Below are 57,091 nucleotides of genomic sequence, written 5' to 3'. Positions count from 1 at the left end.
CCTATAGTTAGTCACATATAAAATCTCACCTAAATATATTTCCAAATTTTCTTTTCAGTATTTTAATTTTTGTTTGAGGTCGATGGGGGAAAATATATAAACAACGCATCATAAATAATTTTATGGCTTTCATAGTGTAGTTCTCTATTACCATACTAGGATCACAATGCCGCTGATACCATTTTTGCCACTCAAAGAACTGCACATGGGCAACCTTCCCACTGCGTCTTGATACCCTTGCTGTGCCTAAAAACTTTTGACACAGTCCCAATCCAATCCGACGTGGTGAGGCGACGATTAAATTATTAGCAACCACTTTTTCTGATTTTAATAATTTCTCTTGATTGTTATCGAGCAAGCTATTTAGAGCAAGACTTGAATCAAATTTTTGAATCGCTGCTAAAAATAGAGCCTGAGTACAATCAATCACAAAATCAGGAAAGCCGTTATTAATCGGCACCGCTTCGGTGGGTTGAAAGTCTTCAAATAAGGCAATATCCCATAAGGCCAGTACATCTTCCGTTCGTCCATAATAGAAGAAATCACTAATATGAAAAGCAACCGGAAACCCTTTCGCATAACGTCGAGTAAAAACATCGCTCACTACTACATGCTCTTTAAAAAAAGCGTACTCTTGAGAGCGCTTTCTATATTGCTGTTGCAGCTCAACAAAATGATTACCGGTTAAATAATTATCACTTCTTAATTTAACTGCGTAGGGGGTCACGACTTGCTCAAGACCCGCTTTTGATGACACGATTTGCCGATTATTATTATAAGCTTGAGGTTTTCCTTGAATCGTAAATTGACGTATATTGATGCCTGGATCGTCAGAGATAACTAATCTATCATAGTCTAACCCCGTCAGATCTTGGTTAGGCCATGTCGACAGAATAATCTTCGCTCCAGGTAAATGCTCTCGCACTGAACTTACACATTTATGTGTAATATTTGGCTCCTGAGGCCGATCTTGAAAAGTTTGTACAGGGCCTTGTACTACAACAGTAATATCACTAAAGTCCATCACGCATTCTCTCACTTAACTCTTCGTATCTTTTACCAATGGAACGATAATCCAAAAAGTTAATATCTTCTACACTAACTTCTGGTAGATTATCTAGAATTTCATCGATTTTCCTTGCTAATGTATCAATATCTCGACGCGGTACTACACAATGTTGTAAACGATGGCCTAATATCTCTCTAACTCCGCCAACATCTGTGGCCACTACTGGAGTTCCAATAGCGATACTCTCAATAATAACGGTAGGTAATCCCTCAACATCTGAACTTAATACATATAAGCTAGCTTGTTTAAAATACGGTAATAAGTTATCACAAAAACCCCAAAATATTACTTTATCTTGGATACCAAGATCGACGGCAAATTTTTTTAGTTCTTTTAATTTTCTTCCTTCACCAAAAATTACTAAAGGAAGATTTTGCTTTGTTTTAGCATACGCTTTTAATAATATATCAAATCGTTTTGTATGATCTGGGCGACCTGCTGCCATAATAAATTTTTCAGGTACATTTTTTGTTATTCCTTTTTTAGCCTTACTGATCATTCTATCAAAGTCAAAACCATTGTATATAGTTTCAATACTACGAGGCTTAACATCCATTTTTTCAATTATATCATAGCTAGCTGAATTAGATACTGTTAACAAATTCTTATTGTCATATACTGACTGATATAATAATTTATATAACGGTTTAGTTAACCAACTCCTACGAGATAGGAAGTTCTCATATTTACAACTATGTAACACAATAAAATGAGGAAGTTTTAAACATCTAAAATTAATACTAACAGCTCCATGAACAAAGATACAATCATAACCTTTAAACAATTGTTTATTTTTATCTATAATTATCCCACTGGTTAAATACTCAAAAACATGTCGACCTATAAAATTCTTTAAAAGTCTAAACAATAAATTTTTAATTTTTGATTGGAATATATTCTTCCTATTAATGTGTTTTTGATGACTATCTAGAGGCAGATGTGAAAGATCGGTAAAAAAAACATCTACTTGATGACCTTTTTCTCTAAGGTAATTTATAACATCTTGAGTCACAATATAAATGCTTGTTGTGTTACTTCCCGTTATAATAAAAGCAATTTTCATTTTTACGATTGTCCACTCTCTAATTACTACAAAAAACGCCAGACGAATGCTATCATAACTTTACCTAAAACAACTATTACGTTTAATATGAAAAGGCTGATTGTTGATCTCGATGGCACTATTACTAACGCAAATACCTCTGATTATCGTTGTGTTTCTCCTAATCTAGCAGTGATTGAACGCTTACGTGAATACCAAGCTCTCGGGTTTAGTATCACCATTTCCACCGCAAGAAATATGCGCACTTATGAGGGAAATGTCGGCAAAATCAATATCCATACTTTACCAATTATTACCGAATGGCTCGACAAACACCAAGTTCCGTATGATGAAATTCTGGTCGGCAAGCCGTGGTGTGGTCAAGAGGGTTTTTATATTGATGATCGCGCCATTCGCCCTTCTGAATTTGCCACTTTGAGTGTCGATGCTATTAATGATTTACTCAAAAAGGAACGCCACTCATGTTCCTAATTATGTCAGGTGCTTATGTAGGGCAAGATCTTCGTGCTGAATTTGGGATGATCCCGCCCGCCTTTCTTCCTTTAGGAAATCGACGACTTTTCCAGCACCAAGTCGCCCTAGTACCTAAAGGTAAACGAATTTATCTTTCTATCCCTCAGTCCTATCAGGTAGAAGCATTCGATAAACAATGGTTAACGGCGCACGACGTCGAATTATTAGCACTCCCTGACGATCTCTCTTTGGGCGAATCGCTAATGGCAGCTTTAGCCTTAACCTCTCAATCTTTTGATACGGATCTGAGCATTCTCTACGGTGATACATTACTGACACCTCCCACACAAAAAGACGTGATTACCATTGCTCAAGTGGATAGTGGTTATAACTGGGCAACGATTGATGAAAACAACTCCCAATGGCTAGCAACAGAAGACCGCGATTTGACGAGTCAGAGTCAGGTGGTTAGTGGCTTTTTTAACTTTTCATCACCGCGCACGTTAATCCGCTGTTTAAGTCAAACCCATTGGAACTTCTTACAAGCATTAAACGTTTACCACAAAACTCTCGGCATTCAAGTCCGTCAGTCTAATGATTGGCTCGATTTCGGCCATGTAAATACTTACTATCGCTCTAAAGCTGAATATACAACGCAAAGGGCGTTCAATGAACTCACGATAACCCCTGACTGGATAGAAAAAAGTAGTGTAAAAGAACATAAAATCATGGCGGAATCGCTTTGGTTTCAACAGGTACCGAATACGCTAAAACATTTTTCCCCACAGTTTCTGGGCGAAAGTACCAAGAATGGTAAAATGGCATATCGTTTAGAGTATCTGTATCACAATGCCTTAAATGAATTGTTTGTTTTTGCTCGCTTACCAGAAATGACATGGCGACAAATTTTACTGCAAATGCGTACTTTTCTTTCTGCCTGCCACTCAATAACGGCGCCTAAAAACGCGGTTGTCGATTCGTTAGAAACACTGTTTGCTAGCAAAACTGAGCAGAGATTGGCGCAGTTCTGCCAAGAACGACAATTCGATTGGACACACCCTTGGACTTATAATCAACACACACGCTTAAGTCTTAAGGCGTTACATGAGGCGTCTTTGCAGCACTTGCCAATAAGTCAAGTGGCGACCGTCATGCATGGTGATTTTTGCTTTAGTAATATTTTGTATGACTTTCGTAAAAATAGAATTAAAGTCATCGACCCTCGAGGCATGACGGCAGATAATCAACCTACTATTTATGGGCATGTCGAGTATGATATTGCTAAGGTTTGTCATTCAGTGATTGGTTTGTACGATTGGATCATTGCTGGGTATTATCGCGTGGATATCAATAAGTATACGATTGAGTTTTCACTGGCGGATACTGATCATCTCTCTACCGTACAGCAGCTCTTTTTGGACACACTCTGTGCCGACTACCAATTGACTCCTAAGACACTCTACGCGATGCAAATTCAATTGTTTTTATCGATGCTCCCCCTACATAGTGATGATCTTTCTCGACAAAACGCTTTATTGGCCAATGCGTTTCGACTTTATAACTGCATGTTAGAGGCAAAGTAATGATTGTGATCCCGATGGCTGGACTCAGTTCTCGCTTTTTTAAAGCTGGGTTTGATAAGCCCAAATATATGTTAGATGCTCATGGAAAAACTCTTTTTGAGCATGCTGTCAGTAGCTTTCAACATTACTTTCAAAGTGAACATTTTTTATTTATTGTCCGAGATGTCGACAATACGGTCGAATTTGTCAATCAACAGGCACAAACATTGGGCATTCGATCCTTTAGTGTCAAGTTGTTGACCCAAGAAACTCGGGGTCAAGCAGAAACGGTCTTTATCGGTATTGAGGGCGAGAGTGATCAAGCACAATCACTCACCATTTTTAATATCGATACCTTTAGACCGGGGTTTGTTTTTCCCACCGAACTCTCCCACTGGGATGGCTATCTGGAAGTCTTTGATGGCCAAGGTGACAATTGGTCGTTTGTTCGTCCAAAATCAGCGACTTCAACACAAGTCATTGAGACTGCAGAAAAAAGACCCATTTCACAACTTTGTTGCACAGGTCTCTATTACTTCGCATCACTGCAAGACTATCGCGATACTTATCAACATTATCTCGCTTTACCCCCAGAGCAGTGGGAAAAAGGCGAGCTTTATGTGGCTCCGTTATACAATTACTTGATTCAGCAAGGTAAACAGATCCATTACCACTTAATTGAACGCGATGAAGTTATTTTTTGTGGTGTTCCTGATGAGTACTATGCTTTCTTGAAGCAAGAGCCATCTGTAGTCTAAGGTTAACGCGAAAATTATGAATCGTATTCTAATCATTGGCCCATCTTGGGTGGGCGATATGGTGATGTCGCAATGTTTATATATCACCCTTAAACAGCAGTATCCGAATGCTTTGATTGATGTTATGGCTCCCGCGTGGTGTAAACCGATTTTAGAACGGATGCCTGAAGTCCATCGCGCATTAGAACTGCCTTTTGGCCATGGCGAATTTAATTTTTTTGCTCGTCGAGCTCTTGGGCTATCCCTACGTGGTCAATATGATCACGCCTACGTTCTACCTAATTCGGCTAAATCAGCTCTGATCGCTTGGTTTGCGCGTATCCCTGTACGTACAGGCTGGAAGGGAGAGATGCGCTATGGTCTTTTAAACGATCTTCGGAGCAATAAAAAGCAGTTCCAATATATGACCGAGCGTTATGTCGCACTGGCTTACGATAAATCAACCATGACTGGCTCTGATGCTTTAGGGGGTTTAGATAAGCTGCCAAAGCCTAAATTGACCATTACACCAGAGCAGCAGCAAACTACCGCTAGAAAGTTTTCTTTATCGCAAGGTGATACCGTTGGCCTTTGCCCTGGCGCCGAATTTGGCCCCGCCAAACAGTGGCCAACCGCTCATTACGCCCAAGTTGCCACCTATTTGCTGCAGCAAGGTAAGCAGGTATGGTTATTTGGTTCAGCAAAAGACAGCGTGACGACTCAAGCGATTATTGAACAGGTTCCGGAAATACTTAGAGCCAACTTGGTTGATTTGGCTGGAAAGACCAGCTTAATTGAAGCCGTTGACTTACTCTCTTGCTGCCAAACCGTGATTAGTAACGACTCGGGGTTAATGCACGTGGCTGGGGCTGCCGGCTGTCAGGTTATCGGTGTTTATGGCTCAACCTCCCCGCATTACACGCCTCCTTTAGCGAAGAAAAGTGCTATTGTCCATACAGACATAGAGTGTCGTCCTTGCTTTAAACGTGAATGCCCTTATGGCCATTTAAAGTGCCTAACTGAGTTAGCACCACAACAAGTGATTATGGCCTTGCAGACCTTTGAGTCGTCAAGTGTGGAGCTATAACGTGTTGATTCGCTGGCTATACAGTACACTGCTATTACTCGCAGCGCCTTTTATGCTTCGTTCATTGTATAAAAGTAAGCCAGGTAAACCACCTTTTGGTTCTCGTTGGCCAGAACATTTTGGGCGAACACCAAAACTCAATAGCTCAGAAAGTCCGATTTGGATTCATGCTGTATCCGTCGGTGAATCAATAGCCGCCACACCAATTATCCATGCGATTAAACAACATAATCCACAGCAATCGATCATTGTTACCACAACTACCAGTACCGGTGCGCAACAAATTGCCAAATTAGGCAATCTGGTTGAACATCGCTATATGCCGTTGGATTTTTCCTATTGTGTGCGTCGATTTTTAAACGTGGTCCAACCAAGTCAGCTGCTGATCATAGAAACGGAATTATGGCCGAATACCCTACGCTGTGTTGCTCAAAGATCGATTCCGATCACCGTAATTAATGCTCGTCTTTCTGAACGATCTTGTCAGCGATATCAACGATTTCAAGTGGTTTTTGATCAACTAGCGTCTCATATCACTAAGCTGTTATGCCAATACCCAAGTGACGCAGAACGCTTTTTACGATTAGGCGTTGCAAAAGAAAAAGTCATGGTCACGGGTTCAATAAAGTTTGATCTAAATATCAATCATGAGGTAATCCAAGCCGGTCAGCAGCTTCGTCAACAGTTGGGTCCACATCGCCCAATATGGATCGCCGCAAGTACCCACAAAGGTGAAGATGAACTTTGCTTGGTCACTCATCGGCAAGTATTGACTATTTACCCAGACGCTTTGCTGATCCTTGTACCACGCCACCCAGAACGTTTTGATACGGTCGCACAACTTTGTAGAGCTGAAGGTTTTACTTTAAGTCGACGAACAGAGCCAACAACCGTAAAGACTCAGATTTATCTTGGAGATACCATGGGTGAGATGCTGACCTTGATTGGTAGTGCGGATATTTGCTTTATGGCTGGGAGCTTATTGGGTAATAAAGTCGGAGGGCACAACCCGCTAGAACCAGCAGCGTTAGCAAAACCGATACTTAACGGTCCCAGTTATTATAATTTCAGTGAGGTGACAGAGGCTTTATTAACGGCGAATGCGCTACGCCTTTGCGCTTCCCCTCAAGAGATCGCTCACACCCTGATTGAGCTATTCAATCACCCTGATGCGGCACAGGCGCAGGGGCAAAAGGCCGCGCAAGTAGTCGCAGCCAATCGTGGCGCGCTAGAAAAAACCGTAGCGGTTATTTTCTCTACAAATTAAGAGACATAGCCCGCTAATAGTGATTGCCATTGCTGCGTTTGCCAGTGAATACCACATCGCTGCTGCTCTTTGTGAAAAGAGCGCAGCAAACGCTGTAAATTCGCTTCTTTCCAATGTTCACCGGGTTGCTGATGGCATTTATCAAAATCGATGATCCATACCTTGTCTTGATCATCGATTAAAATATTGTGAATGTTGAGATCGGTATGATTAACTTGGGCGCTATGTAACTTGGCAATCTGTTGACCTATTAAAAAATAATGTCGCTCGTCGAGCGGGTTCTCCTGCAAAATCGCCACTAGATCACGGGCATTGGTGATTTTTTCACTCAATAAATCGGCTTGATAAACCAGTCCGCGTTTAACCGCTCGCGCGGCTATTGGGCGGGGTACATTCACACCTTGTTGACGTAAATGTGCCAACAGATGAAATTCAGCATAGCTGCGCGTTTTATGCCATCCTTGAAACCAATATTGATCGCTAACTACCTTGCCAAATAATCCACCACGACGGTAATGACGCAACGCCGCCTCTATATGCTGCATAGCAACAAACCACGTCGTTCCTCGCCCCTTAGCACTGCCAATGATTTTTTGTTCAGCGTGCCAATAAGCCACATCAAAGAGATCGTGGAGTGGTTCACTAACCCATTGATCGTCATACCAAATCATTTGCTGCTTAAGCGAGCATTGCTTAATCATCATGAGTTATCCTTCATAGACTTATAAATAATGAGTATAGAGCAGCACCGTCCATATTAGTCCGGCTAGTAATAATGTCACCATTACCGCCGCAGAGCCGATATCTTTCGCACGTCCACTCAGCTCATGACGCTCAGAACCGACTCTATCCACCACCGCCTCAATCGCTGAGTTAAGCAATTCCACGATCAGCACTAATACCACGCTAGAGAACATCAATAATCGTTCCAATGCAGGTAAATCGAGCAAGCACAGAATCGCTCCAGCAATCACCAACAGTAGCAACTCTTGGCGAATAGCCGCTTCATGTTGAAAAGCTGCTTTTAACCCTTGCCATGAATAACCGGTCGCGTTGATGACGCGGCGTAATCCTGTTGCGCCAGGTTTTCCGCTAAAGGGAGGTTGCATGATGAATATCTCTCATTTTATGGTGGATTCAAAAAGGCTTATTTTACATTTATCGGCAGACTCTGCATAATTTAGGCTCATTAATGAGTGAGCTTTTTCCATGCCCCTGTTTTCTTCACCACCTCAGTCTGTCTGTTTTTTACGCCTTTCGGCGATAGGTGATGTCTGTCATGCCGTCGCCGCCGTTCAAGCTCTGCAAAAACACTGGCCAGACACCAAAGTGACTTGGATCATTGGCAAAGTTGAAGCCCAGTTATTGCAAGGCTTAAACAATATCGAGCTGATCATCTTCGATAAAAAAGCGGGCTTCGCCGGCATGAAAGCGGTTTGGCGACAGTTAAAAGGTCGACGATTTGATGCCCTTATCCATATGCAGCTTGCGCTGCGAGCCAGCTTACTGACGTTAGGGATTCACGCTCAATACAAAGTCGGCTTTCATCGCCAACGAGCGAAAGAAGGTCAGTGGTTATTTACGAACCGTAAAATTGCTGATCATCAATCTACTCACGTCTTAGACAGTTTTTTAGCCTTTGTTGAGTATCTCGGTGTACCTCGCACAGCCCCAACGTGGTCAATGCCGATTAGCGAGCCAGAACGAGCTTTTGCTCGTCAACAATTACACGATAAGCCAAGTGTGGTGATTTGTCCTGCTGCCAGTAAAGATGAACGAAATTGGTTAACCGAGCGTTATGCCCAATTTGCCGATTATGTCACCACTCAAGGTTATCAAGTGGTGCTATGCGGGTCGCCTGCACCACGAGAAGTTCAATTAGCAGCAACAATCTCAGAATTAATGACTCAGCCGGTCATCAATTTGGTAGGCAAAACCAGCTTAAAACAGTTAACTGCTGTACTGGGTGAAGCTAAGTTAGTACTTGCTCCTGATTCAGGGCCGGCTCATATTGCAACAACCCAAGGCACGCCTGTGTTAGGCTTGTATGCGCACAGTAACCCCAAACGCACAGGCCCTTATTTTAATATTGAGGATGTCGTCAGCGTCTATGAGGATAACGTGACTAAGCAACAGGCAAAACCTCTCAGTGAGCTGGCTTGGAGCACGCGGGCCAAAGGCACGGATTTGATGCAACAGATCACTGTATCTGTAGTGATTGAAAGATTTGAACATATGATGAAAGGTGTAGTACTTAATGACTAAATCCACTCCGACGTTGGCTGTCGCCTTAATCGTCAAAAATGAAGCAAAACATTTACAAGCTTGCCTCGAGACAGTCGCTGATTGGGTTGATGAGATTGTTATTCTTGATTCTGGTAGTGAGGACGCAACAGAATCGATTGCTCGTCGCTTTACTGACAAGTTCTTTGTGAACAAAGACTGGCAAGGCTTCGGACCTCAGCGCCGTTTAGCCCAATCCTACATAACTGCAGATTATGTACTATGGCTAGATGCCGATGAGCGAGTCACTCCAGAATTGAAAGCGAGTATTTTACAAGCCGTAAAACATGATAAACCCAACACTGTGTATCAGATCGATCGCTTAACTACGGCCTTTGGTAAACAAATTCATTATTCTGGCTGGTCACCTGATTGGGTTACTCGCCTTTATCGGACTCGTGAAACACAATATAACACGGCTTTAGTGCACGAAAGCGTTGAAATTCCCTCTCATCTAACACTCAAGTCTCTATCTGGTTATTTACAGCACTACACTTTTGAGTATCTACCACAATACACAGCAAAAACTCAGCATTATATGAAAGCGTGGGTTGATCAACGAGAAGGTAAAAAATCCGCAACCTTAACTGGCGCGGTATTACATGGCTTTTTCCGTTTTTTTAAAATGTATATTCTAAAACGTGGTTTTTTAGATGGGCGGCATGGACTATTACTGGCGATTTTAAGTGCTAACACCACATTTACTCGTTATGCAGACCTTTGGTTGCGTGATTATGTCCGCCAGCAAAAAAGAGAGCGCTCATGAAAATTTGTCATGTTAATCTCGCCTCTGGTTATCATGGTGGTGAGAATCAAACACTACTACTGATTCAACAGCAGATTAAGTTAGGTTACCAACTTACCGTTGTTGCTAACCCCAAAAGTCTTTTTTACTCACGAGTAAAAGAACTACCTTGTCGATTAATTGCTTGTAAACACTTTTTAACTCAGCACGGAAAAGCTATTACACAAGATTCAGATTTAATTCATGTACACGAAGGACGAGCGATTTATTGGGCTTGGTTACAATATCAGTTGTATAAAATACCCTATATCATCACTCGTCGAATTGATAATCCTCTCAGTGAACGATGGTTTGCAGCTCAAGCTTACTGCTCGGCTAGCGCATTAGTCGGGTTAAGTCAGGAAATTTGTCGACAAATTTTATTACGCTACCCGCTGAAAAAGGTGGTCACCATCCCAAGCTCACCAGTTCGTTATCCCATTAATCAGCAACAAGTCTCTCGTATTCGTGAACAATTTTCTCATCCATTCTTAGTTATTCATGCGGCGAATATGCTTCATCACAAAGGTTTTGATGTTACGCTTGCAGCCGCTCGCCTATTAATGGACTCAGAATCGGACATTCATTTCGCTTTGTTGGGAGATGGAAAAGAGCGTCCAGCATTAGAACAGCAAGCCAAAGGTTTAACAAATGTTCATTTCATGGGTAAGCAGAACAATATGGGTGATTGGTTTGCTGCTGCTGATATGCTTATCCATCCCTCTTACAGTGAAGGGTTAGGCTCTGTGATTTTAGAGGCAATGGGTAGTGGGTTACCTGTCGTGGGTAGTCGAGCCGGAGGGATCCCAGACATCATTGAAGACCGTGTTTCTGGCTTATTAATTACCCCCGGAGATGCCCAAGAATTAGCGCAGGCTATTTTGCAAGTTCGTCATGATCCAAATCTTGTTGACGTATTAACCATTGGACGAGAGAAAAAGTTACGCGATTTTCAGATTGAACAAACTGCACAGCGTTATCACACGCTCTACTCAGAAATAATGAAAAGCAATGCTTGCTGTTCATAAAAACTGAAAGTTAACGAAAATAAAGCGGACACCATAAAGGTAAGATATACATGAGAATTTTAATTTTTAGCTCTTACAAAGATGCATGGAATAGCGTTCGTCCAGAAGCTGAAATGTTCATTGAAATGGTTAAATTAGGCCATCAACTTACGATAATGACTCAAGGCAATGCACCGTATGTAGCCCGTTTTCGTGACAGCGGTATCAAGGTGATTGATGCTTATCCCAGTAAAAAAATCTGCTGGAAGACCATCAAAAGGCTGCGTACAGAGTTACACGCTCATCACTATGATATTGTCTATGCCATGAATTCAAAAACCATTCCCAATGCTGCCTTTGCTTGTATCGGCTTTAAACAGACCAAATTGGTGACGTATCGAGGAACGGTCGGTGGATTATATCGTCATGACCCCAGTGCCTATTTAACCCATTTACACCCCAGAGTTGATGGTATCAGCTGTGTGGCACAAGCCGTTACTGATGACGTAAAAAAACGAGTGTGGAAGCATCAAGACTGCGTGGTCACAATTTACAAAGGGCATGATATTGCTTGGTATCAAGCTCAGCCTGCTTCATTGAAAGAATTAGGATTACCTAACGATGCATTTTGCATCATTTGTATTGCCAATGCTCGGCCGAGTAAGGGTGTCCATATCTTGCTTGAAAGTGCAAAACAACTGGCTGATTTAGTGAATCTGCATATACTGCTTGTAGGACGTGACATGCAAACTGAACAACATTTAGCCTTAGCTGAGCAAAGTGGGATGTCTGAACGTATTCATTTTCTCGGCTACCGAAGCGATGTTCCTGAGCTGTTAGCTTCTAGCTCTGTACAAATTCAACCTTCGATTAGTGGTGAAGGGCTACCTAAAACTATTATTGAAGCTATGGCGATGGGTATTCCTTCCATTGTAACCACAACGGGCGGCGGTAAAGAATTATTGGTTGATGGTGAAAGTGGTTTTATTGTTCCAGTACAAAACCCAACCGCCATTGCAGATAAAGTTCGCGTTCTCTATCAAGCACCACAACAACGTCTACAAATGGGGATGCGCGCACAACAACGCATGATTAATGATTTCTCTTGCCAAGCCAGCGCTAAACAACATCTGGCTTTTTTTCATTCATTATTAGGCAGATAACTCCGCTTTCACAGATGAGAACACGACCGTGAGCCAAAAACGTATTTCTCGGGTTATTTATCCCGGCACTTTCGATCCTATCACCAATGGACACCTTGATATTGTTGAGCGTGCAGCCAGCATGTTCGATGAGGTGATCATTGCTGTCGCGGCAAGTCCAAGTAAAAATACCATGTTCACCCTTGATGAAAGAGTAACCTTTACTCAAGCAGTGACTCAGCACTTACCGAACGTAACCAGCAAAGGCTTTAGCGGCTTGATGGTCGATTTTGCTCGCGCAGAGCAAGCTAACGTGTTGATCCGCGGTCTACGAACCACAGTAGATTTTGAATACGAATTTGGCCTGACCAATATGTATCGTCGTTTAATGCCGGGATTAGAGAGCGTCTTTTTAACGCCATCTGAACAATACGCTTTTATTTCATCGACTATCGTCCGTGAAGTTGCGATTCATGGTGGCAATGTGGATGGCTTTGTCCCTACCGTCGTCGCACAGGCACTAAGTGCCAAAAAAGTCATTTAGATTACTCTGTGGGTTAAGCCGAGATTAACCCACAGAGTTCTTTCGTCGATTATGGTGTCATCGGTAATACTTGAGAACGCAAAAAGTATTCTTGTAATCGGTGATATTCTAATCCCCATTGGCGATCAAAGGTTTGCTCATCACTGGCTTGCGGTTCAGTCAGTAATGACTCATCACCTTGCCAAGGATGGAAGATAAACGGTGGATGGTTACTCACAGCACCATAGGCATTAATGCTCATACCACTATTGAAACCGATATTACTTACCTCCCCTATAGTAAGTAAGTTTTCTCCACCTAAAGAAACATAAGCTTGATCAGACAAACTAAAATGATACAAGGTTGGAAAAATATCTCGATGGGAACCGATACGCTCTGGCTGATAGTTAAATTCGGTGTGCGCCAAAATCGATGGTGGCACATAAAGATAAAAGGGAACCGCGTGAGTTAACCCTGCCTCACCAGGCCTGGCTATATCGGTATAGCGTACACGATGATCACCCGTCACAGCCATGATCACCTGATCACTTAATGATGATTGCTTGATATCACTGATAAATTGACCCACCGCATCACTGGCATACTGAAACGTTTTTAATAATTCTTGAGCGTCTCGATTACCTTTATAGCCTAGCATCTCTTGCAAACGAGGAGTAAGAGTGGTTGGTTTAGGTTGATAATACGCTGGAACCCGATACGGTGAGTGATTGGTGACTGTCATCACGTAAATAAGAGTTGGCCGCTCAGCCTTATCTAATAACTGCTGAGTAAATTTAAACATAAACTCATCGGGTACACCCCAAGTCCCTGCGTATTGGGCAGCAAGGGGGAAAGCACCAACAATGTCATTTTCATCATAGACGCGATCAAAACCTTGAGTGGGTAAATAGTTCGCTAAGTTGCGCCACATACCGTTACCACCATAGACAAAAACCACATCATAGCCAGCCCGCTGATATGGCAATACCGCCGAGCTTGGAAGGGGAATTTTTTGCCAATTAGAATGACTGATCGTCGCCAATGGGCTATGCACTAGCATCATTACGATACTGTCTATTGTAGCGGAAGTGCCCGCCAAAAAACGCTCGAACAGAAAATCGTGTCGATAATGCTCCCGAAAACGACCTAATAAATCGTTTGTGGTTGGATCATCTTCAATTAAAACGCTCAACCCCATACTTTCCATCATCGCGATAACCACATGAGGCGGATGATCAGCGAGATAATCATTGTGAGGGGTTTTATAATTCGCGTCAGGCTGCCCCAACAACTTTTGCATTTGCTGCTGCAATACTTGCTGAGATATCGGTTCTAAGTGAGCACGTGATGTATAATCACTGCGCGCCCAATCAAGCGCCATAAAGGCATTAGGGGTGATCATATTTAATGGCTGATAAGCCGAGACACTAGCATGATAACGTTTCAGAGGTAAACTGCCCGTCGAGCCCCTTGCCAGTAAAAACACACCGACCATCATGAAGACGACGGCTAAGCTAGTAATACTCCAATGCCAGTGTTGTTGCGAGGACCATAAGTTAAGACGTGTCAGGTAACGGGCAAAGTAGTAACCAATCCCAGCCATAACTAACGCTAAACTCACCCCGTATATAACCGGATAATCAACCCATAAGTTAGTCAGTACCGCGACTGAGTCATCATCCATCAAGCCAAAAATAAATAAATCAATATGGCTACCATAGGTTAAGTAGTAGTAATAATTACCAACTCCACCAATGATATACAATAAAACAATTACTGCATGGTAGTAAGTCGATAAGCTTAACCAGCGTAAATAGGCTTGGGAAAATGCCGCGCATACAAGGCCAACTAACAGTAATGGGGCATAAGCAATCGCGGTGACTTTTGCATCAAATCGAGCGCCGACCATAAAAGCACGTTGAATATCATTCACTATATCATTAACAGGCAAACCAGGCTCAATATGCAAATAAAGAGCGTAGCGAGAAGCAAACAACAGTAAAAATGAAAAAACAAAGTAGCCAATGAATAACTGGCATATATGTCGAAAATGGCGCTGATAATACATATTAAGAAGGTGCTTAAGAAAACAGGAGGCTAATGTTACGCCAAGTGATTTTCATGTCCATCATTAGATAATAAAAATATTAGTCAATCTTGGCAGTGGTTACAGAACATGCTGTTACGCTGAGCAATTTTCTGTTCAAGAATCGGTTCCGCGCAAATAGGACAAGGTTTACCGCCTTTGCCATACACTTGCAGCTCTTGGGCAAAATAGCCGGGCTTGCCATCGGCTTGCGAAAAATCTTTCAGCGTAGTGCCACCTTGTTTAATCGCTGTCGCCAGTACGGCTTTTATCTCGCTGACCAAACATTGCCACTCGGTGTCCGATAAACTTTGCGCCGATCTTAAAGGGTGAATTTTGGCTTTAAACAGCGATTCATTCGCGTAGATATTGCCTACCCCAACCACGTTTTTATTATCCATAATAAACGCTTTTATCGCTAAGCGTTTATTGTTCGCACGTTTAGCAATCGTCTCGGCATTAAACGCATCGGTCAGTGGCTCTGGCCCCATATGACTGAGTACCGAGTGATGTTCTCCTGGCGCAGCATACAACCAAGCACCAAAACGGCGCGGATCGTGATAACGCAGTAACGTGCCATTCGCAAGAACGAGATCAACGTGATCGTGCTTCCCTGGTGGAAAATTAGCATCTAACACCCTCAAAGCTCCCGACATACCGAGATGAATAATCGCATTGCCGGCTTCGGTTTCGATGAATAGATATTTGGCGCGGCGTGAAATGGCCGTGATCTGCTGGCCTTCCAGCCGAGTTAATTCATGAGGGATCGGCCAGCGTAGTTTTTCACAGCGCCAAGTGATCGTGGCGATGGTTTGACCAATTAAATGCGGCGAAATGCCTAAGCGACTGACTTCGACTTCGGGTAACTCAGGCATCATAGCTCCAAGATGGTTGACGAATTAAGATCTTAACGACTGGATGAAGGGAAAAGATAATCGGCTTCCACTGAGATAGCAATCCACTTATCTTGCCAGTTTTTAAATAACCAAAACTGCGGTGATTGATAATAAGTGATCCGCTGTGGCTCTTCCTTATCGCGATACCAGACTTCAATGGTTTGAGGCCCGATCAAACTTGGCTGTAATGAACGTACGGTTTGTTCATCAACCTCGGTACCGACTAAAGCTTGCCAGCGCTGGGCTAATTGCAGCGCAGAAACCTCACCAGTCGGAGTCAACTGCCATTGATCTTGCTCTAACGTCAGCTCAAACGATCGTGTATACACCGCCTGTAATGGTGCATTGGGATTAAGTAAACTAGGGTAAGCATGCGCTGCGCTCTTATCTGAGGTCAGATAAGATTTGAGTAATGGCGGTAAGTTCAACACCCCAATAAACAGCAGTACTAAGATGATCAGAATATTGTTCCATCGCCGACGACGATGAGGGGCAATGCGCATGCAGCAATCCTTAGCTGATAGATAAGATTCGCTAAGAATAGCAAAGTAGCTAGCTAGGTTCTAGGTTCTAGGTTCTAGGTTCTAGGACCGATGTTTCCACATAAAGAAAAACCCAACCAAATTGGCTGGGTTTTCGCTACTTTTACAACAGAGTGCGCAATCAATTACTTGATTTTGCCTTCTTTGTAAACAACGTGCTGGCGAACTACTGGATCAAACTTTTTGATCTCAAATTTGCCTGGCATGTTGCGTTTGTTCTTGTCAGTTGTGTAGAAGTGACCAGTACCTGCAGAAGATATTAGTCGAATTTTCTCACGAATGCCTTTAGCCATTGCTCAATTCCTCTTAAACGTTTTCGCCACGTGCACGGATATCAACAAGAACAGCATCGATGCCTTTCTTATCAATGATACGCATGCCTTTAGCAGTTAGACGTAGTTTAACAAAACGTTTTTCGCTCTCTACCCAGAAACGATGAGTTTGTAGGTTCGGCAGAAAACGACGCTTAGTAGCATTTCGTGCGTGTGAACGGTTGTTACCCGTTATTGGACGCTTACCAGTTACTTGGCATACTCGGGACATGAATGTCTTCTCCAAATCGTTTCAGCTCGATATCAACCTTGGTGGCCGAACCTCGTTCTCGATGTATTAAGAAGTTTGAGGTTAAAAACCGTTATGGAAAATCCATACAAGGCTATCAAAGGTCGCGTATTATACTAACTTGACATGCATTGCTCAAGACCCGAACAGATCCTTTTTACGGATTTGGTGATCTTTTTTAAGCAGAGCTGAGTTTAGGTTGATAATTTAGTGCGCGAATCATACCAGAATAATCTTAAGTCACAACATAAAATATCCGTCAAATCCATCCTCGTTCTGCAAAGGAAACCACCTCACCATCACCAATCACAAAGTGGTCAAGGACACGAATGTCGACTAACTGCAAAGCATCAACTAAACGCTGAGTAATTCGGCGATCAGCCTGACTGGGTTCTGCAATGCCAGAAGGATGATTATGGGCCAAAATTAATGCCGCCGCATTGAGTTGCAACGCCCTCTTGACGACTTCTCTAGGGTAAACACTAGCGGCATCAATTGTCCCCTCAAATAAGATTTCATCTTGGATAACACGATGTTGATTATCGAGAAAAAGAATATAAAAGGCTTCACGATGACGATCGCGTAGCACGCTGGTTAAATATAACTTGGTTTGTTGAGGGCTGGTTAACGCGTCACCACGCTTTAAAGTTTCAACCAAGTAACGCTGAGTCATTTCTAAGACAGCTTGTAATTGAACAAATTTTGCTTCTCCCAGTCCTTTATGTGCACAAAACTGCTCTTTACTGGCAGAAAACAAAGCGCGCAATGAACCAGATTGACGTAATAAACAATCCGCCAGTTCTAAGACATTCATCCCTGGTGTGCCGGTGCGTAAAAAAATCGCTAGCAGTTCAGCATCGGATAACGCTTGCGGCCCTCTGGCAAGTAGCTTCTCTCGTGGCATTGATTCTACAGGGAGATCTTTGAGACCCATGACTACGCTCCAAGTCTACTAAATAGAGAATAACGACGCGGTGCCCCCTTACCAACAAAGCAACCCGTTTTTTCAAACTGGGTTAATGTCAGCACACGGGGCTCTCTTTTATAAGCGAAGAATGACTCAGGCCCAAATGGGCCTGAGTGAAGATGGGAATAAGATCAATCTCACTTGTAACTCGCTTGTTGATTAAAGCTTAAAGTGACTGATTGGATTCCTCATTTATTAGCCCAATTATTCAAAATTGACTGAAGCGACTCTGATTTGTATAAGAGATTTACTAGCAAAATATTGACACGACAACCACATATTTCGGGAGTTGTGCTAACATAACTCGCAGAATTTTCGAGGAATCCAAATGCAAACATTAGCAGGAAAACACATTCTGCTTGGCATTAGTGGCGGCATTGCAGCCTATAAATGTGCAGAATTAACGCGCCGATTGCGTGAACGAGGCGCGGAAGTTCGCGTGGTGATGACCCATGCGGCGAAAGAATTTATTACCCCTTTAACCATGCAAGCCGTCTCGGGCTATCCGGTCGCAGACAGCTTACTTGATCCTGCTGCCGAAGCATCCATGGGGCATATCGAGCTGGCAAAATGGGCAGATTTGGTATTGTTAGCACCGGCAACGGCGGATCTTATCGCTCGCTTAGCCGCGGGAATGGGCAATGATTTATTAACCACCGTCGTACTCGCAACGGATGCTCCTGTGGTGATTTCACCCGCGATGAATCAGCAGATGTACCGTAATCAAGCAACACAAGATAATATCGCGACCCTTGTGCGACGCGGCGTTTCGGTATGGGGGCCTGCCGCTGGAGAACAAGCCTGTGGCGATGTCGGGCCGGGACGTATGCTTGAACCACTTGAATTGGTTGAGCGCTGCGACGCTTTTTTTGCGCCTAAACCTTTGCTTGGGAAAAAACTGTTGCTTACTGCAGGACCGACTCGCGAAGCGTTAGATCCCGTTCGCTATATTACTAATCACAGTTCAGGCAAAATGGGCTTTGCCATTGCCGACGCTGCGGCTACTCTAGGAGCCGAAGTGACGCTAATCAGTGGGCCGGTCACCTTAACAACGCCCGCCAAAGTGAAGCGGATTAATGTCCAGAGTGCACTAGAGATGCACGCAGCGGTGATGGCCCATGCTCAACAGCATGATATCTTTATTGGATGCGCTGCGGTCGCGGATTATCGACCTGATGTCATCGCTGAACAAAAAATCAAAAAAACCGAACAGAGCGATACGTTGTGTATCACCATGGTCAAGAACCCGGATATCGTTGCTTCGGTAGCGGCATTAACCGAACGCCGTCCTTTCACGGTAGGATTTGCCGCAGAAACACAGGATGTGGAAAAATACGCTCTCGGAAAACTGACCAAGAAAAAGCTGGATATGATTTGCGCCAATGATGTTTCTATCACTGGTCAAGGTTTTGATAGCAACGATAATGCACTGACGGTGTATTGGTCCAATGGTCAACACGCTTTGCCGCTGAGCAGCAAACGTGAGTTAGCCCAAGCGTTAATATTGTTCATTCATCGCCATCTGTAGTCGATACGCCTTAGTACTCGGTTTGCCAGCAAGTGCATCATCGCATAGCCATTCGTTAGCGAGGAATCCACTCAGTTAACTCGGCAAATCTTGCTGCTTATTGCGTCGCTATCAATGGTCATCAAAGGAAGTCGGGTTATGGCTGGTAACAAAAAAATCAATCGCCGTGAAGAAATACTCCAAGCACTGGCACAAATGCTGGAATCCCACGAAGGAGCATCTCGCATCACGACGGCTAAACTCGCCAAACAAGTCGGTGTATCAGAAGCGGCTTTATATCGTCATTTTCCCAGTAAAGCGCGAATGTTTGAGGGCTTGATTGAATTTATTGAAGAATCACTCATGTCACGTATCAATCGTATTTTGGATGAAGAAAAAGATACGTTAAATCGCATTCGTCTCGTTGTGCAGCTGATTTTGGCTTTTTCTGAACGCAACCCCGGCCTGACGCGCATTTTATCGGGCCATGCGTTGATGTTTGAAAATGAACGGCTGCGGGAGCGAATTAATCAGTTGTATGAACGAATCGAAACGTCTTTGCGGCAGATTTTACGCGAGCGAAAACTGCGTGAAGGTAAATCGTTTCCGGTCGATGAGAGTATTTTAGCGGCGCAATTGCTCGGCCAAGTCGAAGGCAGTTTAAACCGTTTTGTTCGTTCTGATTTTAAATACCTGCCCACCGCTAATTTCGATGCGTATTGGGCATTACTGAGTGCACAGATTAAGTAGTAATCACCATGACAAATCCCAAAAAATACGGCAAACCAGAATTTTCAGTGGCATTACTGCACCCTAAATATTGGGGTGTATGGCTGGGCTTTGGTTTTCTCGCACTGATGGTTAATCTCCTTCCTTATTCATGGCTATTAAATATTGGTCGTGGCCTAGGTCGGTTTGCTATGCGCTTTGGAAAAAAACGGGTAAAGATTGCCGAGCGTAATCTTGAGCTGGCTTTTCCAGAGATGACCGCCACCGAGCGCCAGCAGTTTGTCGTTGAGAACTTTAAAAATACCGGCGCAGCACTGATTGAAACGGGTATCACTTGGTTTTGGCCAACGTGGCGTTTTAAAACCTTATTGGTCGAGAAAGATCTCTCCGCGCTGCGGACACATGACCAAAACAGCCGCGGTGTATTATTATGCTGCGTGCATGCGTTAAATTTAGAAATAACCGCACGAGGCTTCGCGGTATTAGGTTTACCCGGTTATGGCGCATATCGACCACATAACAATCCAGCCTATGATTTTATTCAATACCGAGGTAGAACACGTAATGGCAACCAGTTAATTGATCGTAAAGATCTTAAAGCCATGATCCGTGTTTTACGTCAAGGTGGTCGTCTCTTCTATCTACCCGATCATGATTATGGTCGTAAAAAGTCAGTATTTGTGCCGTTCTTTGCGGTGCAAGATGCCTGTACCACGACAGGTACCAGCATTTTAGCTTATACCAGCCACTGTGCTATTGTCATGGGGTCTGGTTTTCGTAACATGCAAGGTCGTTATGAACTGATGGCCGATCTGTCTGTTGAGACTGACTATCCACAAAAGGATGAAACGGCCGCAGCCGCTTATACGAATAAGTACGTGGAGCAAGTGATCTTACGTGCTCCAGAACAATGGATGTGGCTGCATAAACGATTTAAAACCTTACCAGATCCTGAACTAAGGGACAGTCGCTACGCCTAAATGATTTGCCGGCACTATTCATTTGCCGGCACTACTTTCTGCGACCAAAAGCGCTTTATCAGCGTATGATCTGAATCATAGGTATTAAAAAGGGAAGTCCGTTACACTGGCTTCCCTTTTTCATTTTTCGTTCTTGCCATGATGTATAACGACCAATTTTTGATGTTACTGGCGGTGTTTGAACGCGCGGCCTTACTGCTGATGGTGCTGTTTTGGCTAACACGCTTGCACCTGATTCAAACCATAGTACAAAAGACCGAACGTCGCCCTGCTGAAACCACCTTGCTGGCAGCGCTGTTTATCGGTTTTGCCCTGTTTAGCACTTATACAGGGGTCAATGTGGATGGCTCTTTGGTCAACGTACGGATCATTGCCATTGTCGCGGGTGGTATTTTGTTTGGCCCTTGGGTTGGGGTCAGTGCAGGCCTCGTTTCTGGGCTGCACCGCTACTTAATTGATATTGATGGCCCCACTTCGCAAGCCTGCTTGATTGCCAGTATCGTCGCGGGTTTGTTATCGGCGTTGATCCATTATCGAGCCGACAAAACCCACTATGCCCGCTATGGTATTTTGGTCGGCATGGCATGCGAAGCGCTGACCATGGGACTGATAGTACTACTTGCCGAAGATAATCAGTTGGCTTATAACATTGTCAGCCACATCAGTTTTCCGATGATCGCGGGTACTTTATGTATTGGCTTGATTATTCAACTGGTACAACATTTAGATGATGAAAAAGAGCGCCTAGCTGCTCAGCAAGCCAAACAAGCGTTACATATTGCCACGCAAACTTTGCCTTATTTTCGCCAAGGTGGCCGAGCGGCTTTAACGAAAGGCTGCCAAGTGATTTTGCAAAACACACAAGCCGATGCGGTAGCGATCACCGATACGCAAGATGTGCTGGCTTATGTGGGGATAGGTGAAGAAGAGTACTTTGATGCTCATCATCAAATCAGTGAACTGACCCAACAAGCGGTCAAACTCGGCCAACAAATCATTAGTAATAACTTAAATCTGCATAACTTTCGCTCCTTGTTGATCATCCCTTTGTGGGAGAATCAACAAGTCGCTGGCACCTTAAAGATTTTTTATCGCCAACCGAACCGTATTCGCCGTCCACTTAAAGAGATGGCGATTGGTTTATCACAGTTGATCTCCACGCAATTAGAAGTCTCGCGGGTGGAACAATTGAAAGAAATGGCCAGCCAAGCCGAATTTTCTGCTCTACAAAGCAAGATCAATCCCCATTTTCTGTTTAATGCGTTAAATGCGATATCCAGCTTGATTCGTCTGCGCCCCGATGAGGCGCGCAGCTTAATTGGTAATTTGGCCGACTTCTTACGCTATAATCTACAGCGCACGCAAATTCTGATTCCGCTGGATGATGCGTTAAAACAAGTGCGCGACTATGTGGCCATTGAACAAGCTCGCTTTGGGCGTAAGCTGCAAGTGCATTTTGATGTTGAGCCAGTCGCGATTTCGATTGCACCACTCCTTATCCAACCTTTGGTGGAAAACGCCATTCAACATGGCTTTCAGCCCTCAGCACACGCGTGCGAGGTGACGATCAAAGTACGTAAAACCGCGCAAGGTGCACAAATTACCATCACAGATACAGGGGTTGGCATTGCCCCAGAGTTGATTGATAAGCTCTATCAAGGTGACATAGACAGTCAGCACATTGGCTTGATGAACGTTCATCAGCGATTGCAGTTATTGTACGGTCAAGGGCTGCACATTGAACGGTTAAACCCTGGAACACAAATTCGCTTTGATATTCTCACTAAGGGGAAAGCATGTTACGCGCAATAGTGGTTGAGGATGAATATTTGGCTCAAGAGGAGCTACGTTATTTAATTGAAAAACATAGTGACATCGAGATTATCGCCATTTTTGACGATGGTTTATCAGCCCTGAAATATCTACAAAACCATCCGGTAGAGGTGCTGTTTTTAGATATTAATATGCCCGCGATGGATGGCATGTTATTAGCTCGTAGTCTGCCAGCGGCCATTCGCCCCCCTTATATTATTTTCACCACCGCTTACAAAGAGCACGCCGCAGAAGCCTTTGAGCTCGACGCGTTTGATTATTTGTTAAAACCGCTCAATGAGCAGCGGGTGCAAAACGTACTCGATAAATTACAACAGGCACAGTCGATCAATCAGCCGACGCCAAGCAGTGCGCCGCTGCATCTTATGCGTGAAAATCGGATTCGGATTACTGAGCCTGAACAGGTCATTTACGCCATGGCGAAAGAGAAAATTACTCTGGTGTACTGTGAAGATGGTGAGTTTTATGTGCCGTATCCGATCAGTGAGCTTTGTGACCAGTTGCCGGCGCAGCACTTTTTTCGCTGCCATCGCTCTTATTGTGTCAATCTCACTCGCGTGCAGGAGATCATCCCTTGGGTTAACAGTACTTACCTTCTGCACTTACAAGGGACGCAAACCGAGATCCCGGTCAGCCGGAGTAACTTAAAAGCCTTCCGCGAGCGAATGCAATTGTAATTCATGCCAAATAATTGCATTTGATGCGCGAGTAATGCAGCTCATTTTATCTTGTTTTAACCCTATTGCAGCTAGGGGATTTAGGCTCGTATCTTAACGGTAGTTCTTACCCATTTTGTTATGGAGTACCGTTTATGTTAGGCATGATATCCCCACGATTACGGACCTTAATTGGTACCATTATTGCGCAATTTGCCCTTGGCTCTGTGTATACCTGGAGCTTATTTAATGCCCCGCTGGCGGAAAAATTATCCGCTCCCGTCAACCAGATTGCCTTCTCTTTTGGGCTATTAACCTTGGCGCTTGCCTTGGCCTCTTCCGTGTCCGGATTACTGCAAAAGCGTTTTGGCGTACGCCGGGTGACGATTGCAGCAGGCTTATTATTAAGCCTAGGTTTACTTTGGGCTGGACAAGTGACCCAAGTATGGTTGCTGTATATCAGTGCGGGGTTAATCCTTGGCTTTGCCGACGGCACTGGTTACTTAATGACCTTATCCAACTGCGTGCGGTTTTTCCCGGAACGTAAGGGCCTCGCTTCGGCTTGCGCAATTGGCGCTTATGGCCTCGGCAGCTTAGGGTTTAAGTACATCAATTTATATTTCCTTGAACACAGTGGCGTGAGCACGACCTTTACCATGTGGGCTCTGATCGCGGGCAGTTTGGTGGTTCTCGGTGGATTACTGATGCATGACGCGCCAGTGCAAGCGCCAAGCTCATCGAGCAGCACAAGCAGCCAAGATTACTCGCTACAGCAAAGTACCAAAACACCTCAGTTTTGGTTATTGGCAACGGTGTTTTTTACCATTTGTATGAGCGGATTATACGTGATTGGCGTTGCCAAAGATGTTGGCGAGCTGCAAGTACATCTCTCCACCGCGGCGGCCGCTTCTTCAGTGGCGATCCTCGCGATGGCGAACCTTGCCGGACGGTTAGTATTAGGCATTTTGTCTGATAAAATGGAGCGCCGCAAAGTGGTTGGAATGGCGTTACTGATCTGTACCTTAGGCGTGAGCACCTTATTGTTTGTTCCTCTCAATGAAATGCGCTTTTTCATGGCGATTTCTTGTGTTGCCTTTAGCTTTGGTGGCGCGATTACGGTATTTCCAACCTTGGTCAGCGATTATTTTGGGCTAAATTCTCTGACTCAAAACTATGGGGTGATTTACTTAGGCTTTGGGTTGGGGAGCTTCTTTGGCTCTATCGTAGCGTCATTATTCGGCGGCTTCCAAGCGGCGTTCAGTGTCATGCTCATACTGCTTGGCGTGTCTTTATGTATCGCCCTTTGGCTACGTGCCCCAAAAGAGAAAGCATCCGCCGCGCTGACTTGGCAGCCATCGCTTCATTCAAGCAGTCGTTAATCACGCCGCACTTAGGCTGATTAGCGTTGCCGCCAACACCACGGCATCTTTCAATAAGCAAAGATCAACAGCAATAAGCAACGGCTCGGTTATCGACACTGAGCCGTTGTTTTCTCTAACAGGCTTTATCTAACAGACTTCCTGTTACGGAGTCGTTAAGCGACAACTCCATATTGAGCTCGGTAAGCCTCTACTGCGGCTAACTGCACCGGATCGCCCCCTTGCTCTTTTAGATAAGTCACCAGATCGCCCAAGCTAACGATAGAAATAATCTGGCAATCAAAATCGCGCTCAACTTCTTGAATCGCCGATAATTCGCCTTGGCCTTTTTCTTGGCGGTCAATCGCCACCAAGACACCGGCCAGCTGTGCGCCATTGGCTTGAATGATTTCCATTGACTCGCGAATCGCGGTGCCCGCGGTGATGACATCATCCACCAGCATAATGCGCCCTTTTAATGCGCTACCCACTAAGTTACCGCCCTCACCGTGATCTTTGGCTTCTTTACGGTTAAAGCAATACGGCGTATCAATATCATGGTGATCGGCTAGAGCCACCGCGGTGGTGGTCGCAATGGGAATGCCTTTATAAGCGGGGCCAAATAGCACATCAAATTTAATCCCCGCATCCACCAAGGCGGCGGCATAAAAACGGCCTAAACGGGCCAGATCTCGACCGGTATTAAATAGCCCAGCGTTAAAAAAGTAAGGGCTTTTACGACCGGACTTCAAAGTAAACTCACCAAATTTCAATACTTCCTTTTCTAAAGCAAACTCAATAAATTCACGCTGGTAGGCTTTCATGAATACTCTCTCGATGTTGGTTTTGGGTTCAAAGTTCTGGGTCCTAGGTTCTAGGTTCTAGGTGCTAGGACCTGCTCTTCCTAGGACCTTCTTTTCCTAGTTCTAAAAACAGATAAAAAAATAGCCCCCTCAACGGGAGCTACTGACTCAATCATTCCGCTAACGCGGCTTTCTGGGCGGCGACAATATCAACAATGCCTTTTTGCGCCGAGGCAAGTAACGCCAGCAACTGATCATGGCTGAACGGTTCGCCTTCTGCGGTGCCTTGGATCTCGATCATCTTGCCTTCTTCGGTCATCACCACATTCATATCGGTATCGGCGGCAGAATCTTCCACATACTCTAAATCGCACAGGATGTTTTCACCTAAGATACCCACTGATACCGCGGCAACGTGGCTTTTCATCGGATTCGCTTTCAGTTTGCCTTTAGCGACTAAATGCGCGAAAGCATCAGCCATGGCCACACTAGCACCACTGATCGCTGCCGTGCGTGTCCCGCCATCCGCTTGAATCACATCACAATCAACGGTGATCATGATTTCACCCATGGCTTTTAAATCAACCACTGCACGTAAACTACGAGCAATCAGGCGCTGAATTTCCATCGTTCGGCCACCTTGCTTACCATTGGCCGCTTCGCGACGGGTGCGCGAATGGGTAGCTCGCGGCAACATACCATATTCAGCCGTTACCCAGCCTTTGCCTTGACCTTTCAGCCAGCGTGGTACGGTTTCTTCCACCGTTGCGTTACACAGCACTTTGGTATTACCAAATTCAACGAGTACCGAACCTTCAGCGTAAGCCGTATAGTTACGAGTGATTTTAATTGGGCGAACTTGATCTGCAGCGCGGTCATTTGGACGCATGGATAAATGCCTTTTGTGAAGGGAACAACAAGATTGGGGCGAGATTATACTGGAAGTGGCGGTAAAATCCTAGGTGCTAGGCCCATCCCCTTCCTACTTGACGCCGCAGCAGTGCTGGTTACATTCGTTCGTGCTGATCTAACCTAGGATCTCGTCAGTCTTTGCCGTATTATTGAATTATTGCGCTAAAAGCAGATCGACTAACAAAGGATACCGTAATGATTTACAGCATGACCGCTTACGCACGTAAAGAAGTCAAAGGCGACTGGGGCACGGCAGTATGGGAAATTCGCTCCGTTAACCAACGTTATTTAGAAACCTACTTTCGCCTTCCTGAGCAGTTTCGTGGTTTAGAGCCAGTGCTGCGTGAGCGTTTTCGTCAACGTCTTGCCCGCGGTAAAGTCGAATGCCATTTGCGCTATGAAGCCAATCCAGCGGCCAAAAGTGAGCTGAATATTAATGAAGCACTGGCTAATCAAGTGATCAAAGCCGCTAATCAAATCATGCATATGACCGGTGAACTCAGCCGCATCAATCCCTTCCAAATTATGCAATGGCCTGGTGTGATGGAAACTCCTGAGCAAGATATGGACAGCATTAATAAAGCGTTATTGGCCGGTTTTGATGACGCGATTGTGGAATTTATTGATGCTCGTGGTCGTGAAGGCGACAACATGAAAGCGTTAATCGAACAACGTTTGACAGCGATTAGCGAAGAAGTGGTCAAGGTTCGCGCGCGGATGCCAGAAATTCTGCAATGGCAACGTGAACGCCTATTGAACAAGTTTGAAGAAGCAAAAATTGAACTTGATGCCACCCGTGTCGAGCAGGAATTGATTTTACTGGCGCAAAAATCGGACGTGGCAGAAGAGCTTGACCGTTTAGATTCTCACATCAAAGAAGCGCGCAATGTCCTCAAAAAAGGCGGCGCTTGTGGCCGTAAGCTTGATTTCATGATGCAAGAGTTTAACCGCGAGTCCAACACACTGGCTTCAAAATCGATCTCGACCGATATCACGGCTTCAGGGGTAGAGCTGAAAGTGCTGATTGAACAAATGCGTGAGCAGATCCAAAACATCGAATAGTTTTTTTACCCGTCCAAGAATGTCTTAAAAGCCCTGTTATTTGCTTGTAAATACAGGGCTTTTTTATTTTCCTCGTCCAAATCGGTTTGCAGATGTCCGTTACCAGTTGCTGTTTAAGTGGTGGGCAAAATGGTGGGCAAGACCTGTTTTTTTTGACTCAATAAGCAAAAAGTCAAGGTATCTGGTGAGCAGATTTTTGCATCTATCTCACCACCGCCTTATGCCATCTCCACTTATCGTGCTGCTTGCAGATTGTTCAATCACTCAACTATCGAATCAATCGATAAACAAACAGTGGTGGGCAATGGTGAGCAAATTTTAACGATTTCTTAGGAATATAGAGTAACAAACGATGGCAAAACTAACCGCAACTCAGGTGCAGTCTTATGCTCGCACCGCAACAGCAAACAAAAAATACAGTGATGGGAATGGCCTATATTTTTGCGTAAGAAAATCTGGCATGCCGTATTGGATGCTAAGGTATACCAGCCTAAACGGACGACGAGAAGCCACGCTCGGTCAATATCCAAGCATGACCTTAGCAGAGGCTCGACTTGAATCGTCTAAAATGCAGCTACAACTTCAGCAAGGTGAAGACCCATTAGCAATCCGTGCTATTGAAACCATCCCAGAGATCCAAAATGTCAGTCAGCTGTTTCAAGACTGGTATGCCAAAGACTTAAGTCGCCGATTAAAGCACCCGAATATACCCAAACGTGTTTTTACCAAAGAAATTGCACCCGTGATTGGTCAACTTCCTATCCAAGCCGTGCGGCCAACACATGTACGCGAAGTATTAGAACGCATTCGAGAAAGTAACCGCCCTACCATTGCCAATGACACATTAATGTACATGAAGCAGTTGTTTCGACATGCGATAAAGCTCGACTTAACGCTGAACAACCCCGCCGCAGCCTTTACCGTGGACGATGCAGGTGGCGTGGAGTCTAGTAAAGACAGGATGCTCAGCAAAGATGAAATTCACTACGCCTTTAGCGTGTTTCATACCCATATCAATAGCTTTGGCCGCGACAATTACCTCGCTTGCTGCCTATTTTTGGTGTTGGGCGTACGTAAAAGCGAACTATGTGAAGCCATGTGGCGTGAAATGGACTTAACCACGGGCGTATGGGATCTACCCAAAGAACGCAGTAAAACAGGCGTGCCAATCAGCATCCCCTTACCGCGCCAAGCCATTACCTGGTTTAACGAGCTGCAAATCCGCGCTTGTGGCTCGCCTTATATTTTCCCTGCCAGACGAGCAAGCCACCGTCCACATATGGGGCCAGATACGCTGAACCGCGCCATTTCTAAGTTGTTTGGTCGCGAGCCTGGGCGCAAAAAGCAGCCACCCAATAAAATGGGCAAACTTGAACACTTCACCGTACACGATTTGCGCCGCACCTTTCGCAGCCTTGCCGCCTCTTTGGGCATTGCAGGCAATGTGGCCGAACGCTGTCTTAACCATAAGCTAAAAGGCGTTGAGGGCATCTACGACCGCCACGATTACTTTGAAGAGCGCCGTATTGCCCATCAAACCGTGGCTGATGTGATCGAATCACTGGTGAACTTTGAGCCCTCTTCACAACACCTCACAGGAGGGCGCTATAGCCAAACTACTGGAAGTTGCAACTAGGCGGCAAGTGAATGAATCCCCATGAGCATAGACATACTATGTGATTGGGGTGAACGAACGCAGCCAACACCGCTGCAGCTTTAAGTAGGAAGGATATGACATGCAATTTATGATGCGACTCGCCCCCATTACCTTTCCAATAGCCATGCTGGCAGGCCTTGGCTGGTGTATTGGCATTGCCCTACTCGAACAGCCTCATGGTATAGGCTACGCACTTACTCGATATTGCCTGACGACATTGATGGTTCTCGCCCCGTGGCTGACGCTAAAACTCACGTTCTACGTGATTGTCGGCCTAGGACGCAAACTGGGGCTCATCCCGCCTGCACGCCCAACGTATAGCCTAGGTTATGAAGAATCCCTCTATTGGTTCAGAGTATTGGCGTTCTTCGATGGCAAACGCAGCCGTATGCCGAAAAAGCCAATCAGGAGAAACTAACAAACCACCCATTTGCTCACTTACTGTGGGCAGTTGGGACAATGGGGCAACACTTGATAACACAAGCTTTAGAAGGTGAATAAGAAGAATTTGAAACGCCCCAAGGAATGGGGCAATTGGGGATGCGGTAACAACTCCTAACCGCATCAAGAATACCAAACTTGCAAAAGTCCCAAACTGGGACTAATATCTATTTATGAGAATTATCGCATTATCAACCTTAAAAACATTTTGGGAAGACAGCCCAGAATACATTGACGCTAAAGAGCCAACGTTAGCGTGGTATAGGCATGCATTAAACGCTGATTGGGGAGCACCGGCGGATGTGAAACAGGACTTTAGAAATGCCAGCATCCTCAAAGATGGGCGTGTCGTGTTTAACATTGCCGGTAATAAATACCGATTAGTCGTTTGGATCAATTATGCCTACAAGGTGGTTTACATAAGGTTTATAGGCAGCCATGCACAATACGATCAAATTGATGTGCAAACGATTTAAAGCCAAGAGGTAGTAACAAGAGGTAAATATAATGGACATCAGACCTATTAAAACAGATGCCGACTACCGCGCGGCATTAAACGACATCGAAAACCTAATGATGGCGGAGCCAGATACCATTGAAGGCGAAAAACTGGACATTTTGGTTACGTTAGTCGAGGCCTACGAAGCAAAGCATTTTCCAATGGATTTGCCAGACCCTGTTGAGGCAATAAAGTTTGAGATGGAGCGCAAAGGCTTAACGGTTAAAGATCTTGAACCCATGATAGGTAAAAGCAATCGTGTTTATGAAATCCTAAACCATAAGCGATCACTCACGCTAAAAATGATTTGGAAACTTCATGAAGGGTTAGGTATTCCAGCAGAGTCGCTGATCAAGCCACCGCAAGTTCGCGCTTCATAGTGCTTCGAATCAAAATTAGTTTGTTATGAATGACGCTCGCTACCCAAACATTTCTGCTATTGATCACAGGCTAGCTGAGCTTGAAAACGAAAAGCAGCAGCTTCTCGCATTAAGAGAGACTTTCCGTAGCGCTCAAAACGAGCGTTCAGTACAGACATTCACGCCAGAACAAAAGGTCGCCCTATTCAGACAACGATTTCGTGGACGAGAGGATATCTTTGCCAATCGTTGGCAAAACCAACAGGGTCGCAGTGGCTATTCCGTAGCTTGTGATAATGAGTGGGTAAGTGGACTATGCAACAAACCCCGCATTAAATGCCAAGACTGTTCACACCGAAAGTTTAGCGAATTAAACGAGCACATTATTTACAGGCACCTTGCCGGTCATCAAGTGGTTGGTCTATATCCACTACTTAAAGATAATTCGTGCTATTTGTTGGCAGCCGATTTTGACAAAGGCTGTTGGCAAGAAGAAGTCAAAGCAATGTCTAAAGCATGCCAAGCGTTTGATATTCCGCACGCGATAGAAATCTCGCGTTCTGGCAACGGGGCTCACTTATGGATATTTTTTGAAACCAATATCCCAGCGAACCAGGCTAGGGCACTGGGTTTCGCTTTGCTTGATAAAGCCATGGAAATATTTCCAAATCTATCGTTTGACTCCTATGACAGGCTCTTTCCTAACCAAGATGTACTTCCTGAAGGCGGGTTTGGTAATCTCATTGCGTTACCACTTCAAAAGGAGGCTCGCCTTTCAGGTCGTAGTTGCTTTGTTGACAGTGACCTGAATGCCATCGATGATCAATGGCGGTACCTTGCTGAGCTTAAAACGCTCACTCAGTCGAGTATTGACCAACTCATAACAACTATTTCACCCAACACCCTATTACTGTCCGAACAAGGGCTAACAGACAACCGCCCTCCTTGGGAAATCACAGCCAAAGCCGCACCAATAAAATTAGAGTCTTTGCCGAAAAACGTGACCATTACCTTGGCCAACCATATCTACTTTTTGATGAGCGAGTTACCTGGGCCATTACTGGCCGGACTAAAGCGATTAGCTAGTTTTTCTAATCCTGTGTTTTTTAAAACACAAGCGTTGCGCTTTTCAACCCATGGCATTCCGAGGTTTATTTCCTGTGCTCGTATTGAAAACGGTTATCTAGCACTACCGCGAGGCTGCCTCGATGATGCGATTGCTTTGCTACAAGAGCAAAACATTTCGCCACTACTTAACGATAAGCGTGAAACTGGTAAACCATTATTAAAACTTACCCCTGAGTTCACTTTGCGAAAGAACCAGCGTGACGCAGTGGCTGCAATATCTAAACATGACTTCGGTATTTTGCATGCGCCAACCGCATTTGGAAAAACGGTTACTGCCATTGGTATGATCGTAAAACGCAAAGTAAATACCCTCATACTGGTTCATAGCCGACAACTGCTCGAACAATGGCAAGAGCGCTTACGCACGTTCCTACCCGAAGTAACCATTGGCAGTATAGGCGGAGGTAAAAGAAAGCCGAGTGGCATTATCGACATAGCCACCTACCAAAGTTTGGTTAATAAAAAAGACAATTCCATCACTCCTCTCATTCAAGACTACGGCCATATTATTGTTGACGAATGCCACCACCTATCTGCACCAAGGTTTGAAATGGTACTCAACGAGGTAAGAGCAAAATATGTATTGGGCCTTACAGCAACACCAGAGCGACAAGATGGTCATCAAAAGATCATTTTTATGGCGGCAGGGCCCATTCGCTACAAAGTGAAACAAAGCCCTGATGAGCAATTTACTCAAACCGTGATGATTCATCAGCTCTACGATGTACCAGCAGCAGAGCTTATAAAAACAGATGAGCGCCCCAAAATAAGCGATGCCTACCGCTGGCTCGTCAATAATGAGCAGCGCACTTCAAAAATCGTCTCAGACGCCTACGAGTGTGTTCAAAATGGCGGACACCCGTTAGTCCTTACAGAGCGTAGAGAGCACGCAGAATCCATACACTCACGACTTACCGAAATGGGTATAAGTACTGTCGTACTTAAAGGCGCCATGAAAGCTGCGGAACGCAAGAACGCTGACAATCATCTGCAATCGGCTCAAGTCGTCGTCGCAACAGGAAAATATGTAGGCGAAGGGTTTGACCTACCAAGACTGGATACGTTGTTTTTGGCCATGCCCATCGCATGGAAAGGAACATTGGCTCAATATGCCGGTCGTATTCATCGTGAATCGGAAGGCAAAACACAAGTCACTATTCACGACTATGTGGACTGCACTCTCCCTATGCTGCAACGCATGTTTAAAAAACGCGAGAAAAGCTACAAGGCTATGGGGTACGCCCTTGAGTACATTGATGACAACAGTAACAAGCAACCTTCATTGAAGCTAGAAAACATCCCTTCACCAAATACCAAGCCAAAATAAACAGCAGCACTTCATTAAACACTTCCCCATGCCTTTACCCCCATACGCCAAAACCACTATCCGTTTGGCTTTTGGATCGAAACGCCAAACAGGGAAATTAGCCCATTTACTGTTTGGCGTCTCGATTGAAATCCAACGCTGGTAGGTCTTGCCAGTACTGGCTCAAAGCAAGGTTTGGCACTTTTTTCGCCCTAAACCAACCTCGGCATCAAAGTACAAACCGTTTGATTTTTTAAACCCAGAATGCAAACGATCGTTTGGCGTCTCGATTTTTTTGCATGGGCTAAATGCCGCCAAACAGAGCTGCATTGGACGATATATTTCAATCAGTTAGCCGCGCACAGGTCATCATAAAAAACCGATTTGACTGGTTAGTTTGATGGCCATTTCTTTCATCTAATTCACCACCGCGTCTGCACCCGACGACTGAAAATAGACGGCATGACGAACCAACAAGGTGATAAGTGACGTGTTATGGGCAAGTGGCAACGACTGGAATAGAGAATGGATACAGCAGGTGGTCGCTTTACTGGTTGGGCATGGCGCGTTTACCCTCTACCCAGCACTAAGCCAGTGCGAGAATGCAGCCGAACGTTTAACCCGCTGGCTGACCTATCAGTTACCGCGCGTTAAACAAGCGCACCCAGGCTGCCCAATTCACCAATGGCTAAATAGCATTGGCGCACAAGTGATCGTAGAAAAATGGCAGAGTCCCGAGCAATGGCCAAACCTGTATTGGCTACCTTTACCTGAGGTTGATGGCCACGCGCAAGGCGGGCTAGTTTTGTTGCCAGCTCATTTGTTACCGGCACATTTATTACCGACAGACAGGAATGGCACAAGTCAAACCAACACATTGCAAGCAAACACACCTGCCAACGCCTGTATCTTTTGGTGCATAACGCCTTTATCTAAAACAGGAAAGCGCGCTACCTTGCACCCCAAACAGCAAAATCGCGCCTTTTGCCTGCCCAGTTCGCCGGAGCAAATAGGAAAATCATGCACAGGGTTATTACTGAGAGGTTTGAAAAAAGAAAGCCAAAAACGAAACGGCAACGAGATCAGCCACCAAATTAACCTAGCGTTGCTGCACCACCTTTGTGGACCGGAGAATGATGTGTGGATGAAAGCGAGTTTTGGTGCCGTAACTCATTACGGTACCAAAAATTAGGCGCAAAAAAGAGTAATCCCTCGCGGGGCGCTGATCTAACGGGTAGCGGGAGGGGTGTTGTTGATGCGATTTTAATATCAAAAACGCCAAATAGCTCGATATTTTTGGCTAGAGCCTTCTCTGTTAGGTTTTTACTCAGGCTTCACTTTGAACTATTCGGAATTTCCAGATGGTTGCGTTTTGTACAGCTCTACCAGCTTGGTTATATGACTCTTAATAATTAACTCTTTTTTATCAGAAAGATACCTGATACCGACATAAATGTCGGCACCAGACAATAACCACTCTTCCCTCTCAATACAGCCAGGTATCCGGTCAATTCAAGCATTTCCAAACGCCACTCAAAAAAATAAATCTGCAGTAACGGCGTTTTTGCAATTTAAATAGTTGACAACTCATGAATCTCAGCTTAAGCTCACCCACAATCTGCAGAAACGCCATTACAACGCATTCGAGGTAACAATGAAAGTTAATTTGAAAAAAATTGCCTCTGTACAGATGGGACACTCTTTTAGGTCAAAGCTTGAGCCAGACGCTAATGGAAATATCTCTGTTATTCAGATGAAGGACCTTACTGAAGATAACCGACTAAATGCCCAAGAGCTAGTGCAAATTGCTATGCAGGACTTAAAGGATCATCACAGAGTTAAATTTAACGATTTAGCTTTTCGCTCTAGAGGCCAAACCAACACAGCAGCATTGATTGACCATGAGTTGAATGATGCTGTTATCGCTGCGCCACTGTTGCGAATTCGAGTTGAAAGTGATTCGGTTATGCCTGCGTATTTATGCTGGTTTATTAATCAACCGACTTCACAAGCAGTATTGCAAAGTAAGGCAACAGGCACGGCGGTAAGAATGATTGGCAAACTTGCACTTGAGGATCTGGAGATAGTAGTCCCTAGTCTCGATGTGCAGAAAAAGATTATTGAGATTTACCAATTATCCATCAACGAGCAGAAGCTAATGAATGCATTAGCCAAGAAAAAGGAGGTGTTAACTGACGCAATATTAATGAATTTAGCAGTGAATACCCAGTAATGACAGTTACTGGGTTTAGACGAGCCAAAAGTGTGACAGCACTTTTAGCAAAACTTTAATCCACGTTTCATTTCAAAAAACAGGAGCCGAAATTATGGCAAAGAATACATCATCAAGCAAGGGCAATACCCGACATGTCGTACCACATCCTGACGGATGGGCAAACAAAAAAGGCGGTGCAGAACGCGCTTCAAGCGTGCACAGCACCAAAAAAGAGGCCGAAGCTGCGGCGCGCGAACAAAGCAAGCGCGAAGGTTCTGAGCTTGTTGTACATGGCAAAGACGGCCAGATACAACGCAAAGATAGCCACGGTAACGACCCAAAAGACATTAAAGGATAGGAGCCCTTATGAGTGATGAATACAAAAAGAAAATAGGTGTACCTGAATCGCACACCCTCAACATCGTAAGTAGTCAGTGGTCGCAACGAAAAGGCCAAGACACTGATACCTATGAATGTGAAGAGCTAAACGAGCAAGGTGAAGTCATTGCACGGTACACCATCAAGGACAGTACATCGATTTACCCTCCATTTGGGCGCTCGATTACCTGGACTCAATCTGCCGTACTCGATTCTTAACCTTTTAACTTACAGCTAGCGGGGCGCTGCCGGTATAGCCTGCCCCGCTTTATAGACACTGACCAAATTTGAGGGCCATTTATGAGCGATAAAATCCAGCAAAAAGACATCAACAATGCAGCATGGGCTGCATGTGATACTTTCCGTGGCGCGGTAGACCCAGCGCAATACAAAGACTACATCCTAGTAATGCTGTTCGTAAAATACATCTCCGATGTATGGAATGACCACTACGCAGAATATAAAAAACAGTACGGTGACGACGACGTCCGTATCAGACGTAAGCTTGAGCGCGAGCGCTTTGTACTGCCAATAGTAGAACTCACAGAAGAAGTAGAAGACAAGGCAACCAAAGAGAAGAAAACCGTTGTTACCGACACCTTCTTGGCCAACTACTATTCATTGTTAGAGCGTAAAAACGAACCCAACATTGGCGAGCTAATCAACATTGTTTTAGAGCATATTGAAACCGCGAACAAAGCCAAGTTAGAAGGCGTGTTCCGTAACATCGATTTCAATAGCGAAGCCAACTTGGGTAAAACCAAAGACCGCAACCGCCGCCTAAAAACCTTGCTGGACGACTTCAACAAGCCCGCACTCGACATGAGCCCGTCGCGCGTGTCTGAAGATGTGATTGGTAATACCTACATCTACCTTATTGAGCGCTTTGGCTCTGATGCAGGTAAAAAAGCCGGTGAATTCTACACCCCCCATAAAGTCTCTGAACTGGTTGCGCGCCTGTCTGCACCAAAATCGGGGGCTCGTATCTGTGACCCTGCCTGTGGCTCAGCCGGTTTATTGATTGAAGCCGCACGCCAAGTGGGCGACCGCAATTACTCACTCTATGGCATGGAAGTCAACGGCAGCACTTGGGCGCTTGCGCGTATGAATATGTTCTTGCACGGCTCCGACTCTGCTCGTATTGAATGGTGTAACACCCTCACCTCACCAGCGCTGGTCGAAAATGACAGGCTGATGAAGTTTGATAACGTGGTTGCCAACCCACCGTTTTCACTCGACAAATGGGGTTCAGAAGACGTTGAATCCGACAGATACAACCGCTACTGGCGCGGGCTACCGCCTAAATCAAAGGCCGACTTTGCCTTTATCAGCCACATGGTTGAAGCCGCCGTTGAAAAAGAAGGTCGTATTGCCGTGGTGGTGCCTCATGGTGTGCTGTTTAGAGGCGCAGCTGAAGGCCGTATTCGTCAACAACTGATTGAAGAAAACCTATTAGATGCTGTGATCGGCTTGCCTGGCAACTTATTCCCAAGTACCGGCATTCCCGTGGCAATTCTGATATTTGACCGCTCACGTGAAAAAGGCGGCGCCAATGAAAACCGCAAAGACGTACTGTTTGTCGATGCCAGCGGTAAAGACCATTACCAAGCAGGGAAAAACCAAAACATCCTGCTGGATGAGCACTTAGACAAAATTGTTGCGGCGGTAACAGCCCGTCAAGAGGTAGAAAAATACGCCCATTTAGCCACTTTTGACGAGATCATAGAAAACGACTTTAACCTGAATATCCCGCGCTACGTCGATACCTTCGAAGAAGAAATCGAGATTGATATTGTGGCGGTACAAGCTGAGATCACCACCCTTGAAAGCGAACTTGCCGATGTTCGCAGCAAGATGGCAGCGCTGTTAAAGGATATCGTACCTAACGAGGTGCAAAGCAACACAACGGAGGTGGCTGAATGAAGCAAGAATTGATCACCCAGCTTAGTCAAAGCTTTAATCAGACTTCCCACACATGGGAGGGTTCAGAGATAGAGTATTGGTATGCTCGCGACCTTCAGAAAATGTTGGAATACAGCGATTGGCGTAACTTTATCAAAGTGATCGAAAAGGCCAAAGAAGCCTGTAGCAACAGTGGTGGTAAGGTCGAAAACCATTTCGTTGGCGTCAACGAAATGGTCACCATTGGCTCGGGTGCTGAACGGAAAATAGACGACATAATGCTCACCCGTTATGCCTGTTATTTAATTGCTCAAAATGGTGACCCAAGAAAGGAGCCCATTGCCTTTGCTCAAACCTACTTTGCTTTGCAAACGCGCAAGCAAGAGCTCATTGAGGAACAGCTACGTCTGCAAGATCGCATTCAAGCGCGAGAGAAGCTTCGAGAGTCAGAAACGGAGCTATCTAAAAATATTTACGAGCGTGGTGTTGACGATAAAGGCTTCGGCCGCATTCGTTCGCGCGGTGATGCAGCATTGTTTGGCGGTAATACCACTCAGAGCATGAAGAACAAGCTCAGCGTACCCAAAAGCCGTGCTTTAGCTGACTTTTTGCCGACGGTGACCATCGCTGCCAAAAACCTAGCCACCGAAATCACCAATCACAACGTGCGCCAAAATGATCTGCAAGGTGAACGTTCGATTACTGATGAACACGTGCAAAACAATAAAAGCCTGCGCGACATGCTCGCAGAACGTGGTATTAAGCCAGAGGAATTACCTGCTGAAGAAGACCTAAAAAAGCTAGAACGCCGAGTGAAATCCGATGAAAAACGCCTGATCAAAGCGGCGGAGCTCCCCAAAGATGTCAAGGAGGAAAAATGATGTTAAACACAACACACCATTTTTCCCAAGTGGGAAATAAGGTCGCACAACAACACATGGGCAGTACTGAGCTTGCCGCTAACTTGTTCCGCGCCACGCAAACGGAAGAGAAACTAAAGCGCGATCAGGTCAGCAATAAAGCCCATGCAAACCAGACTCATTTTGAAGTGGGTGCCAAAGTGCGCGCCACCATTGAAGAACTGGGCGGCACCATGCCAGAGGATTTGCCAACGCCGGAAAAAGGCATTCCTCAGTTGGCTCGTGCACAGAAGAAGTTGGAGGGTGGTAATGAATAACTGGACATTAGAGCCTTTTGGTAAGCTTGCTGATTTTAAAAATGGACTTAACTTTCGTGCTGGTGAAACTGGCAATGAGTTAAAAGTGCTTGGAGTCGGAGATTTCAAAGAACGCACAAAGCTAGATCAAGTAACAGACATATCCTCGATACATACAGAGAAAAAGATTGATAAATCCTATCTCTTACAGGATGGTGACTTAGTTTTCGTTAGGTCAAATGGTAACCCTGCATTAGTCGGACGCTGCATGCAGATCTTTACTAACAATGAAGATATTAGCTTTTCAGGTTTTACAATAAGGGCTCGACTAAAAACAGATAAGACCACTCCCGAGTTTATAAGCCTACTTATGCAAGGAGGCTTATTGAAAAACATTCTCAAGCGGGATGGACGTGGAACAAATATTTCCAACCTAAATCAAGATATTCTATCTAAGCTGCAAATACCTATTCCTTCTATAGCTGAACAAATGGAGTTGCTTAGTGTATTTGGTTGCTGGGACAACGCCATCGAAAAAACGGAAGCGTTAATTTCGGCCAAGGAAAAGCAGTTTGAGTGGTTAACCTCTAACTTGATCAACCGAGCTGGTCATAAACGTACGGCAGCTTCAGGTTTGATGATAGAGGTTTCTAAACGCAATAAAAACAGCACGATTGAACGTGTTTTAAGCGTAACAAATCACAGTGGCTTTGTGTTGCCAGAAGAGCAATTTGAACGACGCGTGGCCAGCGCAAACGTGTCGAACTACAAAGTTGTTGAACAAGGCCAATACGCTTATAACCCGTCTCGAATCAATGTGGGCTCTATTGCTCGTCTTGATGACTGGGAAAATGGCATTTTAAGCCCAATGTACGTCGTGTTTAAACTAGATACAAAAAAGGTATGTAGCGACTACTTTTTGCACTGGCTCAATTCAAGTGAAGCACGCCAACGTATTAAGAACAGCGCTCAGGGTAGCGTGCGTGAGACAGTCAGTTTTAAAGATCTTGGCGCAATTGATATCCCATTGCCAGCAATGGACGTGCAAAAAGACGTAACCTACAAGCTCAACCTTGCTCAAAAGGAAATCAGATTACTCAAAAAGACCTTAGAACAATACCGCAGCCAAAAACGCGGTCTGATGCAAAAACTGCTTACTGGTGAGTGGCAAGTTGGTAGTTCTCAGCACCTCTCTGAGGAGACTTGTCAGGAGCTTTCTAGGGAGGGCGTCGCATGAGCACACCGCCAGTCAATTACGCAGCAAACTCGGAGCCTTCGGGCTTTGAGTTTAACGAAAAGTACTTGTCGCAAATTCCTGCCCTACAACAGTTAATCAATTTGGGTTATCATTACCTCACCCCAGAGCAGGCCTTGCCCGAACGGGGTGGGCGCAGTGCAAATGTGATTTTGGAAGGGGTGCTTCGTCAGCAGCTAAAAAAGATTAACCGCATTAACTATAAAGGTGGCGAGTATCTGTTTAGCGAAGAGAACATTCAAACTGCGATCCAAAAGCTGAAAAATATTAAGTTTGATGGCCTGCAAAAAACCAATGAGTCGATTTACGATTTAATCACCTTAGGCTCAGCCATGGAGCAAACCATTGAGGGGGACTCAAAAAGCTTTACCCTCAATTACATTGATTGGAAAAATCCAAGCAACAATAGCTTTCATGTGGTGGCGGAGTTCTCAGTTGAGCGCGCACGTAGCACCGATACCGTGCGCCCCGATATCGTCCTGTTTGTCAATGGTATTCCCTTTAGCGTGATTGAATGTAAATCACCCAAAGTGGATGTAGAGCAAGCCGTATCGCAAAATATTCGTAACCAGGGTGATGACTATATTCCGCGCCTGTTTACTTATGTGCAGCAAGTGTTGGCGGTGAATAAAAACGCCGCCCAATACGCCACAGCTGGCACACCTAAGAAGTTTTGGGGCGTGTGGAAGGAGCAGGAAGATAAGCCCGCCGATGTCGATAAAGGCGTAAATACCGTTTTAGACGAAGACACTAAAGCACAGCTATTCAGTGGCGAGTTTGCCGCCGCACGGCCATTTTTTGATGCACTAGAGGCGGAAGGTAAACGCTTGGTGACGGAACAAGACAATGCCATTCACAGCCTGTGCCGCCCAGAGCGTTTATTAGATTTGGTGTATCGCTTTACTCTGTTTGATGGTGGCATTAAGAAAGTAGCGCGTTATCAGCAATATTTTGTTATTAAAGCGACTATCGCCCGAATTAAACGCCTAACCAATAAAGGCAATGGTGCTAAAGAAAACCGCCAAGGTGGTGTTATTTGGCATACCCAAGGCTCAGGTAAGTCGCTCACCATGGTGATGCTCACCCGTGCTATGGCACTAGAGCCGCAGCTTATCAACCCCAGAATCATTTTGGTTACCGACCGGGATGATCTTGATAAACAACTGGGCAATACCTTTGCGGCCTGTGGTTTAAGCCGCGAACGTGCCACGTCTGGCCGTAACTTAGTTAAGCACCTGAAAAACAAAGTGGGTTTGATCACCACACTGATCCACAAATTTGATAAAGGATGGGTGGCCGAGAAGTTTGTGGATGAGTCGCACGATATTTTTGTATTGGTCGATGAAAGTCACCGCACTAACTTTGGCTCATTGGCGGCCCGAATGCGCCAAATGTTGCCCAATGCCTGTTTTCTTGGCTTTACTGGCACACCGCTACTGAAAAAAGAAAAGAATAACTTTGCCAAGTTTGGTGGCCTGATTGAGCCGCACTATACCATTAAACAAGCGGTTGCCGACGAAGCAGTATTGCCATTGCTGTACGAAGGCCGACACATTGAGATGGAGCAGAATCAGTCGGCTATCGACCTCTGGTTTGAGCGCCACACCGCCGATTTAAGCAAAGAGCAAAAGGCCGACCTTAAAAAGAAATACGCCCGCACTGAAATGCTCAACAAAGCTGATCAAGTGATATATATGCGCGCCTTTGATATCAGCGAGCATTTTCGTGCGAACTGGCAAGGCACCGGCTTTAAGGCTCAGTTAGTTGCCCCAGGTAAACAGGCCGCATTAAAGTACCAAGAGTTTCTACAGGATATTGGCATCGTCACCACTGAAGTGGTGATTTCTGGCCCTGATACCCGCGAAGGCCACGACGAAGTGGACGAAGGACCAACCGATGAGGTAGGTAAATTCTGGGACAAAATGATGAAGCGCTTTGGCTCTGAAGAAGAGTACACCAAGCAAATCATCAATCAGTTTAAATACGGTGATGACCCTGAAATACTCATTGTGGTGGATAAGCTATTAACCGGTTTTGACGCACCGCGCAACACCGTGCTGTATCTATGCCGAACCCTGCGCGAGCACACGCTGTTGCAGGCCATCGCTCGGGTTAACCGCCTTTACGAAGGCAAAGAGTTTGGCTATATCATCGACTATGCCAGCGTATTGGGCGAGCTGGATAAAGCCCTAACCATGTACGAAGCCTTTGAAGGGTTTGACGAAGATGACTTAGCAGGCACGCTCACCTCCATCAATGAAGAAGTGTTTAAGCTGCCACAGCGTTACTCTGACCTATGGGATTTGTTTAAAGCCGTTAAAAACTCAAAAGACGAAGAAGCCTATGAGGTGTTGTTGGCCGATGACGAGTTGCGTGAAGAGTTTTACGAATGTTTATCGGCATACAGTAAATCTTTAGCCATCGCTTTATCGTCTGAGCAGTTCATCATGAGCTCTGATGAGAAAAAGCTACAAACCTATAAAAACGATTTAAAACGTTTTCAGAACTTAAAGGCGGCGGTTAAGTTGCGTTACGCCGAGGCGATTGATTATCGCGACTACGAGCCGAAAATTAAAAAACTGCTGGATACCCATATTCAGGCTAATGAGGTGACTCAGCTTAACGAGCCCGTGAATATTTTTGATGAAAAAATGTTTACCGCCGTGAAAGAAGAGCAAGGGGTTTATCAAACCAAAACCACGGCATCAAAAGCGGACACCATCGCCCACGCTACGAAACGCAGTATTTCGGAGAATATGGACGAAGACCCTGCGTTTTATGAGAAGTTTTCGAAGCTGATCCAAGCCGCCATTGATGACTTTAAGGCCAAGCGCATCTCAGACTTAGAATATCTCAACCGAGTGATTGATATTCGTAACAAAGTGGCCACGAAGCAGCATGATGATATGCCTGATTGCATTCGTGAGAACGACGAAGCGTGTGCCTACTTTGGTTTGATTAAGCCGCAGTTTCAGCAAGTGGCAACACTCAACGAGTTAGATGATGCTCAGCTTGATGCCATTGCGGCACAAACATCGTTAGCGATACAAAAGATCATTGATGATCATTGGAAGGTCGATTTTTGGGACGATGCCGACGTTCAAAAAACGGCGATGAATGATATTGACGATTTTCTTTATGATGAAGTCAAAGAGCAGTACGGCGTGACGCTGAGCTTAGAACAAATGGACGAAATCATTGAGAAAACTATGCAGGTTGCGAAGCACCGGAGGCATTCTTGATGTCGTCAACCATCAAGCAAACCGAGGCACCAGCGGCAAGTGCTGAAAGGCTAGCGGTTGTATACGGAGGGGGAGAAATCCCCTTCCAGCTGGCTTTTTCTAAACGCAAATCGCTGGAGATATCAGTTCACCCTGACAAATCAGTTTTTGTGAAAGCTCCTGAAGGCACCGACCGTGAGGCCATTGAAGCCAAGGTGAAAAAGCGAGCTCGGTGGATCAAACGTCAAATTCGCTACTTTGACCAGTTTGACCCAAGAACCCCTTCTCGCAAATACGTCAGTGGTGAAAGCCATTTGTATCTCGGCAAGAAGTATCGGCTAAAAATTGAAGTAGGCACTGACAACGGTGTGGCGCTGAAAGCGGGCTTTTTTTGGGTAACGTCTGCCAATGGTAAACCAGACCATGTGGAGTCGCTACTTAGTGATTGGTATCGAGAAAAAGCCGATTTTCATTTAAATAAGGTGTTTTCGGATTGTTGGGACAAGTTCAAACATTCAGATACAGACAAGCCAAAAATTAAAATCATGCAACTCAAAAAACGCTGGGGCAGTCTATCAAAAAGCGGAACGCTGACCTTAAACCGTGATCTGATTAAAGCACCGAAAGAATGCATTGAGTACGTGATCATTCATGAACTGTGTCACCTAGAGCACCACAACCACGGCCCAGAGTTTTATCGCTTACTCGAACGCTCTTTACCAGATTGGGTGAAGCGCAAACATAAACTGGAAATGGCATTGATTTAGTCAGCACGCTGTGTCGAATAGCTAAGTACACAACCAGTACACTAGCGGTATTGTCCGCGTTAGACTTTGAACCTCGCCCAGTCCTGATGTTTACTGCCAGTACACTACAAGGCGACAAGCCCACACAGGATTTATCGCCTTTTTAGTCATCCAAGATGCTGCCTTTCACGCAGTACATTCGCGGGCGTGTGTTGTCGGGCAGGCTGACTTTGCGCTGTGGTCGGTTGCCATCGGGAACTAGGTAACCTGCGGCCATCAGCGCTTTAGCGGCGCGATCTGGGCTTAGGCCTTCGGTGGCTTCACGCCAGCCGGTTGGGTAAAACAGGTAGAGGGTTTGTGAGCCTGTAGAATCAAGCCAACCCGCACGCTGGCGTACTTGGCTGCTGTAACCGGTTTGTTTGGGCGTAAAACGGCTTTCGCCATGTTGTTCAATAAAACTGCGTACTTGGCGAATGGCTTGTTGGTCTTCATTGGCGGCCACACCACCGCGGGCAAGTATCCAATGGTTAAGCAGGCTTAAACAGGCGGCTTCGACACTTTGGGCTGGCCAATCAAGTACTTTGGCTTGAATCGCTAACAACCCAGCACTAGCAAGTAAGGCAAACTTTTCAGCGACCCGGCGCACTTGGCCGTCAGCCTCGGGTGGTAAGCTGGCTAGAAAACGTTGGCGTACATTTTGGAAAACGGGGCGCACCTGAGCGCTGTGCTGCGTTAAAAATTTTAACCAATCCAAGGCCAAGCTGCCGTAATGTTGGCGACTTTGTTGTTTTAGGTGGTCGGCTAAATCGGCGGCATTCATGCCATGGCTATGGTTAAACACGCCCATTTGCGCGCCGGCATCGGCACTGAGATCAATCACGCGCACTTGCTGCCCTGCTTTTACACGCTTGCCGATACTGGCAAGATGGCTTTCGAGCGTCACTTCGCCAGTGGATAAAAACACCAAGCGCCAACGAGCGGGTAAGCGCATTTCACCGTATTTGCCTGCACGGGTTTTACCTTGGCCATTGGCAAGCATATAAGCGACATCGCCTGCCTCCTTGGGGTCAACTTCGCCCATTTCATCGAGCGCCAGCAAAGCATCGTTATGCGCTAACGCTGTGCCTTCTAAACCGTTGGCCGTGGCACGCCAACTGTGACGCAGCTGATTAGGTTCGCCCCAAACTGATAATGCTGGATACAACGCCGCGGTTTTACCGGTACTGCTGGCACCGTAAAGGTGTAAACCAAAACCATCCACCCCACACAAGTGCAACAAAGGCGCGGCCAGCGCAGCGCAGACACCAACAATTAATAGCGGGTTATCCAGACAATAACGGCCAACGTGCTGCCGCCAACTGTCGCTACTACCTTGTTGAATAAAGCCTTCTATCGGGTGCATGGTTTGCAGCACCATGCGCGGGTTGTTGTGTTCGCTTGGGTAAAAGGTGAGGCGCGGATGCACATAAGCGTGGTGATGCCAACCAATACAGTTCACACTGATAGCCTTTTGCGTAGCCAGTTCGCCCATTTGTTGAATAAACAGCGAGAGCAACTGCCGCGCTTTGACACTGTTGCTTAGGCGCATTCCTCGGCTGAGTAGGATTCGACGGTACTCGCTGCCGTCTCCTGCTAAGAGTTCTGCGGGCATGGCCCAATAGCGATGGCGATTGTCATCGTCTAACCAGTGCAATAAATAGCCGTAGTTGTCCCCTTGCGGGTCGCGAGTACGAGCAGCTACTTGCAGCCAAGAGCAGATTTTGACTGGGCTATCTTGCCCTGCTGGTTGCATCACCAGCCAGTTTTGCGCGTTATAGGCAAAACCAGCCGGTAATGTTGGCACTTTGCTATCCATATCACTGGAAGGTAGTTGGTTTGATGCTGACGGTTTATCCACGGCCATAAGCAGCACCGATACGGCGGGTTTCAATCCACTGGTCGATATCGCTTTCTAACCAGCCCACAGCACGCGCACCAATCCGGATAGATCGCGGAAATTCACCGTTAGTCATCAGGGCATAAATGGTGCTGCGGCCAAAGCCTGTTTTGGCCTTTACCTCGGGCAAGCGCAAAATCCGATGCTGACGCGTTGGGTGTGTTGATGTGGTGGATGATTGTGTAGTTGGGTTCATCGTTTGCTTCCTCACTGATCTGTTAAGTTCAGTTTGGAGTTTGCCAGTACTAAACGGACGCAGTAGGTAGATAAATGCCCAGATCGTGCAGCTTTCTGAGGGTGCTGGTAGCTACCTGCCCCAGTTTGTAGCTAGTGCCCAAAACAATAAATGCTCTGTGGGCAGGGTTAGTGTGAGGCTAAGCTGCGTGAATTAAGGCGTTGCCCATACTGCCCCAAAAGCCCAGTGGATGGCGTATTACTTTGAAATTTCTTACTCAAAGCTCGGTTTCGGTGAGCCGTATTCATTGATTGTTGATGTGTCGAGTGTATCGACACACAAGAAAGTCATATCGAAAAAACAGTAAAAAATCGACATGAACTATTCAGATCTTAGCTCACTTTACTCCGAGAGATGGCAGTTTATTGCTTTACAACTTGAAGATAAAAGTGAAACTATAATTTCACTAAATAAAGATTTAAGAAAACATAGTTTCATTATGGATACTATCGAGCCAAAATCAAAACGCACTGCGGTCATATTCCCTAGACAAAGGAAGATGTTAAACATCTTGGGCGAAAACTTAACATTGGCGATGAAAAGACGCGGTATTACTCAAGAAATGATGCACAGTAGGACAGGGATTTCTAAGCCAACACTGCGTAAAATATTAAATGGTGATCCTTCCGTTTCACTTGGTCACTACGTTAAGGTTTTGGCAGTCCTAGGCTTGTTAGACGACCTAACCAAGGTCGCCCGTGATGACAAGCTGGGAAGAAAGCTGCAAGACATCCAATTGCTGAATAAAAAATAAGCGCGACATATTCGTACAGCAGTAGCCCATATCTACATGACTAAAACTTGGCCAACAAGGGCAGCTTCAGAGAAGAAAGATAGCTATTAAAGGGCTGTTTTATACTCAACAAGAACCAAATTACACTTTTATGCGCATAAAAATGTAAAATTCCGCATTTTTCTGCGCGTAAAAGTGTAGACTGAGTTATACTACAGGCAGTTAACAGTCTTAATTGGCGGGAAATGACAATGCAGCGCAACTTACTAAACGCCCTAATAGCATGGAAAAATCAACCCGTGCGCAAGCCATTATTGATCGATGGTGCAAGACAAACAGGTAAAACCTATCTGCTACAAGAGTTATTTGGGAACACCTTTGCCAACATCCTTCGTATCGACTTCCTTGAAAACCCAGCTTACAAAGAAGCGTTCGATGGCTCGTTGTCACCTGACGAGCTAGTAATGAACATTGAGTTGTTAACCAACCAAGCGTTCAATCCAGAAACCGACTTGCTGATATTTGATGAAATTGGCGAGTGCGAACGTGCCGTTACTTCGCTTAAGTATTTTGCCGAAAAAGCACCGTCTTATTTTGTCGCAGCCAGCGGCTCAAATATTGGTTTGCTCAACACCTTCCCTGTGGGCAAGGTAGAACAATACAATTTACGACCACTGACCTTCCAAGAATTTATTTACGCATCCAACGAGCAAGCACTGATCAAAGCATTTGATAGTCAAGCAAGTACACCGGCGGTGCATACTAAATTGATGGATAAACTAACCGACTATTTTTTTACCGGTGGTATGCCGGAAGCCGTTTCTGCTTGGTATCAGTTTAAAGATTCAAGCATTCTAGAGCGTGTTGAAAAAGTCACAAGAATTCATGCCGATTTAGTTGAAGGTTATCGCCGCGATTTTGGTAAGTACGCGGGCAAGGTCGACGCCACACTGATTGAATCGGTATTTAATAGCATTCCAGCCCAGCTATCACTTGTCAGCGATGAGTCGGTTAAACGCTTTAAATTTAAGCATGTGCATGAGCGTAAATCTCGTTATAGCGATTTTGAAACCGCGATCCATTGGCTTAACTGCTGCCGCTTAGCTTTGCCAAACTACCCTATTGAAGGATTGCCGAAATCTCCGTTAGCGGCCTATAAAAAAGAAAATATGGTGAAACTGTTTCTGTTTGATGTGGGCCTGCTTAATCATATGCTCGGCAGCAGTTATAAAGAAATTAAGCAACAAAACTATGAATACAAAGGTTATGTGGCTGAAAACTTTGTGCAACAAGAGCTCACTGCCATTGGCGTTGACCCAAGCTATTCATGGAATGACGCCCGCGCCGAAATCGAATTTATTTTGGCGACCGATGAAGGCGATATCGTCCCTGTGGAGGTCAAAAGTGGTAAACGTACAAGAGCAAAATCGTTGGCATCCTACGTTGAAAAATGTACTCCAAGTAAAACCTTTAAGTTAACGGGTACACAAGGATCATCCGCATTAGAGCAAACCAATATCGTGATGCCTTTGTATTTCACGCAGTATTTACCACAGAGATGGTAAAAGCGCGTTGCTTAGACCCCGAGGTCTACACAAAGTGACTTCATAGGTAACAATTTGTAGACCTTTGGTGGGCTTACAACCTTTCAACCAACCCTCAATCGGTTTTTTGCTAACGTCATTTGGCCAGCCTATCGCCTCATCGTTTAAAGCAAATCACTCAAGCGATTTAACAGTGCTTTACGGCTATTATTCGCCACAACAAAGCGCTTAAAGCATTGTTCAAACGCCGCTTCATCAGCTTTGAACTGATAGGCCTCAAACAGCTGATGCAGATAGCGTGATGCCGCATCGTAACCACTGGCGCAAGTTCGATCCGCTTGCTCTTGTGATTGCTGCCAGTAGTGCTCACGTTGATTGTAGATATCCGTCAACGCTTTTTCTTTTTCCGCTTTTTCGATGGCTAATTTTTTTGCGAGTGCTGCGGCTTGCTCTTGCTGTAACAGACTTTGCGCTTGCTCAATGAAAGGGGATATCAGATCGGGTGTTAACCAATATTGATAGATCTCGTCTGTGTTGCCTGGTTCTTTTCGCGTCAGCGCTAAGGCTTGGTGACGGGTTAACTGGCCTTGCTCAAACAGCGCGCGTAATAGCGTGTCTTTCTCGGCTTCCGAGAGGTTGTTTAGCCACTTGTCAAACTGAAACTGGGTTTGTTTGGCTTGATGACAGGGTTGTTCGGTCAGCACTATGGCGAGCGCCTTAACTAAGGCTAAGGGAATCTCATACAGCGCTGCAAAGGCCTGCAACTCTTCACTGAGGTGTTCAAAGTCGAATTGAATCAACGGCATTCGCTCAACGTCATCATTAAAATCAAACGCTTTTAGCCACATGAAGTACACAAGGCGCCAATCCCCTTGCATTAAACCGCTGCGTAAAGCAGCTAAATGCTGGAAAAAGTCGTCAGCATCTTCATCGTCAAAATACTCGTCATACTCCTCAAGGGAAAAAATCAGCAACTGCCACTCATCGTTTTCGTGAACATGAAGCCCATCACTTGAAAAGCCAAGTAACGCTTCAGGGAGCGTTCCAGCTGGTAGCTTGATGTAGGCATCGATTGAGCCCCAATCGGCATAGTAAAAACCGATATCAAAGTATTTTAACATCAGCTTAAAAGGCTCTGCCTTTAGATCACTGTAGGTGTAATACACTTGAAAGGACGTAGCGCTGATCTCGGCACGGCTTGAAATGGCTCTGAGTGCTTGACGTGCTTTAGCATCTAAATACCCATCCAGACGCTCAAATTTATAGTATTGATATTCGCTCACGATGACCTTGCTATCTATTTTTTGTGAATTGAAAAGTTTGTTTTACTGTCATTGAAAAAGCGCTGCATTTTCCTGTTTGCGCTGAGCCAATGTCTTAGCAATCGCAGACACTGTTGTTTTACTGATCCCTTGTTGCTTGGCAAGATACGTAAATTGGCTGATGGCTTCTGCGACTTCTTCAATGACTTGCCTTGCATCATTCCAATTCGCAAAGCCAGCACTGGTAGCAAGTTTTTGCATCACCTTACGCGGTGGCGCTTTACCATAACCTCCGAACGCAGTGGCGTGTTCGTTGAATGGATGTGGGCTGTAGGTAACATCGTAAAAAGGTGCAGGGTTCCATTGACCGTCATCCGCTTGCAAAAACGCCCAGTTTTTACTGTGATCGTCTTGATTAGACGACAGCAGGTTAAAAACGGCACGGCGAAATTGCAGCTGCCCAGCAGCGGGGGATTTACACAACTGACGGCTGGCTTTGATCAAGTCAATATAATCTAAACTTGGCGTTCGAAAGTCTGCACCCAGCAGCCCGCAAGCGCTGTGCATATGTAGGCGACCTGAACTGCGATTACCGCTTAAACGGGCCTGCTCCGTGACATAATCAAAACGCTTAAGCGCCAACCAGGCAGACGCACCGCTTGTAGTTGGTGCTTCAATGAGTTGCCAGACTGGTGGTTGGCACTTGGCAAGCTCGGCCATTTGCAAATAAACCGCTTCACACAACCCTTCTTCATGCCCGAGCGCGAGATTTTTCGAGGTAAACTTAATCAGCCAAGCCTCATCTCCAGGCTGAGCAAAGGTTCGACAATGCTGAGTTTCCCCTGCAGGCATATAAATCTGTGCCTTGGGCCTTGCTCCACCCGAACTACCACCGGCGACTAATGCGGCCAACACCTGTTGCGTATGCCCATCTAACTCATCGTGATTATCATCCATATAATCTGACATTGAAGCATCGAACAGCGTTTGTGCTTCTAAGCCCAAGGTTGCTAAATCAATGTCCGCGTATGTCGTGGCTGAAAACTCAGACACCGGAGAAAAAGACAGCGCTCCCATGCCTTTATCACCGACAAAGGCCAGCCTATCCATCGCCGTTAATTGATTAGGTAGGATGCCCTTTTGCCGGAAAATACGATCTTGTAACAACATGCCCCAGCCATCGGGCAAACAATCTCCAAATACGCCATGTACACCTTGGTGCGGCGCTTTAGGTGCGGCTTGAACTAGCGTATTCGCTTGCAAGGTAAACGGTGATAAATTGCCAAACTGCTGCAAATAGTCGTCAGTATACTGAAAAAAAACGCCTTGCCGATTCTGCGCCAAGACTCCAACAGATATCTGCTCACCTGAGCTTAGCGTACGAGTAACATTAAGCTTCTGAATCGGTTTAAAACTCATCTTTTAGCACCTCATCAATACTCGTGGGTATAGCAGCGCGTTCTTTGCTAAGTTGCGTGAGCTGATAAAGCCTATCTAGCGAATCAAGTGTCTGCCATAGCAACAGCAATTGACGAAATGAAATTTGCCCGGTCAGCTCAAATTTCTTAATGGTGGCCGCAGGTACGCAGCTTCGCTCAGCCAATGCAGCGCGCGACAGCTTTGCCTGCTTGCGTAACTCACGTAAATAAGCCGCATAAGCTTGGCTTACATCGTTATCATCAAGTAAGGTAAAATTCATCCGCAAAGACCAAGTGGATACAGTTATATCCATTATAGCGAAATAAAACAGGAATTGGATACTATAACATCCATCAGTGCGTAGAGTGTTGAAAAAATTACTCGATAAAGCCCTTCAAAACTGCTATTTTTAGACCCTAACAGCAGCGTAAAAACGGCACTGTTTTTCCATTGCTAACCACTAAGATTTAGTAAAAGCCATAGGCAAGTGGTGGGCAGTTTGGTGGGCAAACAGGCATTTCTGAACGGTTTCTTTTCGATAACTCATTGAGTTTGTTGGGGTCTAGGCCGCTACTCAATGAGCAGATCCAAAACATCGAATAAGGTTTTTTGAGTGTCTCTAAGCTGACTTAAGTTTACCAAGACCCTGTAAATAGGGGCTTTTTTGTTTTCAGTGGTTTTCAGGTATAGAAACCGTCGAACAACTGTTCGATGATTGGTATAAAAACGATCGTCAAGTAAGACTGCAACAAGCCGACATACGCCTGATATCAACACATTAAGAAAAATGGCAGAGGAACTAAACTAAATCAGCGCCCATTTGTGGGTCTTTTACTTTTGCTTGGGCGATGAGGTCAGTTAATCGTGACACACCTACTCCTTAGAATTATTGTTAATACTTTTATAAAGTTAATTGGAGTTAGCCTGCTTAAGCCACTCATCAAGTACAAACTCTAATTTAGTTAGCTGCTCTACATGTTTTTCTTGATTCTTAGCTAACTTAGCTATGTTTTGTAGCTTCCAGCGTATAGCTGGCAGTTCTGCTGCATCTGGGTAGTCAAACAGTGACCAATCAGGATTCCCTTGTTTGAATGACAACAAAAATGAGCGATCTTTTTCTGTGAAATGGGCTTGTAGTGCAGCTACCATCGCAGGCCTTGTAGAAATTAAGTCGTTTAACTCAACGGGTTCAAAGGTCATGCCATCGAACTCAGCTTGAAACTTATCATCAAGAGGTTGCCAGTTAGGAGCCATAACCTCATTGATCGGTCTTGGGTGGCTTAGTACGTAAGTAATGAATCCAACAAAGATATCTCGTGAAATACCTTCCTCTGCAAGCAGCATACGAACATCAAACAGGTCGCGAGGGTGCTGGCGATCCATGGCAGCACATAGTTTTCCGCCATAAAGATCGGGCAGACTAACTACAGGAACCTCTGCATAACCAAACTCCTCTTCGACTGATTCTTGGACAGCTAAGCTATCAGGTTTATGCAACGTACCTCTTGCTACCGGAGAGACTTCTATTTTAATTGTTGCATTAGGACTTGTAACAACAATTCGCAATTCATCTAACCTATGGTCCTGCAATACAGCTCGGTTCTCAGGTTCTTTGTTGATTAAATCGGTTATACGTTGCAATGCTGCTTTTACATTTGCTAGAGCTTCATTTCTGGGCTCAAGAGGAAGATAAGCAAGATCAATATCCACAGACAAGCGTGGAAAATCCCTCACAAATAAGTTGATAGCTGTACCACCTTTGAGTGCAAATGAATGCTCTGTTGCAACCACTGGTAACATTCTAATCAGCAGTGAAACCTGCTTGTAATAAGGGCTATCTCTATCCATTGTTTGCGTCTTATTGTTTTACACTTAATATTTCTGGCACAGTGATTTGGTAACGCTCATCAAATCGCCCTTGCTCTACCACCTGACGCTTTCCTGAACCTAATGCGATCTTTGTTTCATCAATGCGCTGACTCCATTGATGCCCATGATAATGACTCAAAAACAAAAACACTCTATTGGTTTGAACCGAGCTACTACGTTCAAGAAGAGATTGCACCTTTCTAGGACTCAAGTTTACAAGGCCTTGAAAAAGCTCTGCTGCATGCTCAAACGAAATTTGCTTCCCGATTGCATCAATAACTTCGTAAGCAGCAAGCTCTGGGCAACTAGCTTTTAGCTCTTTTCCTTTAACCGTAATCACTTTTAGGTCCTTGTCAGAGACAGCTTCAAGCTTATGGTTACCACAATAAAACCAATTTTGATTGGGAAATTCACGAAACCACTTAGGCAATGATTGTTTGTTCTTCACCCCTATCCAAACTTGTTCTTTACTTAGCTGTAAATAGTGACTCAGCCCTTGGTGAGTTAAGCTGCTTAACCCAGCCAGATGAACAGGATGGTGCAACTGTGTGTCCATCGCTTGTAGAGCATCCACCCAGCCAGGCTTAACATCATCTTTTACGCTTGGCCGATAATAAACACCTGAAGACAGCTTCCTAAGCCAACCACTCTGCGCATATTTTTGAGCTAAGGAATAGCTAATTCCGTTCTCAGTCAGCCATTGCTGTAACACAAGGGCTCCAGGATATGCATGGGCGACCAACCAGTTTATCTTGGATGACATTTTAACACCTAAGGTGTGAATATTATACGCAAACCGAACCAGAGGTTTACCCCAAGTGGTATTGTAACACCCTAGGTGTTAAAAAAAAACACAAAGTAAACATAAATCAAAAACACAACATTACTCCATGTCAAGCTCTCTTCAGTACCAAAATGGGCAATTACAGATGCCATTTTTCACCTCAGAAATCGGTACCATCATCACGACGTCGAAATAAATTGAAAAGATCTGAAACTATTGCACTGCAGCCAATCCAATGAGGATTTGCAATGAACGTAATAATCGAGAAACGAGATGAGGGGTTGATGTCTTTACCTGAAGGCGCACCACCAGTACTAATAGCGCAGGGCCTATCTCTGTTAAAGCTCACACGTATGACCCAGAATTTAAGAAAGGATTTGGTATCTTAATTCAATGGTGCTCAAGGGTAGGCGAGCATCACGAACGAGCCTTTAAAATGAAAGATACCCTCGCAGATGGAGGACGCTCTATGATTCAAATACTTGCTGATACTGGCTTATACATACATTACAGGCAGGGTTACTGGAAACACATCATTGACTATATTTTGTCATCATCACCAACAGACACTGTAGTTACGGTTGATCAAATAGGTTCGACCAAATCTTGGTTGCTGTCCGATCTGCTGCTGTGGATGCAACATCAGTAAGTTAACCAAAATTTTTTTGGTGAGTATATCGGTGAGTAACGTGATACAGTTACTCACCACAATCGCTTGAAAGCATTGGTCTCACAGGGCATGACCAATGCTATTCTGCGAGCAGATCCAAACGTTCGAATATATAGTATTAATATTCGCTCACGATAACCTTGCTATGTATTTATGGTGAATTGAAAAGTTTGTTTTAACAAAGGCTGTAGCTGAACCACTCTGGCGACGGATTCAGCGTTTATATAACGTCTTGGGTCCATGGTCACAAATCCCCAAAACTGCAAAAATCGCTCAATAAACCTTGATTCAATAAGCATACTTAAGTTTCTTTCTGGCGAGACGTAATCATCTGCAGGGAAGAAGTGTAGTAAATCGGGGAAAGCTATCATCACTTCGTCAATCAGCTGATCGACACTATTGTGGCTTTGAATGCGCCACAGCATAAATAGCCAAAAAGTACGTAAGTCGACATCGAACTCAAAACTGTCCAAATAACCCCAATTATATTTGCTGATGGCGGCTTCTAGCATGGGTTTGAAAAATGCTTGTAGCCCTTGGGCTTGGTATTGTTTTTGCGCTGATTTTTTTACATGGTAGCGACCGCTTCGCCGATAAATAATGCCACTAATTTCGGCTAGCACTCTGGTGTAGTGCAAGGCATTGAACTTGTCTTCGTTGCTGCCCGCAAACTCGCTGATGCTTATATCACGTTCGAATTGAGCAACGGCAAACTCAGGCAATAACGCACTGGCCTGTTTGACTAATTTAGTCGGTAAGTTGCCTTTACTTGTGGCTTTGAAGGAGCCTTCTTGGACCATAGCCTCATCAAGAATGAGGGCTAAATAGCGCATTATAGGGCTGAAAGAAAGATCTTCTGGTGTGCTGATGGTCACCCACTGTAATTGATCAAAAGGCGCATAAAGCCAATTGGCCATTTGCGTTGGCGTCACACCACAAAAATCGGGATGAGGTTGATTATTGCGATCCTGAACTTTGTGTTGTAAAGCAGTGTTGAGTTCATCAATACTCAAATTTGGGTTCATTGCCAGCATAGCTTGAGCATCATCGAAGACTTGGGCATGTTGCTTGGAAACGCTGCTCATACAACAACGTTTAAATTTTTTACCACTGCCACAATGGCAAGGATCGTTACGACCGAGCTTCATTGTTGTCCCTTATTATTGTTGTAAAAAAAGCGCTGTGCATATGCAAGCGACCTCAACTGCGATTGCTGCTTAAATTGGTCTATTGAGTGACATAATCAAAACGCTTGAACGCCAACCAAGCAGACGCACCGCTTGTATTCGGTGCTTTAATGAGCTGCCAAATTGGCGGTTGACACTTAGCTTGTTCAGCCATTTGCAAATAGACAGCCTCACACAAACCTTCTTCATAGCCGAGCGCGAGATTTTTAGAGGTAAACTTAATCAACCAAAAAACAGCACTAAGATTTAGTAAAAGCCATAGACAAGTAGTGGGCAAAGTTTAATACCCCTCATTCTGATCAAACAGCGCACTAACCACAAGCTTTTTGGCCGGCATGCATGCGAGCCTTCTTATCTAGCGGACAATCTGCGCACATTTGGGTGCAAGGCAGTTTGTGGCGCAGGCAGCATACGATACGCGCGCTTTGCTGCTCCTTAAGTCTTAATTTTCGCCAAAAGGGATTGATTGTCGGCTGATCACTTACCCTTAATGATAACTCTGGACGAGCGAATATCTCGTTTATCCGTTGATCACGCCAGCTATCAGGGAGTGACAGCTCCCCCAGATACCAATGCACAATATAAGCTTGATGACTAAAATGAAGCTTTGCAGCCACAGGGCTAAGGCAAATTAAACGCTCGACGATCGGGATGAGCAGTCGTTCGAGTAGCTGCTCCCAACTGGCAAGCTGACTGACGGAAGCAAGATAATTCGTCTCTGGACTAAGCAATAAATAAAAAGTTTCTACTCGACCACTTTCGTGCGCTTCAAAGTACCAATTATCCCAACTGGATGCCGCAGCAATGGCACGCTGAAGCTCACTACCGGGCGGACAACAAAACAGCCACAATAATAAAGGTGGCAGTTGCAGACCAAAAAACCACTGACTCCACATTGAATGTAATGCCCTTGCATCGACTTCTCGCGTTGCCTCTCCAACAACGCTCCCTTTTACTTGATAGCTAAGAGCAAACTGTTCCAACCATTGTCTGTAATGTGTCGCACTGAGCACCGAGTTTAAACAATGGGCATTTGGAGGTAACTGCTGCAAATTATCGATGGCTTTGAAATGCTCAGCATAAAATGCCGCTTTTTGGCTGAGCAAATGGTTGAGCTGGTTAGCTAGGGTGATTATTCCCATGATGGTAGTCCCCCATTGGCTTCATTATGTTCATCACTTCGGTGATAACTTGTGAGCTTACGGCAGCATGGCGTGACATAGGTAATAAAGCGAAAAATCTGGTTTCTTAAATTTCAGGCACGGCAATACTTAGGCCACGGGCCCAAGCATTGCTTGATAATGAGCGGTTTATTATTGG

Annotated in this window: 56 protein-coding genes and 2 pseudogenes; 35 read left to right on the top strand and 23 right to left on the bottom strand. The window is 45.1% G+C overall.

The window, feature by feature from the left end:
• Positions 1 to 25: 25 nt before the first annotated feature.
• Complete coding sequence (locus FKN93_RS08725) at positions 26 to 1,024, bottom strand: WavE lipopolysaccharide synthesis family protein (protein WP_170904907.1); 999 nt, start codon at positions 1,022 to 1,024, stop codon at positions 26 to 28.
• Entirely contained in the window at positions 1,014 to 2,132 is a 1,119-nt protein-coding gene (locus FKN93_RS08720) for a glycosyltransferase (RefSeq protein ID WP_170904906.1), read from the bottom strand. Before FKN93_RS08720 ends, FKN93_RS08725 begins: the two co-directional genes overlap by 11 nt.
• Before the next feature lie 87 nt (positions 2,133 to 2,219).
• Here FKN93_RS08720 and FKN93_RS08715 point away from each other — a divergent pair, with 87 nt between their 5' ends.
• From FKN93_RS08715 to waaA, 5 genes are read left to right on the top strand one after another with little or no spacing between them, the layout of a single operon-like run.
• Positions 2,220 to 2,603 (top strand): HAD hydrolase family protein, encoded by a 384-nt coding sequence (locus FKN93_RS08715; RefSeq protein WP_170904905.1) that lies wholly within the window; start codon positions 2,220 to 2,222, stop codon positions 2,601 to 2,603.
• Positions 2,594 to 4,168, top strand: coding sequence for a phosphotransferase (locus FKN93_RS08710; RefSeq protein ID WP_170904904.1), 1,575 nt, complete (start codon positions 2,594 to 2,596; stop codon positions 4,166 to 4,168). The genes FKN93_RS08715 and FKN93_RS08710 overlap by 10 nt, the downstream gene beginning before the upstream one ends.
• Complete coding sequence (locus FKN93_RS08705) at positions 4,168 to 4,905, top strand: glycosyltransferase family 2 protein (RefSeq protein ID WP_170904903.1); 738 nt, start codon at positions 4,168 to 4,170, stop codon at positions 4,903 to 4,905. The genes FKN93_RS08710 and FKN93_RS08705 overlap by 1 nt, the downstream gene beginning before the upstream one ends.
• A 16-nt stretch (positions 4,906 to 4,921) precedes the next feature.
• On the top strand, positions 4,922 to 5,971 hold the full coding sequence (waaF, locus tag FKN93_RS08700) for a lipopolysaccharide heptosyltransferase II (RefSeq protein ID WP_158137622.1): 1,050 nt from the start codon (positions 4,922 to 4,924) through the stop codon (positions 5,969 to 5,971).
• 1 nt (position 5,972) lies between these two features.
• Positions 5,973 to 7,238 (top strand): lipid IV(A) 3-deoxy-D-manno-octulosonic acid transferase, encoded by a 1,266-nt coding sequence (gene waaA, locus FKN93_RS08695; RefSeq protein WP_170904902.1) that lies wholly within the window; start codon positions 5,973 to 5,975, stop codon positions 7,236 to 7,238.
• Here waaA and FKN93_RS08690 read toward each other — a convergent pair.
• Positions 7,235 to 7,939 carry a 3-deoxy-D-manno-octulosonic acid kinase gene (locus FKN93_RS08690; protein ID WP_170904941.1) on the bottom strand — a complete coding sequence of 235 codons (705 nt, stop codon included), beginning with the start codon at positions 7,937 to 7,939 and terminating at the stop codon, positions 7,235 to 7,237. The genes waaA and FKN93_RS08690 overlap by 4 nt on opposite strands.
• A gap of 21 nt (positions 7,940 to 7,960) precedes the next feature.
• Positions 7,961 to 8,347, bottom strand: a complete 387-nt coding sequence (locus tag FKN93_RS08685) for a diacylglycerol kinase (protein ID WP_170904901.1) — start codon at positions 8,345 to 8,347, stop codon at positions 7,961 to 7,963.
• 100 nt (positions 8,348 to 8,447) lie between these two features.
• Here FKN93_RS08685 and FKN93_RS08680 point away from each other — a divergent pair, with 100 nt between their 5' ends.
• Genes FKN93_RS08680 through coaD form a run of 5 tightly spaced genes read left to right on the top strand, consistent with a single transcriptional unit; the run spans position 8,448 to position 12,998 of the window.
• Positions 8,448 to 9,503, top strand: coding sequence for a glycosyltransferase family 9 protein (locus FKN93_RS08680; protein WP_170904900.1), 1,056 nt, complete (start codon positions 8,448 to 8,450; stop codon positions 9,501 to 9,503).
• Positions 9,496 to 10,287 (top strand): glycosyltransferase family 2 protein, encoded by a 792-nt coding sequence (locus tag FKN93_RS08675; protein ID WP_170904899.1) that lies wholly within the window; start codon positions 9,496 to 9,498, stop codon positions 10,285 to 10,287. The genes FKN93_RS08680 and FKN93_RS08675 overlap by 8 nt, the downstream gene beginning before the upstream one ends.
• Positions 10,284 to 11,333, top strand: coding sequence for a glycosyltransferase family 4 protein (locus tag FKN93_RS08670; RefSeq protein WP_170904898.1), 1,050 nt, complete (start codon positions 10,284 to 10,286; stop codon positions 11,331 to 11,333). Before FKN93_RS08675 ends, FKN93_RS08670 begins: the two co-directional genes overlap by 4 nt.
• A 50-nt stretch (positions 11,334 to 11,383) precedes the next feature.
• Positions 11,384 to 12,475: a glycosyltransferase family 4 protein gene (locus FKN93_RS08665; RefSeq protein ID WP_170904897.1), complete on the top strand. Its 1,092-nt coding sequence runs from the start codon at positions 11,384 to 11,386 to the stop codon at positions 12,473 to 12,475.
• Between the two features lie 28 nt (positions 12,476 to 12,503).
• Positions 12,504 to 12,998, top strand: a complete 495-nt coding sequence (gene coaD, locus FKN93_RS08660; protein ID WP_004397467.1) for a pantetheine-phosphate adenylyltransferase — start codon at positions 12,504 to 12,506, stop codon at positions 12,996 to 12,998.
• 49 nt (positions 12,999 to 13,047) lie between these two features.
• On the opposite strand, the gene FKN93_RS08655 is transcribed toward coaD, so the two are convergent.
• The 6 genes from FKN93_RS08655 to radC form a co-directional block, all read right to left on the bottom strand.
• A complete protein-coding gene (locus tag FKN93_RS08655; RefSeq protein ID WP_170904896.1) occupies positions 13,048 to 15,045 on the bottom strand; it encodes an alkaline phosphatase family protein in 1,998 nt (665 codons plus the stop codon).
• 83 nt (positions 15,046 to 15,128) lie between these two features.
• On the bottom strand, positions 15,129 to 15,938 hold the full coding sequence (gene mutM, locus FKN93_RS08650; RefSeq protein ID WP_170904895.1) for a bifunctional DNA-formamidopyrimidine glycosylase/DNA-(apurinic or apyrimidinic site) lyase: 810 nt from the start codon (positions 15,936 to 15,938) through the stop codon (positions 15,129 to 15,131).
• Between the two features lie 32 nt (positions 15,939 to 15,970).
• Positions 15,971 to 16,462 carry a hypothetical protein gene (locus FKN93_RS08645; protein ID WP_170904894.1) on the bottom strand — a complete coding sequence of 164 codons (492 nt, stop codon included), beginning with the start codon at positions 16,460 to 16,462 and terminating at the stop codon, positions 15,971 to 15,973.
• A 164-nt stretch (positions 16,463 to 16,626) separates the two neighbouring features.
• Positions 16,627 to 16,794 (bottom strand): 50S ribosomal protein L33, encoded by a 168-nt coding sequence (gene rpmG, locus FKN93_RS08640; protein WP_004397475.1) that lies wholly within the window; start codon positions 16,792 to 16,794, stop codon positions 16,627 to 16,629.
• Between the two features lie 13 nt (positions 16,795 to 16,807).
• Entirely contained in the window at positions 16,808 to 17,044 is a 237-nt protein-coding gene (gene rpmB / locus FKN93_RS08635; protein WP_004397476.1) for a 50S ribosomal protein L28, read from the bottom strand.
• A gap of 277 nt (positions 17,045 to 17,321) precedes the next feature.
• The gene (radC, locus tag FKN93_RS08630; RefSeq protein WP_170904893.1) at positions 17,322 to 17,996 is read right to left on the bottom strand and encodes a DNA repair protein RadC; all 675 of its coding nucleotides are present in this window, start codon (positions 17,994 to 17,996) and stop codon (positions 17,322 to 17,324) included.
• 361 nt (positions 17,997 to 18,357) lie between these two features.
• On the opposite strand from radC, the gene coaBC reads away from it, so the two are divergent.
• The 6 genes from coaBC to FKN93_RS08600 all read left to right on the top strand — a co-directional run bounded on the left by coaBC (position 18,358) and on the right by FKN93_RS08600 (position 25,113).
• Positions 18,358 to 19,557, top strand: coding sequence for a bifunctional phosphopantothenoylcysteine decarboxylase/phosphopantothenate--cysteine ligase CoaBC (gene coaBC, locus FKN93_RS08625; protein ID WP_170904892.1), 1,200 nt, complete (start codon positions 18,358 to 18,360; stop codon positions 19,555 to 19,557).
• A 138-nt stretch (positions 19,558 to 19,695) separates the two neighbouring features.
• Positions 19,696 to 20,286, top strand: a complete 591-nt coding sequence (slmA, locus tag FKN93_RS08620) for a nucleoid occlusion factor SlmA (RefSeq protein ID WP_004397480.1) — start codon at positions 19,696 to 19,698, stop codon at positions 20,284 to 20,286.
• A gap of 8 nt (positions 20,287 to 20,294) precedes the next feature.
• Positions 20,295 to 21,245, top strand: a complete 951-nt coding sequence (locus tag FKN93_RS08615; RefSeq protein ID WP_170904891.1) for a Kdo(2)-lipid IV(A) acyltransferase — start codon at positions 20,295 to 20,297, stop codon at positions 21,243 to 21,245.
• Positions 21,246 to 21,386: 141 nt separating this feature from the next.
• Complete coding sequence (locus FKN93_RS08610) at positions 21,387 to 23,057, top strand: LytS/YhcK type 5TM receptor domain-containing protein (protein WP_170904940.1); 1,671 nt, start codon at positions 21,387 to 21,389, stop codon at positions 23,055 to 23,057.
• On the top strand, positions 23,042 to 23,755 hold the full coding sequence (locus tag FKN93_RS08605) for a LytTR family DNA-binding domain-containing protein (RefSeq protein WP_170904890.1): 714 nt from the start codon (positions 23,042 to 23,044) through the stop codon (positions 23,753 to 23,755). Before FKN93_RS08610 ends, FKN93_RS08605 begins: the two co-directional genes overlap by 16 nt.
• A 134-nt stretch (positions 23,756 to 23,889) precedes the next feature.
• A complete protein-coding gene (locus FKN93_RS08600; protein ID WP_170904889.1) occupies positions 23,890 to 25,113 on the top strand; it encodes an MFS transporter in 1,224 nt (407 codons plus the stop codon).
• Between the two features lie 155 nt (positions 25,114 to 25,268).
• On the opposite strand, the gene pyrE is transcribed toward FKN93_RS08600, so the two are convergent.
• On the bottom strand, positions 25,269 to 25,916 hold the full coding sequence (gene pyrE, locus FKN93_RS08595; protein ID WP_154169524.1) for an orotate phosphoribosyltransferase: 648 nt from the start codon (positions 25,914 to 25,916) through the stop codon (positions 25,269 to 25,271).
• Between the two features lie 151 nt (positions 25,917 to 26,067).
• Positions 26,068 to 26,784 carry a ribonuclease PH gene (rph, locus tag FKN93_RS08590; RefSeq protein ID WP_154169526.1) on the bottom strand — a complete coding sequence of 239 codons (717 nt, stop codon included), beginning with the start codon at positions 26,782 to 26,784 and terminating at the stop codon, positions 26,068 to 26,070.
• A gap of 218 nt (positions 26,785 to 27,002) precedes the next feature.
• Here rph and FKN93_RS08585 point away from each other — a divergent pair, with 218 nt between their 5' ends.
• The 16 genes from FKN93_RS08585 to FKN93_RS08510 all read left to right on the top strand — a co-directional run bounded on the left by FKN93_RS08585 (position 27,003) and on the right by FKN93_RS08510 (position 44,153).
• Positions 27,003 to 27,869, top strand: coding sequence for a YicC/YloC family endoribonuclease (locus tag FKN93_RS08585; protein WP_154169528.1), 867 nt, complete (start codon positions 27,003 to 27,005; stop codon positions 27,867 to 27,869).
• Positions 27,870 to 28,221: 352 nt separating this feature from the next.
• Positions 28,222 to 29,505, top strand: coding sequence for a site-specific integrase (locus FKN93_RS08580; RefSeq protein WP_170904888.1), 1,284 nt, complete (start codon positions 28,222 to 28,224; stop codon positions 29,503 to 29,505).
• Positions 29,506 to 29,605: 100 nt separating this feature from the next.
• Positions 29,606 to 29,944 (top strand): hypothetical protein, encoded by a 339-nt coding sequence (locus tag FKN93_RS08575; RefSeq protein ID WP_170904887.1) that lies wholly within the window; start codon positions 29,606 to 29,608, stop codon positions 29,942 to 29,944.
• 196 nt (positions 29,945 to 30,140) lie between these two features.
• Entirely contained in the window at positions 30,141 to 30,443 is a 303-nt protein-coding gene (locus FKN93_RS08570; protein WP_129765263.1) for a type II toxin-antitoxin system HigB family toxin, read from the top strand.
• Positions 30,444 to 30,474: 31 nt separating this feature from the next.
• Positions 30,475 to 30,846 (top strand): transcriptional regulator, encoded by a 372-nt coding sequence (locus FKN93_RS08565; RefSeq protein ID WP_000354813.1) that lies wholly within the window; start codon positions 30,475 to 30,477, stop codon positions 30,844 to 30,846.
• 25 nt (positions 30,847 to 30,871) lie between these two features.
• Complete coding sequence (locus FKN93_RS08560) at positions 30,872 to 33,280, top strand: DEAD/DEAH box helicase (protein WP_170904886.1); 2,409 nt, start codon at positions 30,872 to 30,874, stop codon at positions 33,278 to 33,280.
• A 469-nt stretch (positions 33,281 to 33,749) separates the two neighbouring features.
• Complete coding sequence (locus FKN93_RS08555) at positions 33,750 to 34,451, top strand: hypothetical protein (protein WP_170904885.1); 702 nt, start codon at positions 33,750 to 33,752, stop codon at positions 34,449 to 34,451.
• A gap of 462 nt (positions 34,452 to 34,913) precedes the next feature.
• Entirely contained in the window at positions 34,914 to 35,492 is a 579-nt protein-coding gene (locus FKN93_RS08550; RefSeq protein ID WP_170904884.1) for a restriction endonuclease subunit S, read from the top strand.
• A 94-nt stretch (positions 35,493 to 35,586) separates the two neighbouring features.
• Positions 35,587 to 35,832, top strand: a complete 246-nt coding sequence (locus FKN93_RS08545; protein ID WP_170904883.1) for a DUF2188 domain-containing protein — start codon at positions 35,587 to 35,589, stop codon at positions 35,830 to 35,832.
• Positions 35,833 to 35,840: 8 nt separating this feature from the next.
• Positions 35,841 to 36,071, top strand: a complete 231-nt coding sequence (locus tag FKN93_RS08540; protein ID WP_005085357.1) for a hypothetical protein — start codon at positions 35,841 to 35,843, stop codon at positions 36,069 to 36,071.
• Between the two features lie 81 nt (positions 36,072 to 36,152).
• On the top strand, positions 36,153 to 37,775 hold the full coding sequence (locus tag FKN93_RS08535) for a type I restriction-modification system subunit M (RefSeq protein ID WP_170904882.1): 1,623 nt from the start codon (positions 36,153 to 36,155) through the stop codon (positions 37,773 to 37,775).
• Complete coding sequence (gene dinD, locus FKN93_RS08530; protein ID WP_170904881.1) at positions 37,772 to 38,635, top strand: DNA damage-inducible protein D; 864 nt, start codon at positions 37,772 to 37,774, stop codon at positions 38,633 to 38,635. Before FKN93_RS08535 ends, dinD begins: the two co-directional genes overlap by 4 nt.
• Entirely contained in the window at positions 38,632 to 38,931 is a 300-nt protein-coding gene (locus tag FKN93_RS08525; RefSeq protein WP_249374166.1) for a DNA-damage-inducible protein D, read from the top strand. The genes dinD and FKN93_RS08525 overlap by 4 nt, the downstream gene beginning before the upstream one ends.
• Positions 38,924 to 40,147 carry a restriction endonuclease subunit S gene (locus tag FKN93_RS08520; protein ID WP_170904880.1) on the top strand — a complete coding sequence of 408 codons (1,224 nt, stop codon included), beginning with the start codon at positions 38,924 to 38,926 and terminating at the stop codon, positions 40,145 to 40,147. The genes FKN93_RS08525 and FKN93_RS08520 overlap by 8 nt, the downstream gene beginning before the upstream one ends.
• Positions 40,144 to 43,407: an HsdR family type I site-specific deoxyribonuclease gene (locus FKN93_RS08515; RefSeq protein WP_170904879.1), complete on the top strand. Its 3,264-nt coding sequence runs from the start codon at positions 40,144 to 40,146 to the stop codon at positions 43,405 to 43,407. Before FKN93_RS08520 ends, FKN93_RS08515 begins: the two co-directional genes overlap by 4 nt.
• Positions 43,407 to 44,153, top strand: coding sequence for a SprT family zinc-dependent metalloprotease (locus tag FKN93_RS08510; RefSeq protein WP_170904878.1), 747 nt, complete (start codon positions 43,407 to 43,409; stop codon positions 44,151 to 44,153). Before FKN93_RS08515 ends, FKN93_RS08510 begins: the two co-directional genes overlap by 1 nt.
• Positions 44,154 to 44,295: 142 nt before the next feature.
• On the opposite strand, the gene FKN93_RS08505 is transcribed toward FKN93_RS08510, so the two are convergent.
• On the bottom strand, positions 44,296 to 46,035 hold the full coding sequence (locus tag FKN93_RS08505) for a DUF927 domain-containing protein (RefSeq protein ID WP_170904877.1): 1,740 nt from the start codon (positions 46,033 to 46,035) through the stop codon (positions 44,296 to 44,298).
• The gene (locus FKN93_RS08500; protein WP_170904876.1) at positions 46,022 to 46,264 is read right to left on the bottom strand and encodes an AlpA family transcriptional regulator; all 243 of its coding nucleotides are present in this window, start codon (positions 46,262 to 46,264) and stop codon (positions 46,022 to 46,024) included. Before FKN93_RS08500 ends, FKN93_RS08505 begins: the two co-directional genes overlap by 14 nt.
• A gap of 478 nt (positions 46,265 to 46,742) precedes the next feature.
• On the opposite strand from FKN93_RS08500, the gene FKN93_RS08495 reads away from it, so the two are divergent.
• Positions 46,743 to 47,057, top strand: a complete 315-nt coding sequence (locus FKN93_RS08495; protein WP_170904938.1) for a helix-turn-helix transcriptional regulator — start codon at positions 46,743 to 46,745, stop codon at positions 47,055 to 47,057.
• A gap of 230 nt (positions 47,058 to 47,287) precedes the next feature.
• Positions 47,288 to 48,601: an AAA family ATPase gene (locus tag FKN93_RS08490; protein ID WP_170904875.1), complete on the top strand. Its 1,314-nt coding sequence runs from the start codon at positions 47,288 to 47,290 to the stop codon at positions 48,599 to 48,601.
• A 143-nt stretch (positions 48,602 to 48,744) separates the two neighbouring features.
• Here the strand turns inward: FKN93_RS08490 and FKN93_RS08485 are convergent, their stop codons facing one another.
• From FKN93_RS08485 to FKN93_RS08465, 5 genes are all read right to left on the bottom strand, one after another.
• Entirely contained in the window at positions 48,745 to 49,863 is a 1,119-nt protein-coding gene (locus FKN93_RS08485; RefSeq protein WP_170904874.1) for a hypothetical protein, read from the bottom strand.
• 48 nt (positions 49,864 to 49,911) lie between these two features.
• Positions 49,912 to 51,261: a type II toxin-antitoxin system HipA family toxin gene (locus FKN93_RS08480; protein WP_170904873.1), complete on the bottom strand. Its 1,350-nt coding sequence runs from the start codon at positions 51,259 to 51,261 to the stop codon at positions 49,912 to 49,914.
• Positions 51,251 to 51,541, bottom strand: coding sequence for a helix-turn-helix transcriptional regulator (locus FKN93_RS08475; RefSeq protein WP_170904872.1), 291 nt, complete (start codon positions 51,539 to 51,541; stop codon positions 51,251 to 51,253). Before FKN93_RS08475 ends, FKN93_RS08480 begins: the two co-directional genes overlap by 11 nt.
• 629 nt (positions 51,542 to 52,170) lie before the next feature.
• Positions 52,171 to 53,109 (bottom strand): nucleotidyl transferase AbiEii/AbiGii toxin family protein, encoded by a 939-nt coding sequence (locus FKN93_RS08470; protein WP_170904871.1) that lies wholly within the window; start codon positions 53,107 to 53,109, stop codon positions 52,171 to 52,173.
• Between the two features lie 10 nt (positions 53,110 to 53,119).
• Positions 53,120 to 53,893, bottom strand: coding sequence for a type IV toxin-antitoxin system AbiEi family antitoxin (locus FKN93_RS08465; RefSeq protein WP_170904870.1), 774 nt, complete (start codon positions 53,891 to 53,893; stop codon positions 53,120 to 53,122).
• 352 nt (positions 53,894 to 54,245) lie between these two features.
• Between FKN93_RS08465 and FKN93_RS18090 the strand changes: the two are divergent.
• Positions 54,246 to 54,455, top strand: a pseudogene (locus FKN93_RS18090) (RNA helicase); the annotation flags it as partial.
• Between the two features lie 15 nt (positions 54,456 to 54,470).
• Here FKN93_RS18090 and FKN93_RS18085 read toward each other — a convergent pair.
• From FKN93_RS18085 to fhuF, 4 genes and pseudogenes are all read right to left on the bottom strand, one after another.
• Positions 54,471 to 54,620, bottom strand: a complete 150-nt coding sequence (locus FKN93_RS18085; RefSeq protein ID WP_170904868.1) for a hypothetical protein — start codon at positions 54,618 to 54,620, stop codon at positions 54,471 to 54,473.
• A gap of 107 nt (positions 54,621 to 54,727) precedes the next feature.
• The gene (locus tag FKN93_RS08450; protein ID WP_154169555.1) at positions 54,728 to 55,732 is read right to left on the bottom strand and encodes an SEC-C domain-containing protein; all 1,005 of its coding nucleotides are present in this window, start codon (positions 55,730 to 55,732) and stop codon (positions 54,728 to 54,730) included.
• Positions 55,733 to 55,814: 82 nt separating this feature from the next.
• A pseudogene (locus FKN93_RS08445) lies at positions 55,815 to 56,000 on the bottom strand (type II toxin-antitoxin system HipA family toxin); the annotation flags it as partial.
• An 82-nt stretch (positions 56,001 to 56,082) separates the two neighbouring features.
• On the bottom strand, positions 56,083 to 56,913 hold the full coding sequence (gene fhuF, locus FKN93_RS08440) for a siderophore-iron reductase FhuF (RefSeq protein ID WP_170904869.1): 831 nt from the start codon (positions 56,911 to 56,913) through the stop codon (positions 56,083 to 56,085).
• Between the last annotated feature and the right edge of the window lie 178 nt (positions 56,914 to 57,091).

This window comes from Vibrio sp. A8-1 (genome assembly GCF_013048685.1).
GTDB classification, from domain to species: domain Bacteria; phylum Pseudomonadota; class Gammaproteobacteria; order Enterobacterales; family Vibrionaceae; genus Vibrio; species Vibrio metschnikovii.
Note: the sequence above shows the minus strand (reverse complement) of the source record. Positions and strands in the feature narration are given on the sequence as shown.

What these genes read in the sequence shown, in the direction of transcription:
- waaF (WP_158137622.1), top strand. Translation starts at nt 4,922, where the DNA reads ATGAATCGTATTCTAATCATTGGCCCATCTTGGGTGGGCGATATGGTG.
- FKN93_RS08550 (WP_170904884.1), top strand. Translation starts at nt 34,914, where the DNA reads ATGAAAGTTAATTTGAAAAAAATTGCCTCTGTACAGATGGGACACTCT.
- FKN93_RS08675 (WP_170904899.1), top strand. Translation starts at nt 9,496, where the DNA reads ATGACTAAATCCACTCCGACGTTGGCTGTCGCCTTAATCGTCAAAAAT.
- radC (WP_170904893.1), bottom strand. Translation starts at nt 17,996, where the DNA reads ATGGGTCTCAAAGATCTCCCTGTAGAATCAATGCCACGAGAGAAGCTA.
- fhuF (WP_170904869.1), bottom strand. Translation starts at nt 56,913, where the DNA reads ATGGGAATAATCACCCTAGCTAACCAGCTCAACCATTTGCTCAGCCAA.
- FKN93_RS08715 (WP_170904905.1), top strand. Translation starts at nt 2,220, where the DNA reads ATGAAAAGGCTGATTGTTGATCTCGATGGCACTATTACTAACGCAAAT.
- FKN93_RS08545 (WP_170904883.1), top strand. Translation starts at nt 35,587, where the DNA reads ATGGCAAAGAATACATCATCAAGCAAGGGCAATACCCGACATGTCGTA.
- FKN93_RS08670 (WP_170904898.1), top strand. Translation starts at nt 10,284, where the DNA reads ATGAAAATTTGTCATGTTAATCTCGCCTCTGGTTATCATGGTGGTGAG.
- FKN93_RS08665 (WP_170904897.1), top strand. Translation starts at nt 11,384, where the DNA reads ATGAGAATTTTAATTTTTAGCTCTTACAAAGATGCATGGAATAGCGTT.
- pyrE (WP_154169524.1), bottom strand. Translation starts at nt 25,916, where the DNA reads ATGAAAGCCTACCAGCGTGAATTTATTGAGTTTGCTTTAGAAAAGGAA.
- FKN93_RS08655 (WP_170904896.1), bottom strand. Translation starts at nt 15,045, where the DNA reads ATGTATTATCAGCGCCATTTTCGACATATATGCCAGTTATTCATTGGC.
- FKN93_RS08560 (WP_170904886.1), top strand. Translation starts at nt 30,872, where the DNA reads ATGAATGACGCTCGCTACCCAAACATTTCTGCTATTGATCACAGGCTA.
- FKN93_RS08465 (WP_170904870.1), bottom strand. Translation starts at nt 53,893, where the DNA reads ATGTCATCCAAGATAAACTGGTTGGTCGCCCATGCATATCCTGGAGCC.
- mutM (WP_170904895.1), bottom strand. Translation starts at nt 15,938, where the DNA reads ATGCCTGAGTTACCCGAAGTCGAAGTCAGTCGCTTAGGCATTTCGCCG.
- FKN93_RS08500 (WP_170904876.1), bottom strand. Translation starts at nt 46,264, where the DNA reads ATGAACCCAACTACACAATCATCCACCACATCAACACACCCAACGCGT.
- FKN93_RS08525 (WP_249374166.1), top strand. Translation starts at nt 38,632, where the DNA reads ATGATGTTAAACACAACACACCATTTTTCCCAAGTGGGAAATAAGGTC.
- FKN93_RS08680 (WP_170904900.1), top strand. Translation starts at nt 8,448, where the DNA reads ATGCCCCTGTTTTCTTCACCACCTCAGTCTGTCTGTTTTTTACGCCTT.
- FKN93_RS08515 (WP_170904879.1), top strand. Translation starts at nt 40,144, where the DNA reads ATGAGCACACCGCCAGTCAATTACGCAGCAAACTCGGAGCCTTCGGGC.
- FKN93_RS08505 (WP_170904877.1), bottom strand. Translation starts at nt 46,035, where the DNA reads ATGGCCGTGGATAAACCGTCAGCATCAAACCAACTACCTTCCAGTGAT.
- FKN93_RS08520 (WP_170904880.1), top strand. Translation starts at nt 38,924, where the DNA reads ATGAATAACTGGACATTAGAGCCTTTTGGTAAGCTTGCTGATTTTAAA.
- FKN93_RS08510 (WP_170904878.1), top strand. Translation starts at nt 43,407, where the DNA reads ATGTCGTCAACCATCAAGCAAACCGAGGCACCAGCGGCAAGTGCTGAA.
- rph (WP_154169526.1), bottom strand. Translation starts at nt 26,784, where the DNA reads ATGCGTCCAAATGACCGCGCTGCAGATCAAGTTCGCCCAATTAAAATC.
- FKN93_RS08575 (WP_170904887.1), top strand. Translation starts at nt 29,606, where the DNA reads ATGCAATTTATGATGCGACTCGCCCCCATTACCTTTCCAATAGCCATG.
- FKN93_RS08615 (WP_170904891.1), top strand. Translation starts at nt 20,295, where the DNA reads ATGACAAATCCCAAAAAATACGGCAAACCAGAATTTTCAGTGGCATTA.
- FKN93_RS08470 (WP_170904871.1), bottom strand. Translation starts at nt 53,109, where the DNA reads ATGGATAGAGATAGCCCTTATTACAAGCAGGTTTCACTGCTGATTAGA.
- rpmG (WP_004397475.1), bottom strand. Translation starts at nt 16,794, where the DNA reads ATGGCTAAAGGCATTCGTGAGAAAATTCGACTAATATCTTCTGCAGGT.
- FKN93_RS08585 (WP_154169528.1), top strand. Translation starts at nt 27,003, where the DNA reads ATGATTTACAGCATGACCGCTTACGCACGTAAAGAAGTCAAAGGCGAC.
- FKN93_RS08610 (WP_170904940.1), top strand. Translation starts at nt 21,387, where the DNA reads ATGTATAACGACCAATTTTTGATGTTACTGGCGGTGTTTGAACGCGCG.
- FKN93_RS08600 (WP_170904889.1), top strand. Translation starts at nt 23,890, where the DNA reads ATGTTAGGCATGATATCCCCACGATTACGGACCTTAATTGGTACCATT.
- FKN93_RS08450 (WP_154169555.1), bottom strand. Translation starts at nt 55,732, where the DNA reads ATGAAGCTCGGTCGTAACGATCCTTGCCATTGTGGCAGTGGTAAAAAA.
- FKN93_RS08710 (WP_170904904.1), top strand. Translation starts at nt 2,594, where the DNA reads ATGTTCCTAATTATGTCAGGTGCTTATGTAGGGCAAGATCTTCGTGCT.
- FKN93_RS08690 (WP_170904941.1), bottom strand. Translation starts at nt 7,939, where the DNA reads ATGATTAAGCAATGCTCGCTTAAGCAGCAAATGATTTGGTATGACGAT.
- FKN93_RS08535 (WP_170904882.1), top strand. Translation starts at nt 36,153, where the DNA reads ATGAGCGATAAAATCCAGCAAAAAGACATCAACAATGCAGCATGGGCT.
- FKN93_RS08570 (WP_129765263.1), top strand. Translation starts at nt 30,141, where the DNA reads ATGAGAATTATCGCATTATCAACCTTAAAAACATTTTGGGAAGACAGC.
- FKN93_RS08580 (WP_170904888.1), top strand. Translation starts at nt 28,222, where the DNA reads ATGGCAAAACTAACCGCAACTCAGGTGCAGTCTTATGCTCGCACCGCA.
- FKN93_RS08540 (WP_005085357.1), top strand. Translation starts at nt 35,841, where the DNA reads ATGAGTGATGAATACAAAAAGAAAATAGGTGTACCTGAATCGCACACC.
- coaBC (WP_170904892.1), top strand. Translation starts at nt 18,358, where the DNA reads ATGCAAACATTAGCAGGAAAACACATTCTGCTTGGCATTAGTGGCGGC.
- FKN93_RS08475 (WP_170904872.1), bottom strand. Translation starts at nt 51,541, where the DNA reads ATGAATTTTACCTTACTTGATGATAACGATGTAAGCCAAGCTTATGCG.
- FKN93_RS08685 (WP_170904901.1), bottom strand. Translation starts at nt 8,347, where the DNA reads ATGCAACCTCCCTTTAGCGGAAAACCTGGCGCAACAGGATTACGCCGC.
- FKN93_RS08645 (WP_170904894.1), bottom strand. Translation starts at nt 16,462, where the DNA reads ATGCGCATTGCCCCTCATCGTCGTCGGCGATGGAACAATATTCTGATC.
- FKN93_RS08565 (WP_000354813.1), top strand. Translation starts at nt 30,475, where the DNA reads ATGGACATCAGACCTATTAAAACAGATGCCGACTACCGCGCGGCATTA.
- FKN93_RS08705 (WP_170904903.1), top strand. Translation starts at nt 4,168, where the DNA reads ATGATTGTGATCCCGATGGCTGGACTCAGTTCTCGCTTTTTTAAAGCT.
- FKN93_RS08720 (WP_170904906.1), bottom strand. Translation starts at nt 2,132, where the DNA reads ATGAAAATTGCTTTTATTATAACGGGAAGTAACACAACAAGCATTTAT.
- FKN93_RS08490 (WP_170904875.1), top strand. Translation starts at nt 47,288, where the DNA reads ATGCAGCGCAACTTACTAAACGCCCTAATAGCATGGAAAAATCAACCC.
- slmA (WP_004397480.1), top strand. Translation starts at nt 19,696, where the DNA reads ATGGCTGGTAACAAAAAAATCAATCGCCGTGAAGAAATACTCCAAGCA.
- rpmB (WP_004397476.1), bottom strand. Translation starts at nt 17,044, where the DNA reads ATGTCCCGAGTATGCCAAGTAACTGGTAAGCGTCCAATAACGGGTAAC.
- FKN93_RS08605 (WP_170904890.1), top strand. Translation starts at nt 23,042, where the DNA reads ATGTTACGCGCAATAGTGGTTGAGGATGAATATTTGGCTCAAGAGGAG.
- FKN93_RS08495 (WP_170904938.1), top strand. Translation starts at nt 46,743, where the DNA reads ATGGATACTATCGAGCCAAAATCAAAACGCACTGCGGTCATATTCCCT.
- FKN93_RS08480 (WP_170904873.1), bottom strand. Translation starts at nt 51,261, where the DNA reads ATGAGTTTTAAACCGATTCAGAAGCTTAATGTTACTCGTACGCTAAGC.
- FKN93_RS08725 (WP_170904907.1), bottom strand. Translation starts at nt 1,024, where the DNA reads ATGGACTTTAGTGATATTACTGTTGTAGTACAAGGCCCTGTACAAACT.
- dinD (WP_170904881.1), top strand. Translation starts at nt 37,772, where the DNA reads ATGAAGCAAGAATTGATCACCCAGCTTAGTCAAAGCTTTAATCAGACT.